Consider the following 54,779-nt stretch of genomic DNA (forward strand, 5'->3'; position numbering starts at 1 on the left):
GCACGGGCTACTCCAGCCTGAGCTACCTCAAGCGGCTGCCGCTGGAGCAGGTGAAGATCGACCAGGGATTTGTGCGGGACGTGCTGACGGACCCGAACGACGCGGCGATTGTGCGCACGATATTGGCGCTGGCGCGCAGTCTGGACCTGCAGGTGGTGGCGGAAGGGGTGGAGACGGCGGGGCAGCTGGCGTTTTTGCGGCTGCACGGGTGCGAGGCCTTCCAGGGCTACCTGTTCGGGCGGCCTGCGCCCGTGGAGGCGCTGGAGCGGGAGCATCTTCCCCCTGAGCCCGCCGCCGAACCATCCGGCCCACGGGAGCGGGGCGTCTCATGAACCCCGACAGACCCGGGCCCCCGCAGCCGCCATCCGCCCGGACCGCGTGGCCCTCTGGTCCGTCCCGGGTGGGTGTGGGCGCGGCCCCGGGCCCCATCAGCGATGCCCCAGGCCGCGTGGCCCCGGTGCAGGCAATCGATGTGCCCAGCGTGCTGTGGGTAGACGCCGACGACGCGCACTTTCGCCGGGGTCGTCAGGCGCTGGCACGGCGGTGTCCCGACTGGCGTGTGTTGCACCGCCCGCGGCTGGACGATGCCGCCACGGCCCTGGCATCGCAAAGCTGGAGCATCGTGGTGCTGTGCCTCACGCCCAGCGCGCGGGATCTGCCCGATCTGCTCGCATCGTGCGCGGGCCGCTCTGTGCTGTTGTGCCTGGACGCCGACCAGGAAGCCTTGGCGGCGCGGGCCTTTCGCCATGGGCTGGGCGACTATGTGGTGCGGCAGAGCGATGGCACCCATTTGCCCGAGATGGTCTACCGCCTGCAGGCGCTGGCCCCCGTGGGCCGCGAGGCTTTGCCGCCGCAGGCCGCCACGAAGCCCGCACCGCCGCCAGCTGGCAGCGTGCGCACCGTGGACGCGCGCATTTGGCAAGACGCACTGGCCCAGCTGCAGGAGCAGCGGCAGGCCTTGCAGGTCACGCTGGCCAGCATGAGCCAGGGGATCTTCAAGACCGACCCTGAAGGCCGCATCACCGTGTACAACCAGCGCGTGCTGGAGCTGCTGAACCTGCCCGAATCGCTGATGGCGTCGCGGCCCACCATGGCCGACCTGACCCGTGTGCAGGCCATGCGCGGAGACTTTGGCGCCGGTTATCAGCTGGTGGATGCGCGGGGGATGCCCTACGTGGCCAGCGGTGGCTCCATCGAGCCACCAGCGCTGTACTGGCGCACCACCCAGGACGGCCGCACGCTGGAGGTACGCACCGCGCGACTGGCCGACGGCAGCCTGGTGCGCACGTTCACCGATGTGAGCGACTATGCCCGCGTGCAGCAGCAGCTGCGCGACAGCGAGGCCCGCTTTCGCAGCCTGAGCGATCTGTCGTCCGACTGGTACTGGGAGCAGGATGCGCAATTCCGGTTCGTGCAACTGGTGGCGGGCGACTGGAGCGACAACCGCCTGCCGACCGACGACGTGGCCGGGCGCACGCGCTGGGAAATGGGCGCGCTCAACATGACACCCGCCGACTGGGCGGCCCACCGGGCGGTGCTGGAAAAGCACCAGCCCTTTCGCGACCTGGAGCTGCACCACCAGCGACGCGACGGCAGCACCCACTGGATTTCGGTCAGCGGCGTGCCGGTGTTCGATGCGCAGGGGGCGTTCTGCGGCTACCGGGGCGTGGGGCGCGACATCACCGAGCGCAAGTCGGTCGAGGAAAAAGTCGAGCGCCTTGCGTTCTTTGATGCACTCACCGGGCTGCCCAACCGGCGTCTGCTGCTCGACCGGCTGCAGCGCGCGATTGCCTTTGCGCTGCGGGCGGAGCAGCATGGCGCGCTGCTGTTCATCGACCTGGACAACTTCAAGGACCTGAACGACACCCTGGGCCACGACACCGGCGACCAGCTGCTGGTGCAGGTGGCCGAGCGCCTGCGCGGCTGCGTGCGCGACAGCGACACCGTGGCACGCTTTGGCGGAGACGAGTTCGTGGTGCTGCTCCAGGCCCTGCACCAGGAGCCCACGCGCGCCAGTGCCGAGGCCGCGCGCGTGGCGCAACTCATCATCGACCGCCTGGGGGCGGCCTACACCATGGCCGCCACGGCCCATCACAGCACGCCGAGCATCGGCATCACCCTGTTCGGCCGCACGGCAAGCCGGGTGGACGACCTGCTCAAGCAGGCCGATATGGCCATGTACCAGGCCAAGGCGGGCGGGCGCAACACCGTGCGCTTTTTTGACCCCGACATGCAGGCCGCCGTGAGTGCGCGTTCCGAGCTGGAGAGCGACTTGCGCCACGGCCTGCAGCACGGCGAGTTCCTGCTGCATTACCAGCCGGTGGTCGACAGCGCGGGCCGCCTGCTCGGGGCCGAGGCCCTGGTGCGCTGGCAGCATCCGCGCCGCGGGCTGGTGCCGCCGTCCGAGTTCATTCCCCTGGCCGAGCAAACCGGCCTGATCCTGCCGCTGGGCCGCTGGGTGCTCGAAGCCGCATGCCGGCAACTCGTGGTCTGGGCGCAGAGCGCCGTCACACGTCCGTTTTTCCTGTCGGTCAACGTGAGCGTGCGCCAGTTTCGCCAGCCCGAGTTTGCCGAGCAGGTGCTGGGTGCACTGCAAGCCAGCGGGGCGAATCCGGAGCGACTGAAGCTGGAGCTGACCGAAAGCCTCATGGCGACCGATGTGGAGGAGGTCATCCAGCGCATGGAGCAGTTGCGCGAGCGCGGTGTAGGCTTCTCGCTGGACGACTTCGGCACCGGGTATTCGAGCCTGAGCTACCTCAAGCGGCTGCCGCTTGAGCAGCTCAAGATCGACCGCGGGTTTGTGCGCGATGTGCTCGCGGACGCCAACGACGCCGCCATCGTGCGCACCATTCTGGCCCTGGCCCAAAGCCTGGACCTGCAGGTCGTGGCCGAGGGCGTGGAAACCACCGGCCAGCTGGAGTTTTTGCGCCGCCTGGGCTGCCCGGCCTTCCAGGGCTACCTGTTCGGCCGCCCCGTGCCTGCCACGGTGCTGGAAAGAGCGTTCCGGCCTGCGCCATAGCAAGCCCCTGGCGCGCCAGCCGCGCGACAATGCGGCCCATGACAACCGAGCAGGTACTGGTGGCCGGAGGCGGCATTGGGGGTTTGGCTGCGGCGCTGGCGGCCGCGCGCGCGGGCTGCGAGGTGCGGCTCTACGAACGGGCAGCAGCCTTCAGCGAAGTGGGGGCTGGCGTGCAACTGGGGCCCAACGTGGTGCGCGTGCTGCACGGCTGGGGCTTGGCCGATGCGCTGCGCGCCGTGGCCGCCGTGCCCGACCGCCTGCAGGTGCGCAGCGCCCTGCACGGGGGCGTGCTGGCCGAATTGCCACTGGGCGCGCGGGCCGAGCAGCGCTACGGCGCGCCCTACGTCACCATCCACCGCGCCGATCTGCACAGCCTGCTGCTGCAGGCGGTTCAGGCCCAGGGGGGCGTTGTACTGCACCTGGGCCAGACCTTGCGCGGCTATGCCGAGCAGGGCGGCAGCGTGCAGTTGCACATGGCACCCGGCAAGGCGGTGGAGGGCGACGCCCTGATCGGCGCGGACGGCCTGTGGAGCACCGTGCGCCAGGTGCTGCTGGGCCCCGAACGCCCGCGCGTGAGCGGGCACCTGGCCTACCGCGCCCTGGTGCCGCAAGACGCACTGCCGCCCGCCTTGCGTACCGGCTGCGTCACCGCCTGGCTGGGCCCGCGCCTGCACGCCGTGCAGTACCCGGTGCGCGGCGGTACGCACCAGAACCTGGTGGTCATCGTGCAGGGGCCAGCGCCGCGCGACCTGGAGCACTGGGACCACAGCGCCAACGCCGCCGATTTGGAGCACGCGCTGGCCGGCACCTGCACCGCTTTGCAGCAGGCCGTGCGGGGCGTGGCCGAGGCAGGGTATGGATGGCGCCTGTGGCCGCTGTGCGACCGGCCGCCCGTGGCCGGGGCCGAGGAGATGGCGCGTGGTCTGGTGGCGCTGCTCGGGGACGCCGCCCACCCCATGCGTCCCTACCTGGCCCAGGGCGCGGGCATGGCCATTGAAGACGCGGCCGAATTGGAGCGCGCGCTGGCCCAGCGCGCCATCGACATGCCGCTGCGCCTGCGCCGCTACGCCCTCAACCGCTGGCAGCGCAACGCCCGGGTGCAGGCACGGTCTGAACGCAACGGCCGCATCTTCCACGCCACGGGGCCGGTGCGCTGGGGGCGCGACCTGTCGCTGCGCTGGCTGGGGGCGCGGCTGCTGGATGTGCCCTGGCTGTACCGCGGCCCTCAGCTGTGAGTTTGCTATTAAATTGATAGCTTCTCGTGCTTGATTATTCAGCACGAACGGCACATTTCATGCTGAATGCTGGCCAGGGCCCGGCGACTGCGCTGCAGGGGGGGCGGGCAGCAGCCGAAAGCCCAGCGCGCCTGCGGTGAGCAGCGTGGCAATGGTGAGCATCACCGCACGAAACGGCTCCAGGCCCTGCGCCGTGGCCCATGAGGCCGCCACGCCAGTGATCCACTGCATGCAGGCCACGCCCAGGAACATGGCCATGGTGAACAAGGCCATGGCGCGGCCCGTGAGGGCTGCCGGGTAGGCGCTGCGCACGTCGGAATACTGCAGCACCATGTAGCCCGACAGCACGCCCACGGCAATTGCCGCGCTCACGTCCAGCCAGGGCTGTCGGCTGAGCGCCATCAGCACAAACAGCAGCGCCAGCACCAGCGTGTAACCCGTCAGCCACTGCCTGCGGCGCGCAGGCCCCGGGTCGCGCCTGCCAAACCAGGCCGGCCCGAACAGCGACACCAGTGACACCAGCAGCGCCACATGGCCGCTGGCCACCAGCGAAAAGCCATGCCGCTCGATCAGCAAGGGACCCAGCCACAGACCCCGCAGCGCCAGAAACGCGGCATAGGTCATCAGCGCCAGCACCAGAATGCCCCAGGTGTGCGGCATCCAGAACAGCGCGGCGAACCCCCGTACCGCATCGGCCACCGACTCGCGCGCCACGCCCGCTGGCAGTGCCTGCGGTGGCTCGCGCACCCGCCAGAACACCACGCACCAGGCCAGCGCCGACAGCACCGCTAGCACGCCAAAGCCCGTGCGCCAGCCCGCGGCCGCCACCACCCAGGCCAAGGGTGATCCGGTGAACAGCATGCCCAGCCCGCCGATGCCCATGGCCACACCCGACACCAGCGCAAAGCGCTCGCCTGCAAAGTGCCGTGCAATGAACACCGTACACACCAGAAATGCGGGCGCACAGCCCGCACCGATCAGCACCTGCCCCAGCAGCACCACGCCGTAGGACGGCGCCAGCGCCGACAGCGATGCCCCGGCAATGGCCAGAGGAAACACACACAGCAGGGTGCGCCGCACGCCATGCAGGTCGATGGCAATGCCCATCACCAACTGCAGTGCGCCAAAGGCAAAGGCGAACGCCGCTGCGAACACGCCCAGCGCCTGCGGCGTGAGCCCGAAGTCGGCCTGCAGCCCTGTGGCCAGAATGGCGGCCACGGTGCGAAACGCCTGGCTCAGCGCAAAGCCCGACACCAGTGCCAGCAGCATGGCCCAGGCGGCACGGGGCGCAAGCGCCGCAGGTGCGGCGCGGTGATCCGACAAGGCAGTGTGGGGAGGGGGCATGGGGCGGGGCCGCCGCCGCGCGCTGGGGGCGCGTACAGGTTGGGCGTCGCACAGCGTAGCGCATGGGCGGGCAGGGGGCTTGTCACGCATGTGCGCGGTATGCGCCCGGCACGGGCCGCCAGCGCAGACGCGCCATGCCCGCCCGGGCGGGGCGTGTGGTACACCCGGGGCCTGCCCTGTGTGGCGTCTCTGGAGCCCGTTTACATGCCCGTCCGTCATCTTTCCGCCGCGCTCGCCGCCCTGGGCCTTGCAGGCCTGCTCGCAGGCTGTTCCAGCCCCCCGGCCAGCGAACCGGCCGAGCGCCGCAGCACCTACGACTGCAGCAACAACGAAACCCTGGAACTGCGCTTTCAGGCGGCCGACCGCACTGCACTGTTGCTGCGCAAGGGTGGGCAGGTGACGCTGGCCGCCGAACCGGTGGCCTCAGGCTTTCGCTACAGCAACGGTCCCATCACGGTGCAGGGCAAGGGGGCCGATCTGCTGATCGAAATCGGCCGCATGGTTCCGATCCGTTGCGAGGCGCGGCCCGGCTGACGCAGATCCGCCGTGCGTATCCAGGTGTAATTCCTGCGGGTCCCGTCGGCGTTGTCGTACACGCCGCAGGCCCACCGCGCGTTAGCGTGGCATGGAATGCCAAGACAGCGGCATTCCATAATGCCGCCCGGGCCCGGCAGTGGGCCACGAGCGCGGAGCACGCGGGCGTGAGGGACGCCGCGCCGCACGGAACACAACACATGGAGGACCGCATGGCAATGCGACGGTGGTGGATGGCCCTGGTGGCCGTGGTGGGCATCTGGATGGTGGGCGCGTCGGCGGCCTGGGCGCGGGACGACGGCGGCTATCAGGTGCTGGATGCGCGGTATGGCACGGCCGAGTACAGCGCCGACGTCACCCAGCGCGTGCGCGACATGGTGCAACGCGATGGCTCCTTCCGCGTGGGCAACGACACCTTTGGCATCGACCCGCATCCCAAGCAGCCCAAGGTGCTGCGCATCCAGGCGCGTGGCCGCGGCGGTGAGATGCGGGTGTTCGACTTCCCGGAAGACGCCTACGTGGATGGCCGCATGTTTCGCGGCAGCGGCGGTGGCGGCTCTTGGAACCAGGGCGGCTGGCAGGGCGACGGCGGCAGCGGCCGACCCAACCCCGGCCACGACGATGGCCAGTACCAGATCCTGCAGGCCAGCTATGGCACGGCCGAGCGCCATGTGGACGTGACCCAGCGCCTGCGCGAGCTGGCACGGCGCGACCGCAGCTTTCGCCTGACGAACGAGACCTTCCAGGTCGATCCGCACCGCGGCCACACCAAGACGCTGCGCATTTATGCGCGTGGTCGCGATGGCTCGCAGCGCGTGTTCGATTACGTAGAAGGCAGCTGGGTGGACGGCGCGCTGTTCACGGGCTGGAGCGGCGGCAACTGGGGCCAGGGCGGCTGGAGCGGCGGCTGGGGTGGCGGTGGCGACGTGGCGCCGGGCTACGGCGGGCTGCAGATCCTGCAGGCCACCTACGGCGTGGGCGACCGCATGATCGAGGTGACCGCACGCCTGCGCAGCCAGGTGCGCGGAGGCCGCCTCGATGTGCGTGCCGACAACGACCTCGCCGGCTGGGACCCAGCCCCGGGCGTGCCCAAGATGCTGTACGTGACCTATTCGGTCAACGGGCGCGAGAGCCGAGTGCGCGTGCGCGAGTCGGACTATCTCTCGCTGCCCTGACGACGCTGCTGTCCCGATCAAAAAGCCCACGCCCGCCCTGCGGTCGTGGGCTTTTTGCTGGCCTTGCCGGGCTCAGAGATCGGTGCGCAGCTTCCAGATTTCAGGGAACAGCACCACGTCCAGCATGCGGCGCAGGTAGCTCACGCCGCCGGTGCCGCCCGTGCCGCGCTTGAAGCCGATCACGCGCTCCACCGTCGTCACATGGCGGAATCGCCAAAGGCGGAAGGCGTCCTCGATGTCCGTGAGCTTCTCGCCGAGCTGGTACAGATCCCAGTACTTCTGCGGGTCGCGGTACACCACCAGCCAGGCCTCTTTGACCGCTTCGCTTTCGCTGTACGGCTGCGTCCAGTCGCGCTCCAGGTGGCTTGCCGGAATGTGCAGGCCTTCCTTGGCCAGCAATTGCAGCGACACGTCGTACAGCGAAGGCGCTTCGTACGCCGTGCGCACCTGGGCCAGCAGGTCGGGGCGGTGCTCGTGCGGCTTGAGCATCGCCGCGTTCTTGTTGCCCAGCGAGAACTCGATGGCGCGGTACTGGTAGCTCTGAAAGCCGCTGGAGCTTGCCAGGTACGGGCGCATGGCCGTGTACTCGGGCGGCGTCATGGTGGCGAGCACGTTCCATGCGCTCACCAACTGCTCCATGATGCGGCTCACGCGGGCGAGCATCTTGAAGGCCTCGGCGCGGGTGCCCGTATCGGGGTTGGCAATGCGGTCGATGGCCGCGCGCAGCTCGTGCAGCATGAGTTTCATCCACAGCTCGCTGGTCTGGTGCTGCACGATGAACAGCATCTCGTCGTGCGCGGGCGACAGCGGCTTTTGCGCCGTGAGGATGGCGTCGAGCTGCAGGTAGTCGCCGTAGCTCATGCTGTGGCTGAAGTCGAGCTGGGCGCGTTCTTCGCGCACGATGGATTCGGGCAGCGCAGCAGATGCCGCGTTGTGGTCACCCGCTGGGGTTTGGGAGAAAGGGCACATGGTGATGGGCCTTTCCGGTCAGGTGACGGCGTGCGTCTGGTTGAACTCAGGCTTCTGCCATTCGCCGCTGGCCAGCACCTGGCGCAGGTGCTCCACCGCGTTCCACACGTCTTCAAAGCCGATGTACAGCGGCGTGAAGCCAAAGCGCAGGATGTCCTTGTGCCGCCCGGTGCCACCATCGCCCCTGCGGAAGTCGCCGATCACGCCGCGCGCAATCAGCGCCTGCACGATGGCGTAGGCACCCGTGTCCCGCGTCAGGCACACCTGCGAGCCGCGCTGCGCATGCGCACGCGGCGTGGCCAGGCCCAGGCCGTAGCCTGCGCAGCGTTCTTCTACCAGCTGGATGAACAGGTCGGTGAGCGCCAGCGATTTGGCGCGCAGCGCGGCCATGCCGCCCAGGCTCTCGGCGGCGGTGAACACATCCAGCCCGCACTGCAGCGCCGACAGGCTGATGATGGGTTGCGTGCCGCACAGATAGCGCGTGATGCCGGGCGCGGGCTGGTAGTCGGGCGTGAAGGCAAACGGTGCCGCATGGCCCCACCAGCCCGACAGCGGTTGCCAGAAGCGGTTGGCATGGCGTGGGTGCACCCACACAAAGGCGGGCGCACCGGGGCCGCCGTTCAGGTACTTGTAGCCACAGCCAATCGAGAAGTCAGCATCCGCGCCCAGCAGGTCCACCGGCACAGCGCCTGCGCTGTGGGCCAGGTCCCACACGCACAAAATGCCTTGGGCATGCGCGGCGGCGGTGGTGGCGGCCATGTCGTGCATGGCCCCGGTGCGGTAGTTCACATGCGTCAGCATCAGCACGGCCACGTCGGGGGTCAGCGATGCTGCAATCTCTTCGGGCTCCACCAGCACCAGCTCCAGGCCGCGCTCCTTGCACAGGCCCTCGGCAATGTAGAGGTCAGTCGGGAAGTTGCTGCGCTCGCTCACGATGCGCGTGCGGCCCGGGGCGTCCTGACGCGCGATATTCAGCGCGGCGCTCAGCACCTTGTAGAGGTTGATGGAGGTGCTGTCGGTGCACACCACCTGGTCCTGGCCCGCACCGATCAAGGGGGCCAGCTGGTTGCCCAGGCGCTGGGGCAGGTCAAACCAGCGCGCGGTGTTCCACGATTTGATGAGGTCGGTGCCCCATTCGCGCTGCACCACGTCGGCAATGCGCGCCGGGGCGGCTTTGGGCAGCACGCCCAGCGAATTGCCGTCCAGGTAGATCACGCCCGGCGGCAGGTCAAAGTGGTCGCGCAGGGCGCGCAGCGGGTCTTGCGCGTCGCGGGCCTGGCAGTCTTGCAAGGTGGTCATGGTTGCAGGTCTCCTGGAGGGTATTGCCCGTGATGGGGCTTGGTTTGCTATCAAAAAGTGAGCTACTCGTGCTTGATTAACAAGCACGAGAGGCCAAAAAGGCCCAAAAGTCCGGATGCGCCAGCGCGCTCAGCGCAGCGGCCGCAGCACGGCGCGTACGGGCGACGCGTCGGCCGCCATGAGCTTGAGCGGCAGCGCGATCAGTTCGTAGTCGCCCTCGGGCACGGCATCGAGCACCAGGTTTTCGAGCACGCGCAGCCCGCGGCGGCGGATGACCTGGTGGCTGTCGAGTGTTTTGCTCTCTGCCGGGTCGATGCTCGCGGTGTCGATGCCCACCAGCACCACGCCCAGGTCGGCCAGGCGGTCGATGGTCTCGGGCGCGTAGGCGGTGAGCTGCGGGTCCCAGCGGTCTACCGGCATGCGCTCGTAGGTGCGCACCAGCAGGCGCGGTGGCAATGCGGGCGTGATGGCGTGGCCGATGTGCTGCCACTGCACCAGCGGCCCGCAGCCCAGGGCATGCACCACACGGCAGGGGCCAATGAAGGCGTCCAGCGCCAGCGCGCCTGCGGTGGCACCCTGTGGGTCGTAGTGCAGCGGCGCATCGGCGTGCGTGCCGACATGGGGCGACAGGGTGAGGCTGGCCACATTGACCGGGCACCCCGGCCCGAGCGTGGCACCCCAGGTCTGTGCATACGGCGTGTCCCCGGGAAAGACCGGGCTGCCCGGAGCCACCGGGGCAGAAATATCCCAAAGCGTTGTCATGGGCCGTGAAGGTACGGCGCTGGATATTTCGTGGTGTCGGTTTATTCCAACAGATGCAGAAATTTCTCTGCGCGGCCCCACCCGCCGACAGCGGCTGCTGTACGCACGGCCATGCGCTCGAACCGGTGGGCGGTGCGCTCAGGCCATGCGGCGTTGCCAGGTCTCGGTCGGCTCCAGCGGGGGCAGGCCATGGCGCAGCCGGGCCTTGTCGCAGCCGTAGCTGCCGGGCTCCAGTTCCCGGCAGGGCTGGGGGCGCTGGGCGTAGATACCGCAGTGGGCCCGCTGGCCCACCGTGCCCACCAGGGCCACGCAGCGCAGGGGAATGCGGTCGGTGCCGCACATGCGCACCTTGGCACCGTTGACCGGCACGGCCAGCGCGGCGGGCACGGTGCCGCCGGCATCGTCCAGCTCGTACACAGAGAAATCGACCCGGTAGCTGCAGCAGCAGGCGCCGCACTCCAGGCAGGGGTGATCTGCGGTGTCACTCATGGCGTCAGGCCCGGGGGCGATCGGCCGGCCCCGCGGGCGGCGACGATTGTGCCGTAGGGCGGGGCCCGAGCGGGGCGCAAACCCCGGCGGTTGGCGGGGTTTGCGCCGAAGCGAGGGCAGAGGCGGGCTTGGCCCGGTTCAGGCCCGCTGGCCGAGCAGCAGGCGCAGCATGCGCGCGTTTTGCCTGTGCGGGGCGTGGCGGCTTCGGTCCGCAGCCTGCGGCTGCTTCACACCCGCTGCGCGGTCATGGGCCTGCGCCCGGACCGTCTGCTGGCGCTGGCGCGCCACCGGATGGCTTTTCAGGCCACCCGGCCGAGCAAAAGGTACTCCATGAGGGCCTTTTGCACGTGCATCCGGTTTTCTGCCTCGTCCCAGACGACGGATTGCGGGCCGTCGATGACCTCGGCCTCCACCTCCTCGCCGCGGTGGGCGGGCAGGCAGTGCATGAACAGCGCGTCGGGCTTGGCCACGGCCATCATGTCGCGGTCCACGCACCAGTCGGCAAAGGCCTGGCGGCGGGCTTCGTTCTCGGCCTCGTAGCCCATGCTGGTCCAGACGTCGGTGGTCACCAGGTCGGCGCCCCGGCAGGCGTCCATCGGGTTGGCAAACACCTCAAAACAGGCCGGGTCGGTCACGCCGGCCACGCTCGCATTCACTTCGTAGCCGCTGGGAGTGCTGACGTGCACCTTGAAGCCCAGCAGTTGCGCAGCCTGCAGCCAGGTGTTGGCCATGTTGTTGCCGTCGCCCACCCAGGCCACCACCTTGCCTGCAATGGAGCCGCGGTGTTCGATGTAGGTGAACAGGTCGGCCAGGATCTGGCAGGGGTGGAACTCGTTGGTCAGCCCGTTGATGACGGGCACACGCGAATGGGCGGCGAAGCGCTCGATCTTGGTCTGCTCGAAGGTGCGGATCATCACCAGGTCCACCATGCGGCTGATGACTTTGGCGCTGTCCTCGATGGGCTCGGCACGGCCGAGCTGGCTGTCGCCCGTGGTCAGGTGCACCACGCTGCCACCCAGCTGGTACATGCCGGCCTCGAAGCTCACGCGGGTGCGCGTGCTGGCCTTCTCGAAGATCATGGCCAGCGTGCGGTCGGTCAGCGGGTGGTGCTTTTCGTAGGTCTTGAACTTGCGCTTGATCAGGGCTGCACGCTCGAACAGGTAGGCGTATTCGTCAGCGCCCAGGTCTTTGAACTGCAGGTAGTGCTTCAGCGTCGTCATGGCAGGGCTTCTCGTTATTCGGCCAGCAGGGCCTGGACCAGGGGCGTGAGTTTGGCCACGATTTCGTCGGCCTCGGCGGTGGTGAGGATCAGCGGCGGCACCAGGCGGATCACGCTGTCGGCGGTGACGGAGAGCAGCAGGCCGGCTTCGGCCGCGCGGCCGATCAGAGCGCCGCAGGGCTTGTGCAGCTCAATGCCCAGCATCAGGCCCTGGCCGCGGATCTCCTTCACGCCGGGCAGGCCGCCCAGGGCGTTTTGCAGCGCGGCGCGCAGGTGCTCGCCCACCTTGGCGGCGTTCTCCAGCAGGCCTTCGGCTTCCATGATGCGCAGGGTTTCAACCCCCGCGCGCATGGCCAGCGGGTTGCCGCCAAAGGTGGTGCCGTGGTTGCCGGGCTGCAGCACGTTGGCGGCCTTGGGGCCCGCCACCACCGCGCCGATCGGCACGCCCGAGCCCAGTCCCTTGGCCAGGGGCATCACGTCGGGCACGATGCCGGCCCACTGGTGCGCAAACCACTTGCCGGTGCGGCCGATGCCGCACTGCACCTCGTCGATCATCATCAGCCAGTCGCGCTCGTTGCACAGCTGGCGCAGCTGCTGCAGGTATTCAGCGCGCATCGGGTTGATGCCACCTTCGCCCTGAATGGTCTCGAAGAACACGGCCACCACGTTGGGGTTGCCCTCCGTGGCTTTCTTGATCGCCTCGATGTCGTTCAGCGGCACGCGGATGAAACCCTCGACCAGCGGGCCGAAGCCGGTGTGGATCTTGGGGTTGCCCGTGGCCGACATGGTGGCGATCGAGCGGCCATGGAAGGCTTTTTCGTACACCACGATCTGCGGCTTGGCGATGCCCTTGTCCACGCCGTACTTGCGCGCAATCTTGAGCGCTGCCTCGTTGGCTTCCAGGCCCGAGTTGCAGAAGAACGCGTTGGTCATACCCGAGAGTTCGACCAGCTTGGCGGCCAGCGTTTCCTGCAGCGGCACGTGGTAGTAGTTGGAGGTGTGGATCAGCTTGGTGAGCTGGTCCTGCAGTGCGGGTACGAGCTGCGGATGGTTGTGGCCGAGCGTGTTCACGGCGATGCCGCCCAGGCCATCGAGATATTCCTTGCCATTGACGTCCCACACACGGCAGCCCTGGCCACGCGCCAGCGCGATGGGCACGCGGCCATAGGTGTTCATCACATGGGGCGAGGTGGCCTCAATGAAAGCGGTCATGCGGTACTCCAGACGGTGCAGGTCGGGCCGCCGATGCTGCGGCCCCTGAAAAACGAGGCTCGATTCTAGGCGGCAGGCTCCGGGCGTCCGTTGACGATTCCGCATCACTGCAATGCGCCCGCGGCCCGACCCAGTGGCGTGCGCGGGTTAGAGTCTCAGCTCTTATATAAGAGTTAGAATGCAGGCCGCGGCCCGAAACGCAGTGATCCTGTGGTAGCCGTGCCAACCCCACCCCACCCGATGGTCTCCCCCTCCGCCAAAGAAGTCTTCATCCAGGGCATCACCCACGACGGGAGAACCTTCCGCCCCAGCGACTGGGCCGAGCGGCTGGCCGGGGTGATGAGCAGCTTTCGTCCCGGGGGCGCACGCCCGGGCAGCCACCTGAGCTATTCGCCCTGGTGCCTGCCGACCACGCAGGGCGGCGTCAAGTGCGTGGTGGTCCATCGCGACCTGCAGGGCCACGAGCCGATGGCCTGGGACTTCGTCATGAACTTCGCGCGCGACAACAACCTGCAGGTGGTCGAAGCCTGCCTGCTGCCGGATGCGCCGGCCCCAGCATCGCCGCCTGGCACGCCTCCGACGGCCTGAGCGCCTGCCGGTAGTTCATTTGCGCGGTCACTGGCTGCGCCGGACTGTCGCCACTTCCGTGATCTGACCGGTATCCCAGGCTCTGACGGGCCTCTTCGTCAGTGTTCGTACCCGCGCGCCGTCTATCGCACAGCCGGGCGGCGGAGTCGAGCGTTTCAGGCGGCGTCATCTTGGGCACGCCCGCCCGGCGCGGGCACAAAAAAACCGCCCGAAGGCGGTTTTTTGCTTGCTGGCAGCGCACCCGGTACAAACGGCGCCGGGGCAAGCCCCGGCGGGCGATGAACCTGGGGGCAGGTTCAGGCGGCGGCGAGGGCCTTGACCTTGGCGGACAGGCGGCTCTTGTCGCGTGCGGCCTTGTTCTTGTGGAAGATGCCCTTGTCGGCCACGGTGTCCACCACGGCTTGCATCTTCGCGAACAGTTCGGTGGCCTTGCTCTTGTCGCCGGCCAGCACGGCCTTCTCGACGTTCTTGACGGCCGTGCGGTACTTCGAGCGCAGCGAGCTGTTGGCTGCGTTCAGCTTGACGTCTTGGCGGGCGCGCTTGCGGCCGGACGCCAGGCGGGGGTTCTTTTTCTTGGGCTTGGTAGATGCCATTTGGGTATTCCTTGGTGTCTGTGGATGTTGCCAGCGAAGCCTGACATTATAGCCCGAAGCCCATGAACGGGCCTCCGCCCTGAAGCGATGCGCCGCGCTGCCGCGCCGCGAGGGCGGCGGAGCGAGGGGCTACACTGCCGCCGTGTCCCTGTTCAAAGCCGCCTCCACCGTCTCCCTGTTCACCCTCGCATCGCGCGTGACCGGCCTGGCCCGGGATCTGATCATGGCCTCCATGTTCGGAGCCAGCGCGATGACCGACGCGTTCAACGTCGCGTTTCGCATTCCCAACCTGTTTCGCCGGCTGTTCGCTGAAGGCGCGTTCAGCCAGGCCTTCGTGCCGGTACTGGCCGCAAGCCGCACCACCGAGGGCGAAGAGGCCACACGCCGCTTGATCTCCAGCGTCGCCACGGTGCTGTTCTGGGTGCTGCTCGTCACCTGCGGGCTGGGCGTGGTGGGCGCGCCGGTGCTGGTGTGGCTGCTGGCCAGTGGCCTGCACCAGCAGCCGCAGGGCTTTGAGGCCGCCGTGCTCATGACGCGCTGGATGTTTCCCTACATTGGCTTCATGTCGCTGGTGGCGCTATCGGCGGGCATTCTGAACACCTGGAAGCGCTTTGCCGTGCCCGCGGCCACGCCGGTGCTGCTCAATCTGTCGATGATCGCCGCGGCGTGGTTCGGCGCGCCCCGGCTGGCGGCCCAGGGCATTGAGCCGATTTACGCGATGGCCGGTGGCGTAATGCTGGGCGGCGTGCTGCAGCTGGCGGTGCAGCTGCCGGCGCTGGCCCGCCTGGGCCTGCTGCCGCGCATCGGCATGGCCTGGGGCAGCATCCGCGGGGCGTGGGCAGAGCCCGGCGTGCGCCGCATCCTCACGCTGATGGCCCCGGCCCTGCTGGGCGTGGGCGTGGCGCAGGTGTCGCTGATGATCAACACCCAGATCGCCTCGTGGCTGCAGCCGGGCAGTGTGACCTGGCTGTTCTATGCCGACCGGCTGATGGAGTTTCCGACCGCGCTGCTGGGCGTGGCGCTGGGCGTGGTGCTCACACCCCAGCTGTCGTCGGCCCGCGCGGCTGGGGACGATGCCCGCTACTCGGCCATGCTCGACTGGGGGCTGCGCCTGGTGCTGCTGCTGTCGGTGCCCTGCGCCGTGGCCCTGCTGACCTTTGCCGTACCGCTGGTGGCCACGCTGTTCCACCACGGCGCGCTGCGCGACAGCGACGTGACGCAGATTGCCGTGGCGCTGGCCGGCTATGGGGCAGGCCTGCTGGGGTTGGTGGCCATCAAGGTGCTGGCGCCCGGCTATTACGCCAGCCAGGACATCCGCACGCCGGTGCGCATTGCCATCGTGGTGCTGTGCGTCACGCAGGCGCTCAACGTGGTGCTCGTGCCCTGGATGGACCATGCCGGGCTGGCCCTGTCGATCGGGCTCGGCGCGCTGGTCAACGCCGCCTGGCTGCTGCTGGGCCTGCTGCGCCGCGGCAGCTACAAGCCCCAGCCGGGCTGGGCGCGCTTTGCGCTGCAGGTGGTGGCCGCCGGGGCCTTGCTGGCCGTGTTGCTGGCCTGGGGCGCGTTCCACTTCGACTGGGTGGCCTTGCGGGCGCAGCCCGGCCTGCGGGTATTGCTGCTCGCGGGCTTCATTGTGGCGTCGGCCGTGCTGTACTTTGGCGCGCTGTGGGCGGCGGGCCTGCAGTGGCGGCAATTGTTGCGCCGCTGATGCGGGCCGGCCCCGGGGGCATCGCTTGACGGCCTGCGGCCACACCCGTACAACCCTGCCATGAGCCTGAGCTATTCGGTCCCCACGGCGCTGGAGTACTTTGCCATGCTGGTGCAAAGCGACGAGCATTTTCCGCTGCTCGAAGCCGCCGCGAGCATTGCGCAGGACGAATACCCCGAGCTGGATGTACAGCTGCTGCTGGGTGACATGGACCAGCTCCAGGCCCGGCTGCGCCGCCGCCTGCCCGCCGACGCGTCGTCTCTGGCGCGGCTGCGCATGCTCAACCAGTTTTTCTACGCAGACCTCGGGTTCGGCCCCAATCCCAACAACTACTACGACCCGGACAACAGCTACCTCAATGCTGTGCTGCGCACGCGCCGCGGCATTCCCATCGCGCTGGCGGTGCTCTGGCTCGAATTGGGCCAGAGCGTAGGCCTCCAGGTGCGGGGCGTGGCCTTCCCGGGGCACTTTCTGGTCAAGGTGCTGCTGCCCAAGGGGCAGGTGGTGATGGACCCGCTGACGGGCCAGTCGCTGGGCCGTGAAGAATTGGCCGAGCGGCTGGAGCCTTACAAACGCAATGCCGGGCTGGTGGACGAGTTCGATGTGCCCCTGGGTCTGTACCTGCAGGCGGCCACGCCGCGCGACATCCTGGCGCGCATGCTGCGCAACCTCAAGGAAATCCACCGCGCGCAGCAGGACTGGCAGCGCCTGACGGCCGTGCTCGACCGGCTGGTGATCTTGCTGCCGCAGGGCTGGGGCGAGCGGCGCGACCGCGGCCTGGCCCTGGCCGAGCGCGGCATGGTGCGCGAGGCGATTGCCGACCTGGAGACCTACCTGCGCCACGCCGACGACCGCCTGGACATGGACGAGGTGGCCGAGCGGCTGGCCGCCCTGCGGCGCCAGAGCCACTGACGCTGCGGCGCTGGCCAGCCTGGGGCGTTGTAACGCGGATGTCACCGCGCGCATGGACGATGCGCTGTCCTGCCCTTTTTCGCGCACACCATGCTCCTGCCCACGCTATCCGATGCGTCCGACCCCTTTCAGCGCCTGACCGAAGAACTGCTCGACGGCTATGACGAAGCCATCGAGCTGGAGGCCGAGGACTGGCCCGAGCTGGCCCACCACGCCGACACTGAAGCCGCGCGCAATGCCCGTCGGGAATACTTTCGCGAGCTGTTTCGCCTGCAGGGCGAGCTGGTCAAGCTGCAGGACTGGGTGCAGCACGCGCGGCAGAAGGTCGTGATCCTGTTCGAGGGCCGCGATGCGGCGGGCAAGGGCGGGGTGATCAAGCGCATCACCCAGCGCCTGAACCCCCGGGTGGTGCGCGTGGCCGCACTGCCGGCCCCCAACGACCGGGAGCGCACGCAGTGGTATTTCCAGCGCTACGTGGCCCACCTGCCGGCCGCCGGGGAGATGGTGCTGTTCGACCGCAGCTGGTACAACCGCGCCGGGGTAGAGCGGGTGATGGGGTTCTGCTCCGACGACGAATACGAAGAGTTCTTCCGGGCGGTGCCGGAGTTCGAGAAGATGCTCGTGCGCTCCGGCATCCGGGTGCTCAAGTACTGGTTCTCCATCACGGACGAAGAGCAGCATCTGCGGTTTCTGGGGCGCATCCACGACCCGCTCAAGCAGTGGAAACTCAGCCCCATGGATCTGGAGAGCCGTGTGCGCTGGGAGGCCTACACCAAGGCCAAGGAAATCATGCTGGAGCGCACGCATATCCCCGAGGCGCCCTGGTGGGTGGTGCAGGCCGTGGACAAGAAGAAAGCGCGCCTGAACTGCATGGCCCACCTGCTCGACCAGTTGCCCTACCACGACGTGCCGCACCCGCCGGTGGTACTGCCCGAGCGGGTGCGCAACCCGGAGTATTTCCGTCAGCCGGTGCCATCCAGCATGCTCGTGCCCGAGCGCTACTGAGCCACTCCGCGAACGGCGGGCTGATGTCTCTGCGCAGACGGTGCGCCCGATGGCGTACCGGGCCGTTCGAAATGGCGCCATGCCCGGCGCAACTGCGTGTCCGATGCAAACCCTGCGGCCTCGGCTGCCTGCGCCACTCCCATGCCCGCCTGCAACGCGGCTTCTGCTGCGGCCAGGCGAATGCGCCGCAGGTAGGCCAGTGGCGCAATGCCCGCATGCTCGTCAAACAGCCGCGCCAGATGGCGGGGCGACGTGCAGGCCACGCGCGCCATGGTGGGGACGTCCCATGCATCCTGCGGGCGCTGGCTGACGGCGTCTTGCACCCTGTGCAGCGCTGCGTGCAGGTGGTTGCGGTGGTGCAGAAATGGCGACAGCTCCGGGTCTTGGGGCCCCCGGCGCAACGCCACTACCATGGTCTGGGCCACCTGCGCCGCCAGGGCCGGGCCACCGTGCTGGGCAATGCGGTGCAGCATGAGGTCGATGCCTGTGGTCACCCCGGCGCTGCTGTGCAGCGGTCCGTCGCTCACAAACACGCGGTTGGCTGCCACGTCGCAGCAGGGCTCGACTTCTGCGAGTTCGTCCAGGTGCTGGTGGTGGGTCGTGGCGCGGCGGCCCGCCAGCAGTCCTGCATGCGCCGCCAGCACCGAGCCTGCACACACCGTCACCAGTTCCAGGCGCCCCAAGTCCAGACGCAGGCCGCGCAGCCAATGCAGCAGCGCCCGAGCGGCGGGCGTCTGCGTGTCGATGCGTTGGCCGGGCAGTCCGATCAGCACCACCCAGGCGGTCTCGGGCAAGGTCTCGGGCAGGGGCTCCAGTCCCGCGAGCATCACGCCCACCGAGGTCACCGCATCGCTCGATGGCCCCGCAAAGTGCTGCACAAACAGGGCTTCCTGCCCCTGTTGCAGACGGATCTGGTTGGCAATGCGCAGCGCCTCGGCGGGGCCAGCCCAGTCGAGCACCAAGCTGCCAGGTAGCAGGACGAAATACACATGCACCAGACCCTGGGCCTCAGCGCCGGGGGCGGCCGACGTGGTGCTGCGAGGCGGCGGCTTCATGGAAAGGGATGCCATGGGGTGTCCATCTGGCGCGCTGTGCGCTCAGCCAGCGCGGCCCCGGCCAGGCGGCTGACCAGATGCAGCGCCATGTCGATGCCCGCGCTGATGCCCGCCGAGGTCACCAGCGGTCCTTGGTCCACCCAGCGGACGCCTTCGCGCACGTCCAGCCCGGGGTACTGCGGGCGCAGGTCGGCCAGGTCTTCCCAGTGCGTCGTCACTGGGCCGCTGCGCAGCACGCCCGCGGCCGCCAGGATGAAGGCCCCGGTGCACACCGAAGCAGTGATGCGGGCGTGTTGCGCTGCACGGGCCACCCAGTCCCTCGTGTCGGGGCAGGCTGCCGCGGCGTCCACCACGCCGCCGGGCACGATCAGCACATCGGGTTCAGCGGCGCTGGCAAAGTCGGCATCCGGCAGCACCGTCAGGCCAGCGCGGGCGCGCACCGGCGCCAGGGTGCGGGCCACGCACTGCACCTGGAACAGCGGCTTGCTGCCCGGGGCCAGGCGCTGATGCATGCGGCTGGCGGTGGTGAACACCTCGTAAGGGCCTCCCAGGTCCAGTACCTCGATGTCGTCGAATATCAGGAGGCTCACCCTGCAGGGCGGGGTGGCGAGGGGGGTGTCAGTCATGGGTGTGCGGGTGGGGTGTGAAAGGGGGCTGCGCGGCGTGGGCACCGGTGCTGTGGGCTGCCTCGAAGACATAGCGGGGATAGGTGTGGCGTGCCCGTGATGGGGCGGCGAAATCCAGCTCGGCTGTGCAGAAGGGCTGCTCGGCGCTGGTGCGCGCCAGCAGCAGGCCGTCCGGGTCGATGATCCACCCGGCGCCCCCGTAGCAGCCATGGCTGTCCACCCGGTTCGACGAGATGCTGAAGGCACCCGAGCGCACGGCGGCCACCGTGCCCAAGGCCAGCCATTTGCCGGTGGTGGCCGCCGCCGTGGCCCGGGGGGTGAGGATGGCCCGGACCCCCTGGTGGGTATAGCCCGCCAGGGTGTCGAGTGCCCACAGTTCGGTGCAAATGTTCAGACCCATGGGGTGGCCCGCGATGTCAAACTCGGGAAACGTCGCGTCGCCACGGTCCCACCAGCGTGCTTCCCTGCCCCCGGGCTCATCCGGGAGGTGGTACTTGCGGCGCAGCCTTCGCGCGCCGCCTGCGGGTGTCCAGGCAAAGCCTTCGTTGAAACGGCGGCCGCAGTCGGTGACGGGCCGGGCCCCGACGACGCAAGCCGCCCCTAGCTCTGGCAAGCGCTGCATCCAGGCGTCGGTTCGGGCCACTGCGGCGCTCCAACGTGCGGGGTCGAGTGTGGCGCTTTCCCACACGGGCTCGACCCACGCAAACTCCGGCAGCACCACCAGATCGGGCTGCGCAACTGCGGTGTGTGCGCACAGCGCACGCCAGGCCGCTTCCATGGCTTCGGGCTGGCTCGGTAATTCACAGACGGTGACTTGCATGGGGGACTCCTGGGGAAGTTCTGCATCACCCTTGCGAGAATGCCGGGGTGCGGGGCGGGATGAACCGCAAGGCGCTTTGTGCAGCCGATAGCCGCGCGATCGGCAAGAAACGCAACGCAGCCGACCGCCCGAGGCCGTGCCCGCGCAGACCACAGGGCGTTATGCAGAGCGTCCCTGGGTGCGTGTCCATGCGCTGCAGGCGAGAACAGCCGGGGCAGTCTGTATGGAAGTTGCTATCAAAAATATAGCTATTCGTGCTTGATTGGAAAGCACAAGCAGCCCAAAACATACTGTTCCTACGGCGTGCAGCGATCGCGTGCTGGTGGCAGTTGCTCAGGCCTGCAAGGCCTGCGCGACGGTGCGCAGCGTGGCAAAGCGGCCCTGCAGCACGGTGTCTGTGCGCGCCTTGATGTCGGCGGCCCGCAGCGTCTGCCCGTCGGGTTGCACCATGTCCCAGGTGTGGGTGGCCTCGGTCACGAAGTCCACGCTCCAGCCCAGGTCCGACGCGTGCCGTGTGGTGGTCTCGCAGCACTGCTCGGTGCGGATGCCGCTGACGATCAACCGGCGGATGCCGTGCCGCACCAGCCACACGTCCAGCCCAGTGCCCACGAGCGCGCTGTGGCGCGACTTGGTGAAGGTGGCGGCGGCCTCAAAGTCGGCCAGGCCGTCCAGGGGGCGCACCTGGCCCGAGGTGTGCGAGAAGGGGTTGTCGGACGTTTCCGGACCGTCGGCGTGGAATACGCGCAGCACCGGGATGTGGCGGGCGATGCAGCCCGCAATCAGGGCGTTCTGTGCGGCCAGGTATTCCGGCAGCCCGGCGGGTGTGAAGAAGGGGCGGTGGCGGAAGGATTCCTGGACATCGATCACCAGAAGACAGGCAGACATGGGAGGCTCCGGAAGCGGTTGGAAAGCCCCATTGTCTGGAGTCTGCCGGGGGTGCGCCGCCCGCAATCCGACCAGGGCCGGTCGTTTTCGGACATTCTGTATCCGGAGCCGATCAGCCCGGGCTGCGCAGGCGCAGGTCCCGCCAGAGCAGGCCGATCAGGGCCAGCGCTGCAAAGGCTGCCCCGGCCAGGAAGGTGAAGCGCGGGCCCCATTGGTCCCACAGGGCCCCGGCGATCACGCTGGCCGCCAGCATCGACAGGCCGCTGACCAGGTTGTAGGCCCCGTAGGCTGTGCCGCGCAGGTCGGCCGGTGCGGATTCGGCCACCATGGCGGCCAGCAGGCCCTGCGTGAAGGCCATGTGCAGGCCCCACAGGGCCACGCCCGCCCACACCACCCAGCCCTGGCCCGACCAGGCGAGCAGCCCGTCGGCCACGATGAGCGCCACCAGCCCGGCGGCCAGCAGCCGCGTGTGGCTCACGGTGTCCGACAGCGCGCCCAGCGGGTACGCGCCTGAGGCGTACACCACGTTCATCACCACCAGCACCAGCGGGGCCCAGGCAAGATGAAGCCCGCCCTGCTGCACGCGCAGCACCAGAAACGCCTCGCTGAAACGCGCCAGCGTGAACACCGCACCCAGCACCACCACCGTCCAGTAGCCGCGGCCCAGCCGGCGCAGGCTGTCGCGGGTCAGCGGGTGGGTGCGCGCGCTGCCGGGCGGGCGCTCGGGCTCTTGCACGCCCCACACCAGCATCACCATGCACAACGCGGCCGGAATGCAGGCCACCCAGAACACGGCACGGAAATCGTTGGCCCACAGCAGCATGAGCCCCATGGCCAGCAGTGGGCCGAGAAAGCTGCCCACGGTGTCGAGCGACTGGCGCAGGCCAAAGGCTGCGCCGCGGTGGTCGGGCGGGGCCAGGTCGGCCACCAGCGCGTCGCGCGGGGCCCCGCGGATGCCCTTGCCCACGCGGTCGATGAAACGCGCGGCGACCAGCAGGCCGACGCCAGACGCCAGCGCAAACAGGGGTTTGGAGAGCGCCCCCAGGCCATAGCCCATCACCGCCAGGGGCTTGCGCTTGCCCCACCAGTCGCTAAGGGTGCCTGAGAACACCTTCACGATCATCGCCGTGGCCTCGGCCACGCCCTCGATCAGGCCCACGGTGAGCATGCTGGTGCCCAGCACCGTGACCATGAACACAGGCAGCAGGCTGTGGATCATCTCGGAGGAGATGTCCATCAACAGGCTCACAAAGCCCAGCGCCCAGATGGCCGTGGGCAGGCGAGGGCGCAGCAGGCTCAAAGGGTCGGGGCGTCAGGCCACCACGACAGGCGCGCCTTCGCCGCGCTCGGCAATCGCGCCGATGGCGTACACCTGCTCGCCCTGGGCGCGCAGCGTGGCGGCCGTGGCGTCGGCATGCTCGGCGGCCACCACCACCACCATGCCGATGCCGTTGTTGAAGGTGCGGTTCATCTCGTAGTCCGAGATGGCGGCCGTTTTTTGCAGCCAGGCAAACAGCTCGGTCTGCGGCCAGCTGCCCTTTTTGAGGTGCGCGGCCGTGCCTTCCGGCAGCACGCGCGGAATGTTCTCCAGCAGGCCGCCGCCGGTGATGTGGGCCAGCGCCTTGATCGGGTGCTGCGCCAGCGCCGCGAGCACGCTCTTGACATACAGGCGGGTGGGCTCCATCACGGCGTGGCGGAAGGGCTTGCCATCCAGCGTGGCCGGCAGGTGCGGGCCTGAGCGCTCAATGCACTTGCGCACCAGGCTGAAACCGTTGGAATGCACGCCGCTCGATGCCAGGCCCAGCACCACGTCGCCCGGGCGCACGTTCTGGCCGCTCAGGATCTTGGACTTTTCGACCGCGCCCACGGCAAAGCCGGCCAGGTCGTATTCGCCCGGCGGGTACATGCCGGGCATCTCGGCGGTTTCGCCGCCGATCAGCGCGCAGCCGCTGAGCTCGCAACCCTTGGCAATGCCTCCCACCACGGCCGCGGCCGTGTCCACGTCGAGCTTGCCGCATGCGAAGTAGTCCAGGAAGAACAGCGGCTCTGCGCCCTGCACCAGCACGTCGTTCACGCTCATGGCCACCAGGTCAATGCCCACGGTGTCGTGCATGTTCCACTCAAACGCCAGCTTGAGCTTGGTGCCCACGCCGTCGGTGCCGCTCACCAGCACAGGCTCCTGGTAGCGCTTGGGCACTTCAAACAGCGCGCCAAAGCCGCCGATGCCTGCCAGCACGCCCTCGCGCATGGTCTTCTTGGCCAGTGGCTTGATGCGCTCGACCAGCGCGTCGCCTGCGTCGATGTCGACACCGGCGTCTTTGTAGGACAGGGGGGTGGGTTGGGGGGCAGATGTGCTCATGGCAGGGGTGTCGGCACGGACCAGCGTGCTTAGCAGACTAAAATTTGTGCGGATTTTACGGGTTGCGCCTGCAGCCCCTGGCGCCTGGCGCCGCCCCCGCCTCTGTTTATCCCGCTTAATTGCCTGCGGTTCGCACGCCAGTCTCATGACGCTGCCTCCTGTTGCCTTTGTTTCCCGCGCTGGCTGCCGTGCCGGCCGTGCGCAGCCATGAAGCAGCTGGCCCTGGACATCGGCCTGGCCCCCGGGCCCACGCTGGGCCGCTTCTTCGCGGGGCCCAACGAGGCCGCGCTGCAGCACCTGCGGCTGTGGGTGGGCGCGGGGCCTGGCCACGCGGCGGTGCGCTCGCCGGTGCCCACCTACCTGTGGGGAGAATCCGGCAGCGGCAAGTCGCACCTGCTCAAGGCCGTGCGCGAGGCGCTGCGCGAGCAGGGTGTGCAGGTCGGCTGGCTCGACCCGTCCACGCCGCCCGATGTGGAATTCGACGAGGCCTGGGCCGCCGTGCTCATGGACGACGTGCACCTGTACGACACCGCCCAGCAGGCGCAGGCCTTCAACTGGTTTGTGAACGCCATGGCCCCGGCCACGGGCACGCCACGTTGGGTACTGGCCGCAGGGCAGCTGCCACCAGCCGATCTGCCGCTGCGCGACGACCTGCGCACCCGGCTGGGCTGGGGCCATGTGTTCCAGCTGCAGCTGCTGGGCGAGGCCGAGCGACGCGCCGTGCTGCGCCAGGAGGCCGACGCCCGGGGCATCTTCCTGGGCGACGAGGTGATGGACTACATGCTCACCCGTTTTTCGCGCGACCTGGGCCACTTGATGCAGTTGCTCGGCCAGCTCGACGCGTATGCGCTGCGCACGCAACGGGCCATCACCATCCCGCTGCTCAAGGCCATGCTGGAGTCCGAATAGCCCCCGCGTTTTCCGACGTTTCCTGTTTTGCTGGCGGCATGCCTGGGCGTGCCGTACTTTTGATTGCCCCTGGAACCCCCGCCGATGACCGTTGCCGCCCCGCAATCGCGCCCGCGCCTTGCCCTGTTTGACCTGGACCACACGCTGCTGCCGCTGGACTCCGACTACGAGTGGGGCGTGTTCACCACGCGCATCGGGTGGACGGACCCAGTCGAATTCGGCCGCCGCAACGACGAGTTCTATGCCCACTACCAGGCGGGCACGCTTGATGTGCACGATTACGTGCGCTTTGCCACCCAGGCCGTGCGCGAGCGCGGCCCCGAGGCCGCTGCCGCCGCCCATGCGCAGTTCATGCGCGAGGTGATCGCCCCGGCGCTGCGCCCCGAGGCCCTGGCCCTGGTGCGCGAGCACCAGGCCGCGGGCGACCAGGTGCTGATCGTCACCGCCACGAACGAATTCGTGACCCGACCGATCGCCCAGGCCTTTGGGGTGGAGACGCTGCTGGCCGTCGAGCTCGAACGCGACGCGGGCGGCTGGATCACCGGCGAAATCCACGGCACGCCGACCATGCGCGAGGGCAAGGTGCGGCGCATGGAACAATGGCTGGCTGCGCAGGGGCTTGGCTGGGAGCAGGTGGACAGCACTTTCTACAGCGATTCCATGAACGACGTGCCCCTGCTCGAGCGCGTGGACCTTCCCGTCGCCACCAACCCCGATCCCCGGCTGCGCGCGCTCGCGCAGCAGCGCCAGTGGCGCATCCTGGATCTGTTTACCGCACACCCATGATCAAGAAGTTCATCGACAAGCTGCTCGGCAAGTCGTCCCCCGGCACCAAGGGCGGCAAGCCCCACTTCGGCAAGCGCGAGGAGGTGCCCGCCTCGGTGCACCGCATCGACCCGGCCCTGCTCGACCGCCGCGCCGCCGAGGTGGTGCACACGCTCAAGGCTGCGGGCTACGAGGCCTATGTGGTCGGTGGCGCGGTGCGCGACCTGCTGCTGGGCCTGCGCCCCAAAGACTTCGACGTGGCCACCAACGCCACGCCCGAGCAGGTCAAGGGCCTGTTCCGGCGCGCGTTCATCATCGGCAAGCGCTTTCGCATCGTGCACGTGGTGCACGGCCGCGGGCGCGAGCACGAGGTGATCGAGGTCTCCACCTTCCGCGCCTACATGGACAACAGCGCGGCCGAACAGGTCAGCGGCAACGAAAAGACCAGCAAGCACCAGCTCGCGGGCATGCAGCATGCGGTGGACGCCAGCGGCCGCGTGCTGCGCGACAACGTCTGGGGCCCGCAGGACGAAGACGCCACGCGCCGCGACTTCACCATCAACGCCATGTACTACGACCCCGAAACCCAGGTCGTGGTGGACTACCACAAGGGCATCCAGGACGCGCAGAAGAAAGTGCTGCGCATGATCGGCGACCCGGCCACGCGCTACCGCGAAGACCCGGTGCGCATCCTGCGCGCCGTGCGCTTTGCCGCCAAGCTGAGCGCGCTGGGCTTCGAGCTGGAGGCCAAGACCGCCGCCGCGCTGCTGCCCTGCCAGCCGCTGCTGGCCGACGTGCCGCAAAGCCGCATGTTCGACGAGATGCTCAAGCTGCTGCAGACAGGCCACGCCCTGGCCACCATTGCGCAGCTGCGCAAGCTGGGCCTGGCACGCGGCATCTACCCGCTGCTGGACGTGGTGGTCGAGCGCGCCGACAGCCCCTTTGTGAACGCCGCGCTGGCCGACACCGACCGCCGCGTGGGCGAAGGCAAGCCCGTGGCCCCGAGCTTTCTGCTGGCCTGCGTGCTCTGGGACGATGTGCACCGCGGCTGGACGCAGCGCCTGGAGCGCCGCGAGCACCCGTTCCCCGCGCTGCAGGACGCGATCGACGACGTGTTCCAGCAGCGCATCGGCGATGTGTCGGGCCGCGGCAAACTGGCCGCCGACATGCGCGAGATCTGGGTCATGCAGCCCCGCTTTGAAAAGCGCATGGGCAGCACGCCCTTCAGCATGGTGGCGCAGCCGCGCTTCCGGGCGGGCTTCGACTTCATGCGCCTGCGCGCCGACGTGGGCGAGGTGGACGAAGCGCTGGCCGAATGGTGGCAGGACTTCCAGCAGGCCGACGACGAGCGCCGTGCCGACCTGATGGACCAGGCCCGCGAAGAGCAGAAGGCCCGCCAGCGCGCCGCCCAGCCCGTGGTGCGCCGCGTGCCGCGCAGCGCCGCACCGGCCGCTGGCGCAGTCCCAAGCGAAGGCGAAGCCGACGGCCCTGTGCCCCAGGCGGGCGATGGCGTGGCCACCGACGCACCCCGCAAGCGCCGCCGCCGTCGCCGCAAGCCGTCCGGCGCGGGGGGTGGCACAGGCGAGGGCGGCGCCCCGGCGGCTGACTGAATCGCAAGGGGCCTGCCCCGATGCAAGGGCACCGCCCGCCATCGCCGTGACCACCTCCCGCACTGCCGTCCACACCCCTCCGGTGTCGTCTTGCGCCCCTGGGCCTGCAGGCGGGGCGCTGCACGCCTGGCCCGCGCCGGGCTGCGCCTGGGTGGGGCTGGGGGCCAACCTGGGCGACGCACAGGCCGCGCTGCAGCGGGCCGTGCAGGCGCTGGCGGCGCTGCCGGGCACGCGGCTGGTGGCGCTGTCGTCGCTGTACCGCAGCGCGCCGGTGGATGCGGGCGGGCCCGACTATTGGAACGCCGTGGCCGCGCTGCACACCGCGCTGGCCCCACAGCCTCTGCTGGAGGCACTGCTGGCCATCGAACAGGCCGAAGGCCGCCTGCGCCCCTACCGCAACGCGCCGCGCACGCTCGACCTGGATGTGCTGCTGCACGGGCCTGAGCGCCTGCACACGCCCACGCTTACGCTGCCGCACCCGCGCCTGCACGAGCGCGCTTTCGTGCTGCAGCCGCTGGCCGAACTGCTGCCCGGCGGCGTGGCGCCCCAGGCCCTGGCGGCCGTGGCCGCGCAGCGCATCGAACGCGTGCCCACGCAGGCCGCACCCGGCTGGCCCGCCCAGCCGTGGTCGCAGGATTGATCTGCTATCAAAAAGTGAGCTGCTCGTGCTTGATTTATAAGCACGAGCAGCCAATTTGGCACTGAGCGTTCGGGGCGTGGAGTCGCCCCGGGCTGCGTCAGTCCACCTTCGCGCCCGAGGCTTTGACCACCGCCTGGTACTTGCTGCGCTCGGCGGCCATGAAGGCGTCGAACTGCTCGGGCGTGGTGGGCACGGGCTCGGCCAGCAGGGCTGCAAAGCGCGTGCGCGTCTCGGGGGCCTTGAGCGCGTCGGTGAAGGCCTTGTTGAGCTTGGCGATCACCGGCTTGGGCGTGCCCGCCGGGGCCACCAAGCCCCACCAGGTGTCGATCGAAAAGTCCTTGAAGGTCTCGGCCAGCGCGGGCACACCGGGCAGCGCGGGGCTGGGCTGCAGCGACGTGACGGCCAGCGCCTTGAGCTTGCCCGCGCGGATGTTGGGCGCGGCGGCGGCCAGGTTGTCGATGTTGAAGTCCACTTCGCCGGCCAGCAGTGCCAGTTGCGCCGGATTGGCCCCGCGGTACGGAATGTGCAGCGCAAAAATGCCGGCGCGTTGCTTGAACATCTCGCCCGCCAGGTGCCCGGCGCTGCCGTTGCCGCCGCTGCCGTAGTTGAGCTTGGCGGGGTTGGCTTTGGCGTACGCGATCAAATCGGCCACGCTGCGGATCTTGAGCTGCTCGGCCTTGGCGGCGTTCATCACCAGCACATTGGGCACGCGCACCATCTGCGTGATGCCCGCAAAGTCCTTGCCCGCGTCGTAGGGCATCTTGGCATACAGCCAGGGGTTGACGGCGTGCGTGGCGGTGGCGGCGATGCCAATGGTCAGCCCGTCGGGTGCGGCCTTGGCCACGGCGTCGGCCCCGATGTTGCCGCCCGCGCCCGCGCGGTTGTCGATCACCACCGTGCCCAGCGAATCGCGCACGCGCTCGGCCAGCGCGCGCGCCGTCACGTCGATCGGGCCACCGGCCGCATAGGGCACCACCAGCCGGATCGGTGCGGCGTCTTGGGCCTGTACGGATACAGGGACGGAAAGCGCCGTGGCGGCTGCGAGGGCCGAGGCGCGAAGGAGCAGGTTGCGGCGGTTCATGCGCCGATTGTGCAGAAAAACAGGGGCCAGGGCACCCCGGCTGAAGATCCGCACGCCCAAGCCGACCGCCCCCGGCCTGCGCACGCAGACCGCGCACGGCCGCCGCGCTGGCAATGCCTCAGGGCTCAGCCGCCGTGCTTGTCGGCTTCCGATGTGAAGGCGTCGGCGTAAAACTCTTCGGGCGGCAGGCCGCGCGTGGCGGTGTAGCTGCTGCGGGCCGATTCGACCACGATGGGTGCGCCGCAGGCATACACCTGGTGGCCCGAGAGATCGGCAAAGTCGTCGAGCACGGCCTGGTGCACAAAGCCCGTGCGGCCGGTCCAGCCGTCTTCGGGCAGGGCGTCGGACACCACGGGCACGTAGCGCAGGTTCGGCATCAGCGCGAGCTGCTCGCGCACCCAGGCGTCCAGATACAGATCCTGCGGCCGACGGCCGCCCCAGTAGAGTGTGGCCGGGCGCTGGATGCCCTTGAACTGCAGGTGCTCGATCAGTGCCTTGATGGGCGCAAAGCCCGTACCCGAGGCCAGCAGCACGATGGGTTTGGTGGATTCTTCACGCAGGTAGAAGCTGCCGAACGGGCCTTCCACGCGCAGGATTTCCTTTTCCTTCATCGCACCAAACACATGGTCGGTGAATTTGCCGCCGGGCATGTGGCGGATGTGCAGCTCCATCGCCGGGCCGGCCGATTGCGTGTGGGGCGCGTTGGCCATCGAGTACGCGCGGCGCGCGCCGCCCTGCAGCAGAAACTCGACATATTGGCCCGCGTGGTAGCGGAAGGTGTCGGCCGCAGGCAGTTGCAGGCGCACGCGCATCACGTCGGGCGACAGGCGCTCGAGCGCGGCCACGCGCACCGGCATCTTCTTGACTGGAAAGGCGCTTTCGTCGGTGACCTGGCGGGATTCGAGCACCACGTCGGTTTGCGGCGTGGCGCAGCAGGTGAGCACGAAACCGGCTTCTTCTTCCTCGACGGTCAGCGCTTTGGACTGGTGCTCGCCGTGCACCACGGTGCCGCTGAGCTTTTTGCACTTGCACGAGCCGCAGGCGCCGTCTTTGCAGCCATAGGGCAGGCCCACGCCGCTGCGGATGGCCGCGCCCAGCAGGGTTTCGCCTTCCAGCGCGGTATAGCTGCGCCCGCTGGGTTGCACGGAGATCTGGAAAGGGGCGGCGGCCACGGTGCTGCTCATGTTCTGGGTATCCTTGTGGGTTCTGTCGTCATCAGCCAACGGACCCGGATTTTGCCCTCAAACCAAAACCCTCTCGGCGCCCTGCCGGCGCGCTTTCGGCGCGAACGCCTGCTCATCGTGGGCTGCGGCGATGTGGGCCAGCGCCTGGCGCGCGACCTGCAGCGCGGCCCGGGGGCTGGGCGTGTGCGTGTGCTGGCGCTCACCTCCAGCCCGCAGCGCGTGGCCGGCCTGCGCAATCTCGGGCTCACTCCCCTGGTGGGCAATCTGGACGATGCGGCCAGCCTGCGCCGCCTGGCGGGCCTGGCCACGCGCGTGCTGCACCTGGCCCCGCCACCGGGCGAGGGGGCCGGGCAGGACTGGTGGAAAGACCCGCGCACCGTGGCCCTGGCACAGGCCCTGCGCCTGCGGGCCTTGCCCGCATCGTTGGTGTATGGTTCCACCAGCGGTGTATACGGCGATTGTGGCGGCGCGCTGGTCGCCGAATCACGGCCCGTGGCCCCGGCCACCCCGCGTGCCCAGCGCCGCGTGAACGCTGAGCGCGCCGTGCGCCATTTGGGCCGGGCGGGCGTGCGCAGCAGCATCTTGCGCATTCCCGGCATCTACGCGCCCGACCGCGAGGGCGGCACCCCCGAGGCCCGCCTGCGCCGCGGCACGCCAGTGCTGCGCCCCGAAGACGACGTGTTCACCAACCACATCCACGCCGACGACCTGGCGCGGGCCTGCTGGCTGGCGCTGTGGCGCGGCCGCGCGCAGCGTGCCTACCACGTGAGCGACGACGTGCACCGCAAGATGGGCGATTACTACGATGCTGCAGCCGACGTGTATCGCCTGCCGCGCCCCGCGCGCATCGCCCGCGACGCCGCCGGGCAGCAATTGCCGCTGATGCTGCTGAGCTTCATGAGCGAATCGCGCCGGCTGGACAACACACGCATGCAGCGTGAACTGCGCTTGCGCCTGCACCACCCCGACGCCATCGCCGCGCTTGCGGCCAGCGTTCAGCAGGGCGCCTGACCACCGGCTGAGCGGCATACGCCGCCAGGCCCCTGGAAACGCCCAGGCCCGACGCGGGGGTACTTCTGGCCGAAGTTGTCGGTGCAGCTGAAGTCGCCGCACTGTGTGAGGTAGCGCTGTGCGGGTTGTCCCACGCCCGGTGTGGTGGGAAAGGGCTGCGGAAACACTGGCGCAGGCTGCACGGTGGGCGGCACGACCACCACCCGCGGCTGCGCAGCGCGGGCCTTTTCCACCTCGGCATAGCCTTGCGGGCCCAGGCAATCCAGGTCCACCTGCCGCTGGGCGGCCTCCAGGCGCAGGCGGTGTTCCTCGTCGGTGCGCGACAGACCCTGGGCCACGATGTCGAGTTCGCGCCGGGACTTCGCGCATTCGGGCGATCGCGCGTAATCGGCGGGCGTGGGGGTGCGTGCGGCGGCGCGGGCCGCATCCAGCCGCTGGCGCTCGGCCTCCTGCCGCGCACGGGCCTCGGCGGCAGCGGCCTCATCCTGCGCGCGCTGCTGCTTGCGCTCCAGGGCCTCGGCCGCGCGGCGCCTTTCTTCGGCAATTTCTTCAGCACTTTGGCGTGGCTGTACCTCCTGGGCGCGGCTGCCACCTGTGCAGGTGCCGTCGGTGTAAGTGACCTGGCCCGTGCGTGGATCGGTACAGCGCAGCACTTGGGCAGAGACCACCGTTGGCCATTGGCCCGCCAGGAGCGCAAGGCCCAGCAGCCATGCTCCCGGGCCAGGCAGGGCGGTCAGGCGGCGCGCGGCGCGCCGCGAAGTGTTCAAAAAAGGTGCTATGGGCATCGCGAAGGTCTCCAAGGCTTCATGCTAGGCTTGGCCGCCGTCGATTCCGTTGCCGCCCGACCGGCCTGAGGCGCCGCACAAGCACGGGCGTCAGGGCCCAGCGCCGATTTCACCCTGGTTGGAATACTGCCTCGAACGCCAGTCGCTTGCCGGATAGCCGCCCGGCGGGCGGCCCGGAGAGGCTGCCTGCGGCGCAGGCCGTGCCATGCGGTCGGCCATTTCGCGGCGTGCGCGCTCCAGATCGCGATCACGGGCGCGGCGGTCACGATCCGCCCGGTCTCGCTCTCGCTCCCGTTCCCGCTCGCGCCAGTCGTCTCGGTCGTACGGGCGTCGTGCGGGCGGCTCGATCCACACCGGGCGGGGTTGCACGTACACCGGCGCTGGTGCCACAGGGTACGGCACATAGCGCGGCGGCGGTGGCGGCGAATAGTAGTAGCCCTGCGGGTACACCGGGGCGGTTTCGTACACGGTGACCGATGGCGGGCCGGAGGGGCCGTAGCGGTACCCGCCGTCAGGGACGCTGGCGCAGCCCAGCAACAGGGCTGCAGCGCCCAAGGCGGCCAGCAGACGGGGTGACACAGGGTTCATGGGCGTTGGGGTCCTCGCAGCGTAGGAGGTTCCCGCCATCCGGCCGGGCCAGACAGGGCCAGTGCGGGAACCCTGCAGCTAAGACGCGCCGCAGGCCGCATTGGTTGACGCCGTTGGTCGGGCGCTGGACGGCCCCCAACCGACGGAGGGTGCCCGGCGGAGCCATCCACCGGGCCAGCCCTCACTTGGGCAGCACGCGCCGGATGGTGTCGGCCAGGTCTTCGGCCACGAACTTCGCCACGTAGCCGTCTGCCCCCACACTGCGAACGTGGTCTTCATTGGCAGACCCGGACAGCGACGAGTGGATCACGACCGGCAGCCCTGCGAAACGGGGGTCGGACTTGATGTTGCGCGTGAGAGTGAAACCATCCATCTCCGGCATTTCCAGGTCGGTGAGCACCATGGCGACGCGGTCCTGTACGGTCTTGCCTTCGGCTTCGGCCGACCGGGCGATGGCATTGAGGCGGTCCCAGGCTTCCTTGCCCGATTTGGTCATCTCATAAGGCGCCTGCAGCACCTTGAGTTCCTGTTCGATCAGGGAGCGGGCGACAAAAGAGTCGTCTGCGGCGAGCACGATGGTGCCCGGCTTGAGCGTGAGCTTGGGCCCCACCTTCTGCGGGTCCACCTGGTGCTTCTCCTCGTCGGGAGACACCATCTGGAGAATGGCCTCCACGTCCAGCACCTGGGCCAGACGCGATTCGTCAGTGTTGCCGTCCAGCCGCGCGATGCTGGTGACGAGCTTGCCCGCTGCACCGCTGGCCTCGGCCGAGAGCACTTGCTTCCAGTCCAGGCGGACGATGTCTTCGACCGATTCGACAGCAAACGCCTGGGTGGTCCGGGCGTACTCGGTCACCAGCATGATGTTGAGCCCCGTCTGCGGCTTGCAGCCTACGATGGCGGGCAGGTCGAGCACCGGAATCACCTGTCCGCGCAGGTTCACAACGCCCAGCGAGTACTGGCTGGCTCCGGCGATTGGAGTAACGCTGGGCATGGCTACGATCTCGCGGATCTTGAAGACGTTGATCCCGAACAATTCGCTCTTGCCCAGGACGTTGTCGATCCCCAGCCGGAACAGCAGCAGTTCGAACTTGTTGGTGCCCGTCAGGTTGGTCCGTTCGTCAATGTCCTGCTGAACCGTTTTCATGGAGATCCTCCGGTGGAGATACGTACTGTGACAAATTCTAGGTTCGAAACCTCACGCCGGGGCGGCGAAAGTTTCAGGCATTACCCGAAGTCTGCCCGGTTAGTCGTGGGCGCGCTACGCTGCGCCACAAAAAAACCCGGGGTTGGGGCGTGCACAGTGGCAAGCACGGGGCGCGACGGTATGGGCGATGGGAGCGCTGGGGGCTGGTTCCGGCCTTCGGGGCCATCGTGGGCACACGACGGGGACAGGCCATGGCCCCCGGGGTGCAGTCATGCCGCCTGATGGTGGGGCGAGGGGCGGTTTGCGTTCAGCGTGGCGGCCAGGGGTGCCAGCAGTGCTTGCAGGGCGATATCGGTGGCATCGCACGACAGGCCCACGCGGCGTGAGAACGCCAGCGCACCATGCAAGGGTCGCACCACGGCGTGTCGGGCCTGGGCGGCATGGGATTGGGGCACCACCGCAAGTCCGAGACCTGCGTCCACCATGCGCCACAGCAGTTCTTCGCGTGCGGCACTGGCACACACCTGCAGCACCACACCTTGCTCGGCGGCCAGCTTCAGAAAGGACTGGTGCAGCGGGCACTGGGGCCATTCGATCAGCGGAATGTCCTGCAGGTCCGGTAGGGCGAAGGACTTGCGGAACCGCAGGGGGTGTTCGGCCGGCACCAGCATCACGTAAGGCTCCGTCCACAGCGGCTGGAAGGTGTCGCCGTCTGGCCGGCAGTGCTCGCTCAGCACGCGCAGGCGTGCGTCGGTGGCCTGTGGGCTCATGTGCAGCGCAGCCTGCGGCAGGTGCTGACCCAGGGCGTCGAGCACCGGTTGCAGCGGCGGCAGCATCAGATCGTCCTGCACGTACAGGCACAGGCGCTCGCGGGTGCTCCTGCGGAAGTCCTGAAGGAGGGCGCTCGAGTCGGCCAGCAGGGCGCAGGCACGCGGATACAGGCGGTGGGCGGACGCGGTGGGGCCGAGCCCCTGGCGGCCTCGCTCGAACAGCGCGGTGTCCAGCACGTCTTCAAGCCCTTTGATGGCCATGCTGATCGAAGGTTGCGCCACGAAGCAGCGCCGCGCGGCCGCCGTGATGGAGCGCTCCTCGTAGGCGGCGACAAAGTAGCCAAGCGCGCGCAGGTCAAACAGCATGGACAGGGCTCCGGCCTGCCGCTCAGACAGGCGTGATGGTGGTGACGTTTTCGCGGAAGTAGTCCACCTGGCCGTCGCGCGTGTGGCTCACGATCCAGGTCAGGCTTTCCACCTCGCGCTGTTGTACCCCATAAAAGAACTGCTGCTGAAAGCGCGTGAGCGCCCAGCCATTGCCCAACGGCTGGCTGTGCAACTGCAGTACGCGGGTGCCGCGGGGAAACACGTCCACCGCCAGCCGCTGCAGCACGACCAGCAGTTCGGCTTTGTTGGCGGCGCGTTGCCAGCCGGTGTCGGTTGCGTCTTGGTAGTGGTCGATGCGGAAGTCCACATCGTCGGAGATCTGGGCCAGCAACGCTGCCACATCGCCACTGGCAAATGCCAGAAGCGCGAGGTCGATGGCGGGGCGGCTGGCGGTCTCGGGGCTCGTCGTGGCCGGGCGGTCGATGGTGGCATGGGTCATGTCAGAAGTCCTTTCAGTCGTGCAGGGCACAGTGGATGGGTGCCCCGCACTCTAGGCAGCGCCGCCACACCGCACAACGATGGAATTTGTGCAACGACCCCACAAAAAGCTGAGGGTTTGGGGGGGGCTGCGGCGACTGTCCCGGTCAGTCGAGCACGCCGGGCAGCTGCCGAAGGTAAGCCTGCAGCGCGTGCACTGCGTGGCGCACCTTGGCGGGCTGCGTTTCGCGTTGCGGCGTCACGGCCCAGAGGTCCAGCGTGCCAAACGACCAGTCGGGCCACAGGCGCACCAGACGGCCCGCTTGCAGCGACTCGTGCACGTCCATGCTGCCCAGCAGTGCCACCCCCAGACCTCCCTCACACATCTGCTGGATGGACAGCTGGTTGTTGCTGGCCATGCGCGGTTGCACCTGCAGCGGGTGGGTCACCCCGTCGGGGCTGCGCAGTTCCAGCCGCAGGCCGCCGGGCTCGCGCGAGAAGCCCACCCAGGGCAGCGCGGTCAGTGCGGCCACGTCCGCTGGCGATCCGTGCGCTGTCAGCCAGCCCGGGGCTGCGCACAGCCACCACTGCATGGCACCCAGCCGCCGAGCAGCCCAGCCCGAATCGGGCAGGGGGCCGAAGCGGATGGCCAGGTCCACCCGGGCCTCGATGAGGTCGATGCGTGCGTCGTCCACCAACAGGCGCAGCCTCAGGCCCGGGTGCTGCTGCAGCAAGGGCCCCAGCGCGGGCGCAATGTGCCGGCCAAAGCCCACCGGGGCCGACATGCGCAGCTCGCCGCCCGGTTGTTCGCGCGAGGCGGCCAGCTCGTCGCGGGCCTGCTGGGCGGCGGCGGCCATGGCCGCGCATTGGGCGTGGTAGCGCTCGCCCACCTCGGTCAGGCGCAGCTTGCGCGTGGAGCGATGCAACAGCGTGACGCCACCGCTGTGTTCGAGCTGGCGCACCTGCTGGCTCACGGCCGAAGGGGTCATGCCCAGCGCGCGGGCGGCCGCGCTCATCGAACCATGCCGCACCACACTGGCAAACACGGCCATGCGCTTGAGATCGTCCCAGGATTGTGAAGTCATGCTTCAAGCTGAAGGTGAAATTCGGGGGCTACTGCATTGCTCGTGAAGCTCCTATTCTCGCTGCATGGATCCAACGCGGTGCCCGCAGTACCCGTGGCGGCGCAGCACGATCCCCGTTCAACATCACGTGCAATGAAAGGACTTCCCATGCACATCGCCCTGATTGGCGCCACCGGATTCGTTGGTTCCGCCGTACTGCCTGAACTGCTGCAACGCGGCCATCGCGTGACGGTGTTGGCTCGTACCCCCTCCAAGATCGCCGCGCGCGACGGCTTGACCGTGGTGCAGGCCGATGTGCAGGACGCCGCCCAAGTGGCCGCTGCGGTGCAGGGTGCAGACGCGGTGGTCAGCGCCTACAACCCCGGCTGGACGGCGCCGGACCTGTACGACCAGTTCCTGCGCGGATTCGATGCAATCTGCGCGGGTGTCCAGGCCGCCGGAGTGCGCCGCCTCTTGGTGGTGGGTGGTGCCGGCAGCCTGTATGTGGCTCCCGGTGTGCAGTTGGTGGACACGCCGCAGTTCCCGGCCGAGTGGAAAGCTGGCGCACTGGCCGCGCGCGACGCGCTGAACCGCATCCGCACCCTGGATGGTCTGGACTGGACCTTCCTGTCGCCCCCCATCCTGCTGCAACCCGGCGAACGCACCGGCCAGTACCGCGTCGGGCAGGATGCCCCGCTGATGAACGGCGAGCAGCCGGGCAGCATCAGCGTGGCCGACCTGGCCGTGGCCATGACCGACGAACTGGAACAGCCGCGCCACCTGCGCCAGCGTTTCACGGTGGCGAACTGAGCGCTCCATGGGGCGTTTGGCCAGACATCCCGTCAGGCGCCGCGCTGCACGCCCAGCACCCGCAGCGGTGCTGGGCCGTAGCGTCAGCCTGCGACAAGGGCCGCACGCGGAGGGGCAGGGGGCTTGTCGCCCGCACCCAGCCGGAACACCGCCACCGCTTCTACCAAGGCCTGTGCCTGGCGCTTGAGGCCGTCGGCCGCAGCGGCGCTTTCTTCGACCAGCGCCGCGTTCTGCTGCGTGGCCTGGTCCATCTGCGTGATGGCCTCGCCCACCTGGCGCACGCCCTGGCTTTGTTCGCTGCTGGCGGTGCTGATCTCGGCCACGATATGGCTCACGCGCTCGATGGACTGCACCACCTCGTCCATGGTGCTGCCAGCCCGGTCCACAAGCTGGGTGCCTTCTTCCACCCGGCCCACACTGGCGCTGATGAGCCCGCGGATTTCCTTGGCCGCGTCGGCGCTGCGCTGGGCGAGCGTGCGCACTTCGCTGGCCACCACCGCAAAGCCGCGGCCCTGCTCGCCCGCGCGCGCGGCCTCGACCGCGGCGTTGAGCGCGAGGATGTTGGTCTGAAAGGCAATCGAATCGATCACGCCGATGATGTCGGCGATCTGGCGGCTGCTGTCGTGAATGCCCTGCATGGTGCGCACCACGTCGGCCACCACCTGTCCGCCGTGGGCCGCCACCTGCGAAGCCGTTGCCGCCAGTTGCTTGGCCTGCTGGGCGTTGTCGGCATTGGCCTGCACGGTGGTGCTGAGTTCTTCCATCGAGGCCGAGGTTTGCTCCAGCGCGCTGGCCTGCTGCTCGGTGCGGGCCGACAGGTCGTTGTTGCCCTGCGCGATTTCGGCACTGGCCAGGGCCACGCTGTCGGCATTGCTGCGCACGTTGCGCACCACGCGGGCCAGCCCGTGCTGCATGGCATGCAGGGCGTTGAGCAATTGCGCCACTTCATCGCGCCCATTGACCGGGGTGGCCGCAGTGAGGTCGCCTGAGGCCACGGCCTGCGACACCTGTACGGCCCGGCCAATCGGCCGCACCACCGCGCGGCTGAACAGCAGCGCGCCCACCACGCTGGCAGCGCACACGCACAGCATCACGGCCAGGCTGATGGCGGTGGCGCGGCCCGCGCGCTCGGCCGCCAGTGAGGCCATGCGGGCGCTGTCCTGGCCGATCAGATCGGCGGCTTCGTCCAGCAGCCTGGAGGGTGCGCGGTCCACACCCTGCACCGCCTTGTCGCCCACCTGGTGGTCGTGGTCGGCCGCCTGGAAGTCTGCAAAGCCCTTGCGGTAGGCCTCGCTCATGCGGGTGTGCGCGTCCAGAAACTGCTGCACCTTGTCGCGTGCAGGCCCTGCGGGCAGGTCGGCCAGCAGGTGGCGGGCGGCATCGGCCACGGCTTTTTCCTGCTTCTGGAAGGCCCCCCAGAAGCGTTCGCGCTGCGCCGTGTCTTTGCCGCGCAGCAGCACGTTCTTCCATTCCTGCACCTGCACCTTGAAGTCCACCAGCATGGCCGATGCCCGGCGTTCGTGGTCCACGCTGTGCGCGACCGAGGTTTCATACGTGTCGAGCGCCTGGTGCAGCCGCTGAATGCCGAACAGCGCGGCGGCCACGACGACCGCCAGGGCGGCCATGAAGGCGAGCGGGAGCTTGAGACTGAGCTTCATGAGGCCTCCTGCCTGAGTTGCTGCGCACCGCACCCCGGGTTGGGTTGGTGCGGTGTTTTTCAGGCTAGCCCCAATGGCCGCGCAATGGAAACGTTTTTTGCGCAGTACGCGGGTGTACGGCCCGGCAGGGTGGCCGGGCTCAGACCACGCCGCGCTGGCGCAGGCTGGCAATGGCCGCCGCATCCAGGCCCAGTTCGGCCAGCACCTCATCGGTGTGCTGGCCCAGCGCGGGCGGGGCGTTGCGCAACACCGGCGGCGTGGCCGACAGGCGCAGTGGGCTGGCCACGCCGGCAATCTGGTCGATTCCGTCACCCGCCTCGCCAGGCTGCCAGCGCGGCTGCTGCACGCGCAGGCCGCGCGCGCGCACCTGCGGGTCGTCAAATGCCTGGGCAATGGTGTTGATCGGGCCGCAGGGTACGGCCTTGTCTTCGAGCAGGGCCACCCACTCGGCCGTGGTGCGTGTGCGGGTGACGGCTTCCATCAGGGGCACCAGTTCAGCGCGGTGCTGCACGCGCAGGGTGTTGGTGGCAAAGCGCGGGTCTTGCGCCCACTGCGGCTGGCCTGCAGCGGCGCAGAAGCGGGCGAACTGGCCGTCGTTGCCCACGGCCAGCAGCATGGCGCCGTCTTGCGTGGGGAAGTCCTGGTAGGGCACGAGGCTGGGGTGCGAATTGCCCTGGCGCGTGGGGGCCACGCCCGTGGCCAGAAAGCCCGCGGCCTGGTTGGCCAGGATGGCCATGCCCACGTCGAGCAGCGCCATGTCGATGTGCTGCCCCTGGCCGGTGTGATGGCGCACGTGCAGGGCGGCCAGGATGGCGCTGCTGGCGTACACGCCGGTGAACAGGTCGGTAAGCGCCACGCCCACGCGCAGCGGGCCGCCGCCAGGCTCGCCGTCGGCACGGCCGGTGATGCTCATCATGCCGCTCATGGCCTGGATCATCAGGTCGTAGCCCGCGCGCTCGGCGTAGGGCCCGTCTTGCCCGAAGCCGGTGACCGAGCAGTAGATGAGCCGCGGGTTCAGGGCCCGCAGGCTGGCGTGGTCGAGCCCGTATTGCTGCAGGCCGCCGACCTTGAAGTTCTCGACCAGGATGTCGGCCTCGGCCGCCATGCGGCGCACCAGCGCCTGGCCCTCGGGCGTGGCGATGTCGAGCGTGATTGAGCGCTTGTTGCGGTTGCAGGCCGCAAAGTAGCTGGCCTGGCCGGTGGGGCGACCGTCTGCGTCGTGCAAAAAGGGCGGGCCCCAGTGGCGCGTGTCGTCGCCTGCGCCCGGGCGCTCCACCTTGATCACATCAGCCCCAAGGTCGGCCAGGATTTGCGTGCACCAGGGCCCGGCCAGCACGCGGGACAGGTCCAGCACCTTGATGCCGGCCAGCGCGCCTGCGCTGGAGGGGGTGGTGCCTGCGGGGGCGGAAGGCTGGGTCATGGTGGTGCTATCAAAATAATAGCTACTCGTGCTTGATTTTGAAGCACGAGCGGCCAAAAACGCTTGAAGTCGGCAGGGCGGTGGTGCGGCCGAATGGCGCCGGGCCAGGGCCACCCGAGGCGGGCCGCCCCGCAGAGCCTGCGCTGCTGCCCGCGCGCTCTACAAGCAGGCGAGGCAGAGCGCCGCCAGGACGGTGCGCCGCGTCGCCGGGGCCGATCACGAGAACGCCGGAATGCCCGTTTGCGCGCGGCCCAGGATGAGCGCATGCACGTCGTGCGTGCCCTCGTAGGTGTTCACCACCTCCAGGTTCACCAGGTGGCGGGCCACGCCAAACTCGTCGCTGATGCCGTTGCCGCCCATCATGTCGCGCGCCAGGCGGGCAATGTCCAGCGCCTTGCCGCAGCTGTTGCGCTTGATGATGGAGGTGGCCTCGACCGAGGCGGTGCCCTCGTCCTTCATGCGGCCCATGCGCAGGCAGGCCTGCAAGCCGATGGCGATTTCGGTCTGCATGTCGGCCAGCTTTTTCTGGATGAGCTGGTTGGCGGCCAGCGGGCGGCCGAACTGGTGGCGGTCCAGCACGTACTGGCGGGCGGTGTGCCAGCAGAACTCGGCCGCGCCTAAAGCGCCCCAGGCAATGCCGTAGCGCGCGCTGTTGAGGCAGGTGAACGGGCCCTTGAGGCCGCGGATCTCGGGGAAGGCGTTGTCTTCGGGGCAGAACACCTTGTCCATCACGATTTCGCCGGTGATGCTGGCGCGCAGCCCCACCTTGCCGTGGATGGCCGGGGCCGACAGGCCGGCCATGCCTTTTTCAAGCACAAAGCCGCGGATCGGGCCGACCGCGCCGGACTCGGACACCTCTTTGGCCCAGACCACGAACACGTCGGCAATCGGGCTGTTGGAGATCCACATCTTCGCGCCCGACAGCTCGTAGCCGCCCGGCACCTTGCGGGCGCGCGTGACCATGCTGCCTGGGTCGGAGCCGTGGTCGGGCTCGGTCAGGCCGAAGCAGCCAATCCATTCGCCGCGGGCCAGCTTGGGCAGGTACTTCTGCTTCTGCGCCTCGGTGCCAAACTCGTAGATCGGCACCATCACCAGCGAGCTTTGCACGCTGGCCATCGAGCGGTAGCCCGAGTCCACACGCTCGATCTCGCGCGCAATCAGGCCGTAGGCCACGTAGTTCAGCCCCGGGCCGCCGTACTGCTCGGGGATGGTGGGGCCCAGCAGGCCGACTTCACCCATCTCGCGAAAGATCGCGGCGTCGGTCTTTTCGTGGCGGAAGGCGTCGCGCACGCGCGGCATGAGCTTGTCCTGGCAGTAAGCGGCGGCGGCATCGCGCACCATGCGCTCGTCGTCGCTCAGTTGCTGGTCGAGCAGGAAGGGGTCGTCCCATTGGAAGGCGGCGTGGGCCATGCGGGTCTCCGGTGTGGCGGGCGGCGAAGTGGCGCGCCCGGGGCTGTGATGGGCAAGAAAACGGCGTCCCGCCGGCCCCTGCGCTGCGCGCAGCGGTGGCGGAAGGTCAGTGGGATGCTAACGGGGCCCTGCCGCGCGCGCAAACGAGTTCTTTGCACCCAGTTATGCAATCAACGCACTTCAAGAGGGCGTGATGGCGCTAGTATGCAGAGGAATATTCGCCTGAAGAATGCCTCCTACGCATGAGACGCTCGCTTCCCTCCACCCAGGCCCTGGCCTGTTTCGAAGCCGCTGCGCGGCACGAGAGCTATACCCGCGCCGCGCAGGAGCTGGCGCTCACGCAAAGCGCCGTGTCGCGGCAGATCACGGCGCTCGAAGAGTTTCTGGGCGTGCCGCTGTTTCGCCGCACGCGGCACGGCGTGCTGCTCACGCCCGCCGGTACGCACTACGCACGCCAGGTGGGCCGCTGGCTGCAGGGGCTGGAGCGCGACACGCTGGACGTGATGGCGCACCAGGGCCTGGGCGGCACGCTCACGCTGGCGGCCGTGCCCACGTTCGCCACGCGCTGGCTGATTCCGCGCCTGCCGCAGCTCGCGCAGGCGCACCCCGACATCGTGGTGCACATCGAAACGCGCACCCGGCCGTTTCTGTTTGCCGACGCCGGCTTCGACGCCGCGCTGTACGCCGGAACGCCCGAGCAGGTGGCCAACTGGCCGGGCACGCAGGCCCAGCAGATCCTGCCCGAGGTGGTGCAGCCCGTGTGCAGCCCGCGCTGGTTGCCGGGCGGGCGACCGCTGGCGCCCGAGGCGCTGGCGCACCTGCCGCTGCTGCAGCAGAGCACGCGGCCCTATGCCTGGCGGCAGTGGTTTGAAGCGGCGGGCGTGGACGCCGCGCGCGCGCTCGAAGGGCCGCGCTATGAGCTGTTTTCCATGGCCGCCGTGGCGGCCGCGCACGGCATGGGCGTGGCGCTGATTCCGCCACTGCTCATCGAGGCCGAACTCGCGCGCGGCGAGCTGGTGCCCGCCTGCGAGATCGTGGGCCCCGCCGAACGTGCCTACTACCTGGTGAGCCCGGTGCAAGGTCCGTCGCCCGTGCTGTCCGCCTTTGCCCAGTGGCTTCTGACCATGGCGGCGGCGGGGGAGGCGGCAAGCCCTCTTGCCAGCTTGACTGCAGCGGCCTAACCTGTGCCACAGGCCCCGTTGCGGCGGCTTGCAAAGGCCAAGGCCGCAGCGGGTGGATGCAGTCCGACCCTGGAGGCGCCATGCTGACCCCGCACTACCATGCCCCGCAGTTCGACCCCACCGTGGACGAACTCACCGTGCTCAAGCAACTGGAGATGGGCGAGCGCGCCACCGTGACCGATGCCTTGCGTGCGCACTGGTCGCACCGGTTGGAGGAGCGCGGCTTTGTCAGCCGCCTGCACGACGGCGCGCTCTCCCTGACGTCGGCGGGCAGGGCGCTGATCCGGCGGCAGTGACCGAGCGCCGAGCGCCAGGCGCCGGCCCGGTGCCGGCGGATGGCTGAGGCCGCACGACCGTCGCGCTGCGCTGTGGCGGCGTGGCTCTTCGTGCGACGCCCCGGCGAACACTGGACGTACCTTGGCGCTCGTTGGCGCGTTGGGGCTCGATGCGCCGTGCGTTGTGCCCGCTCGGGTGCGCGCAGGTGTCTGTGCAAGCCCAAAGCTTCCACCCCGTGGGTTTGGCGGTGTCGTGGCAGCGTGGGGCCGCCTCCGGCCGATGCATGCGGTAGTGCTGTGCACGGGACAGGGCAGGGTGGGGCAGCACGGAGTGGCCCAGGTCCGGCGGCTCTGCGGGTCGGTGCTTGCACGTGGCGGACCGTCAACGCCAGCCCACCGCCGCGCCAAGGTGGTCAGAGGCGGTCAGCGTGGGGCAAAGGTCGTGCACGCCCGCTGCGTGGCGGCGGGTTCGCGCCGAATCCAGCCCGCTGTCGTGGCCGTGCGGCGAGTTGCGACGGCAGTGGGCATGAAAAAAGCCGCATGTCTGAGCAGGTCAAACATGCGGCTTGGTGTGTGGTGCCCGGGGCCGGAATCGAACCGGCACGCCTTGCGGCGGGGGATTTTGAGTCCCCTGCGTCTACCAATTTCACCACCCGGGCGGTGCGCTGAGCGCAGTCCGAAATTATGGCACAGTAAGGCGGATGAACTATCCAACCATTGAAGATGCAGTGGGCCGCACGCCGCTGGTGGCCCTGCAGCGCATCGGCGCGCAGGACAACGCGACGCGCGGCAACGTGGTGTTGGGCAAGCTCGAAGGCAACAACCCGGCCGGCTCGGTAAAGGACCGCCCAGCCCTGTCGATGATCCGCCGGGCTGAAGAGCGCGGTGACATCAAGCCGGGCGACACGCTGATCGAGGCCACCTCGGGCAACACGGGCATTGCACTGGCCATGGCCGCGGCCATCAAGGGCTACCGCATGGTGCTCGTGATGCCCGAAGACCTGTCGATCGAGCGCGCCCAGACCATGAAGGCTTTCGGCGCAGAACTCGTGCTCACGCCCAAAAGCGGCGGCATGGAGCATGCGCGCGATCTGGCCGAGGCCATGCAAAAGCGCGGCGAAGGCAAGGTGCTCGACCAGTTCGCCAACGGCGACAACCCGCGCATCCACTACGAAACCACCGGCCCCGAGATCTGGGAGCAGACGGGTGGGCGCATCACGCATTTTGTGAGCGCCATGGGCACCACGGGCACGATCACGGGCGTCTCGCGGTTTCTGAAAGAAAAGAACCCGGCCATCCGCATCGTTGGGGCCCAGCCCAGCGAGGGCTCGCGCATCCCGGGCATCCGCAAGTGGCCGCAGGAATACCTGCCCAAGATCTACGACGCCAGCACGGTGGACGAACTGGTGTACGTGACGCAAGACGACGCCGAGGACATGTGCCGCCGCCTTGCGCGCGAGGAGGGCATCTTCGCCGGTATCTCGGCGGCAGGGGCCTGCTGGGTGGCGCAGCAGGTGGCGCAGCGCGAGCAGAACGCCACCGTGGTGTTCATCGTCTGCGACCGGGGCGACCGCTATCTCTCCACTGGCGTTTTCCCCGCCTGACGGCCGGCCTGCAACGCAGTATGGCCGCGTGCAGGGATTGAGGGTCCAATCGGCCGCTCGTGCTTATCAATCAAGCACGAGCAGCTATCAAAAGTGAAGCAAATGCGTTACGACACCCGCTTCTGCACCCACTGCGCTGCGCCGCTTGCGCCGATCACGCTGGAGGAAGACGGCGGCGCGCGCGAACGGCTGCGCTGCCCGGCCTGCGGCTGGACGCACTGGAACAACCCCACGCCGGTGCTCGCGGCCATTGTCGAGCGCGAGGGCCAGGTGCTGCTGGCCCGCAACGCGGCCTGGCCGGGCAAGGCCTTCGGGCTGATCACGGGCTTCATGGAGGCGGGCGAAACACCCGAGCAAGGCATTGCGCGCGAGGTGGCCGAGGAGACCTCGCTGCGCGTGCAGTCCCTTGCGCTGGTGGGCGTGTACGACTTCCAGCGCATGAACCAGGTCATCATCGCTTATCACGCCATGGCCGAGGGCGAGGTGCGCCTGTCGCCCGAACTGCTCGAATACCGCCTGATCGCGCCCGAGCGCCTGCGCTGCTGGCCTGCGGGCACCGGCTATGCGCTGGCCGACTGGCTGCGCACGCGCGGCATCACGCCGGAGTTCTTTGATTTCTTCACCGGCGAGAAGATCGCGCCGCCTTCCCGCAGCCTTCCTTAAAATGAGCCCCTGCCTTGCCAGGAAGCACGATGGACGCCCACAAAGAAATCGACACCCGCGGACTCAACTGCCCGCTGCCCATTCTGAAGGCCAAGAAGGCTTTGGCCGACATGGCCAGCGGCCAGCTGCTCAAGGTGGTGGCCACCGACCCGGGTTCGCTGCGCGACTTCCAGGCCTTTGCCAAGCAGACCGGCAATGAGCTGGTGGACCAAAAGACCCAGGGCGAAGAATTCATCCACGTGCTGCGCCGCCGCTGAGCGCGGCACGCAGCCGCAGGCACCCGACGGGGTGCCGGTGCGGTCTCAGAGCGCCAGGCCCTTGAGGTAGGCGCGGAAGCTCTCTCCCACCTGCGGGTGCTGCAACGCCAGCTCCACCGTGGCTTCCAGAAAACCCTCTTTGCTGCCGCAGTCGTAGCGCTTGCCCTGGTACTGGAAGGCGTACACGGCTTCGTGCGCCATCAGGCGCGCGATCGCATCGGTGAGCTGGATCTCGCCGCCCACGCCGCGCGGCTGGTTGCGGATCTCGTCGAAGATGCGCGGGGTGAGCACATAGCGGCCCGCCACGCCCATGCGCGAGGGCGCTTGTTCGGGGGCGGGCTTTTCCACGATCTGGTCCACACGCAGCAGCGGGCCACCCGCCGGTTCGCCCCTGACGATGCCGTAGCGCCGGGTGTGCTCCTGCGGCACCTCTTGCACGGCCAGCAGCGAACGGCCCTGCTTGGAAAACGCCGCCGTCATCTGCGCCATCACGCCGGGGCCGTCGGCCTCGCCCACCATCAGGTCGTCGGCCAGCAGCACGGCAAACGGCTCGCGGCCCACCAGCGGCTCGGCGCACAGCACGGCGTGGCCCAGGCCCAGGCTGCGCGGCTGGCGCACAAACAGGCAGTTCATGTCGTCGGGTGCAATACCGCGCACCAGGGCCAGCATTTCCTGCTTGCCCGCGTTTTCCAGCTCGTTTTCCAGCTCGTAGGCGGTGTCGAAATGGTCTTCGATCGCGCGCTTGCTGCGGCCCGTGACGAACACCATGTCGCGGATGCCGGCCTCGTAGGCCTCTTCAACGGCGTACTGGATCAGCGGCTTGTCCACCACCGGCAGCATCTCCTTGGGCGAGGCTTTGGTGGCGGGCAGAAAGCGCGTGCCCAGCCCGGCAACGGGGAAGACGGCCTTGCGGATGCTGGGGTTGGCTGTGCTCATGGGGCTCCTTGGGTGCGGGCGGTCGTGCGGTAGGGGGGGCGGGGCTTCAGCCCAGCCGTGCCAGCTGATCGCGCAAGCGGCCGAGGGTGGCGGTGAAGTCCGCCACGCGCTGCTGCTCTTGCGCAATCACGGCCGGTGGGGCCTTGGCCACGAAGGCCTCGTTCGACAGCTTGCCGCTGGCCTTGGCAATCTCGCCTTCCAGGCGCGCCACTTCCTTGGACAGACGCGCCTTCTCGGCCGCCACGTCGATCTCCATGTGCAGGCACAGGCGCGCCTCGCCCACCACAGCCACGGGCGCGGCCTGGGCAGCAGCGGCCCAGGCGGCTTCGTCGTCGAACACCTTGACCTCGCTGAGCTTGGCCAGCGCCTGCAGCACCGGGCCCACGTCGCGCATAAAGCCAGCGTCGCCCACGGTGTACAGCGGCAGGCGCTGGGCGGGCGAGACGTTCATTTCGCCGCGCAGCGTGCGGCAGGCGTCCACCAGCTTCTTCACGCGGCCCACGTAGGCAATCGCCTCGGGGTCGATCTTCTGCGGCTGCGGCTCGGGGTAGCGCGCGATGCTGACCGACGCGCCCGGCAGCCCGGCCACGGGTGCCACCACCTGCCACAGCGACTCGGTGATGAACGGGATGACCGGGTGCGCAAGGCGCAGGATGGCTTCGAGCGTGCGGATCAGCGTGCGGCGCGTGGCGCGCTGCTGGGCCTCGTTGCCCGTCTGGATCTGCACCTTGGCGATTTCGAGGTACCAGTCGCAGAACTCGTTCCAGACGAAGTCGTAGAGGGTGTTGGCCACCACGTCGAGGCGGAACTCCGCAAAGCCCTTGGCCACATCGGCCTCGGCCTGCTGCAGCAGCGATGCGATCCAGCGGTCGGCCTGGCTGAAGTGCATGTAGCCCGCAAACTCGCCGCCGGGCTGGCACTGCTCCTTGGTGTGGTCCTTCAGGCCGCAGTCCTGGCCTTCGCAGTTCATCAGCACGAAGCGCGAGGCGTTCCAGAGCTTGTTGCAGAAGTTGCGGTAGCCCTCGCAGCGCTTGCTGTCAAAGTTGATGGTGCGGCCCAGCGTGGCCATGGCCGCGAAGGTGAAGCGCAGCGCATCGGCCCCGTAGGCCGGGATGCCTTCGGGGAATTCCTTCTCAGTGTTCTTGCGCACCTGGGGCGCGGTCTCGGGGCGGCGCAGGCCCTGCGTGCGCTTGTCCAGCAGCGGCGCCAGCGCAATGCCGTCGATCAGGTCCACCGGGTCGAGCACGTTGCCTTCGCTCTTGCTCATTTTCTTGCCCTGCGCATCCAGCACCAGGCCGTGGATGTACACATGGTGGAAGGGCACGCGGCCGGTGAAGTGCGTGGTCATCATGATCATCCGGGCGACCCAGAAGAAGATGATGTCGTGGCCCGTCACCAGCACGCTGCTGGGCAGGTAGAGGTGGTAGTCGTCGGACGGTGCATCTCCCTGCTCGGGCCAGCCCAAGGTGCTGAAGGGCACCAGCGCCGACGAATACCAGGTGTCGAGCACGTCCTCGTCGCGACGCAGTGCCTTGCCCGGCGCCTGCGCCTGGGCTTCCGCCTCGCTGCGGGCCACGTACACGTTGCCTTCGTCGTCGTACCAGGCGGGGATCTGGTGGCCCCACCAGAGCTGGCGCGAAATACACCAGTCCTGGATGTTGTGCATCCACTGGTTGTAGGTGTTGACCCAGTTTTCGGGCACGAACTTCACCGCGCCGCTGCTCACGGCCTCGATGGCCTTTTGCGCAATGCTCTTGCCTGTGGGGTCCTGGTCGGACACCTTGCTCATGGCCACAAACCACTGGTCGGTGAGCATGGGCTCGATGACCTGGCCGGTGCGCGTGCAGATCGGCACCATGAGCTTGTGCTTCTTGGTCTCGACCAGCGCACCCGCGGCTTCGAGGTCGGCCACGATGGCCTTGCGCGCCACAAAGCGGTCCAGGCCGCGGTATTTTTCGGGCGCGTTGTCGTTGATGGTGGCCTGCAGCGTGAGCACGCAGATCATGGGCAGCCCATGGCGCTGGCCCACGGCGTAGTCGTTGTTGTCGTGCGCGGGCGTGACCTTGACCACGCCCGTGCCGAATTCCTTGTCCACGTAATCGTCGGCAATCACCGGGATCTCGCGGCCCACCAGCGGCAGTGTCACGGTCTTGCCGACCAGGTGGCGGTAGCGCTCGTCGTCAGGGTGCACCATCACCGCCACGTCGCCCAGCATGGTCTCGGGGCGGGTGGTGGCCACCACCAGCTGGCCCGAGCCGTCCGATAGCGGGTAGGCGATATGCCAGAGCGAGCCGTCCTTTTCTTCGTTCTCGACTTCCAGGTCCGACACCGCCGACTGCAGCTTCGGGTCCCAGTTCACGAGGCGCTTGCCGCGGTAGATCAGGCCCTGCTGGTACAGGCGCACGAAGGTCTCGGTCACCACCTTGGAGAGCTTGTCGTCCATGGTGAAGTACTCGCGGCTCCAGTCCACGCTGTCGCCCATGCGGCGCATCTGCGTGGTGATGGTGTTGCCGCTCTTTTCCTTCCATTCCCAGACCTTGGCCACGAAGTTCTTGCGCGCCTCGGGCGGGGTGGGGCCCATGTCGTGGCGGCTGATGCCCTGCTCCTGCAGTTGGCGCTCCACCACGATCTGCGTGGCGATGCCCGCGTGGTCGGTGCCTGGCACCCACAGCGTGTTGAACCCCTTCATGCGGTGGTAGCGCGTGAAGCTGTCCATGATGGTCTGGTTGAACGCATGGCCCATGTGCAGCGTGCCCGTGACGTTGGGCGGCGGCAGCTGGATGCTGAACGAGGGCGCTGCCGCATCGGGCTGGCCCGTGCCGCGCACACCGGCCACGCCGTAGCCGCGGCGCTCCCACTCGGGGCCCCAGTGCGCTTCGATGGCGGCGGGTTCAAACGACTTGGACAGGCTCTGGAGGCCGGGCTGGGCAGGGGTGTCGCTCATGGGTGGGCAGCAGAAATAAGAACGGCATCCTGCGGGGATGCCGTCGGATGGGCAATGACGGTTGCGGGCGATTTTACCGGCCGGGTTGTGTGGGCCCGCGCTGGCGGGGCTCTGCGCCCGTGCAGGGTGTCCGAAGGCGGCCTTCAGGCCAGGCCGCGCATGAAAAAGCCCGCGCGAGGCGGGCTGTGGGCGGTGTCGGCCAGCAGGTTTACTGCTTGATGGCTTCGACCTGGATAACCAGGCGCACGTCCTTGGGCGCGCCCCAGTTGATGCCGTAGTTCATGCCCCACTGGGTGCGGTCGATCACGGTCTCGAAGTCGCCACCGCAGACCTCGCGCTTGAGCATGGGGCTCTGGTAGCAGTTGAACTGTGTCGACTTCAGCGTCACGGGGCCGGTCTTGCCCAGCAGCGTGAGCTGGCCGGTCACTTCGCTGACCTTGTCGCCGTTGAACACGAACTTGTCCGACACGAAGCGGATGGTCGGGTGCTTGGCGGCGTCAAACAGGTCGGGGCTCTGCAGGTGCTTGTCAAAGGCCGGGGTGCCGGTGTTGATCGACGTGGTGTCGATCGTGATGTCCACCTTGCCAGTCTTGCCCGCGCGGTCGAACTGCACCGAACCTTCCTTCTTGTCGAAGCGGCCGCGGTTGGTCGAAGTGCCGAAATGGCTGATCTCGAAGGTCACGAACGTGTGCGTCGGATCGATCGCGTAGTTGGCGGACTGGGCGTGGGCCAGGCCCGTGGCCATTGCGGCGGCTGCGGCCAGCATGAGGGCGGTCTTCTTCATGGACAGGATCTCCTTGGTTGGTGAGGGGGACGGAATCAATCGAAATCGGTACGGCGGGGCGGCGTCAGAGCTTGCCCACACCCGTCAGTGCGAACTTAAAGCGCACCTGCACGTCGTCGGCCACCATCGAGGTGTCGGCCCACTCGTTCTCGCCGATGCGGAAGGCCAGGCGCTTGAGTGGCAGCGTGCCGGTGGCCGTGGTGGTGGCGCCGCTCTGGGTCAGCGTGACCGGCACGACCACGTCGCGCACGGTGCCCTTGATGCTGAGCTTGCCAGCCACTTCAAACTTGCCGCCGCCCAGGGCTTTGAGGGCTGTTGATTCAAACGTGGCCTGCGGGAATTTGGGCACGTTGAACCAGGTGGGCTTGGGCAGTTCGGCGTCGGTTTCGCGCGATCCCAGCGTGGCGCTGCCGGTGTCCACCGTGAAGCGGATCTTGCTGTCGGCCAGTTTGGCCGGGTCAAACTGCACCTGCGCGTCGAACTTGCGGAAGTGGCCCTCGAGCGGCACGCCCATCTGGCGCGCCGTGAACTGCAGTTCGCTCTGTGCCGGTACCAGGGCTTGCTGCGCCAGTGCGGCCGTAGCGGTGACGAGGGTGGCGGCCGCAAGGGCCAGGCGGGTGGTAAAGCGGTAATGGGTCATGTGCAGGGCGGGAGCGAAAAGGAAAGGAATGGCTCAGCCGCGGCCGGGCAGCATGCGCTGCAGCAGGCCATCGCGGTCGATCCACTGGTGCTTGAGGGCCCCGGCTACGTGCAGCACGATCAGGGCCGCCATGGCGTAGGCGCTGAACTTGTGCAGCGGCTTCAGCGTTTCGGCCAGGTCGGGGTTGGCAGCCACCAGATCGGGCAGCGGCAGGGCACCGAACAGCACCACGGGGAATCCAGCCGCAGAGCTGTACACCCAGCCCAGCAGCGGCACGGTGAAAAACAGCAGATACAGACCGACGTGCGTGGCATGGTGCGCCACCGATTGCCAGCGGGGCATGGCCTGCGCAATCGTGGCAGGCAATGCGGGCGGACGGTGCGTCAGGCGCCACAGCAGGCGCAGCACCGACAGCGCGAGCACCGTCATGCCCGCCCACTTGTGCCAGTTGTAGAGCTTCAGGCGCTGCGGCGAAAACGGCAGGCCCGTCATGTACAGGCCCACGCCGATCAGTCCGATCAGGGCGAGGCCCAGCACCCAGTGCAGGGCGATGGCAGTGCCGCTGTAGCGCGGCGCTGGATGCAGAGGTGTGGCGGGTTGAGACGGCATGGTCGGTGGCGTAGGGCCTGGCAGCGCGGGTGCGCCGCTGGCGTTGGGATGGCTGCAGTGTAGGGAGCGGCCTTGGCAGGCGGTTTCAGCCGTATTGATGCCTTGATTCAAAAAAACTGAATCGATAGAGGCTTGTCGCTCAAAGTTCCCACATGCTTGGACCACACGCGCGCTATTCCGACCGGCGGTCGCGCTGCGCGAATGGACGGCGCAGCCCGCGTTGAGGGCGTTGCGGCGGCATACCGAGGGGGGCTGCACCCCGACGCCTTGGTGCGTGCCAGACCGCGCGCCGGGCGGGCGCGCCAGGGCTCAGCGGCTCAGGGCGGCCTTCTTCCAGGCCGCGGCCGCAGCATCGGCGTCCCCGCGCTGCTCTGCCAGCTCGGCGAGATGGCGCCAAGCGCTGGCGCGCAGGCCGCTGTCGTCGAGCTGCTGCGCCGCCTGCGACAGCAGCTGCTGCGCCTTGCCCCAGAGCTGGCGGCGCAAGCAGGCCACGCCGGCCAGGTACTGCAGGCGCGTATCTCGCGGGTTGGCCTGGTGGGCCGACTCGATGCGCGACAGCCAGGCGGCGTCCAGGTCCGTCAGGCCGGCTTCCAGCGCGCGCACCAGGCGCAGCGCGTGCTGGTCGCCCAGCGGATCGCTGGCCTGCGTGAGGCGGTCCCACAGTGGCAGCAGCCAATGGCGTACCTGGGCAGGTTCTCCGCCCAGGCTGGCCAGGCGCTGCGCGGCGTGGATGGCCAGTTCGGGCATGGCGCGCTCGGCCGGGTCGAGACCCAGCCACACCTGTTGCAACTGCGTCGGGTCGTGTGCGCCCTGGATCAGTTCGATGGCCAGCCCGCGCACGATGCTCTGGGCCGCCGCAGGCGAAAAGGCGCGGTGCTTGGCCAGCAGGCGGGCGGTGTCCAGCGCGTCCTGCGTCTGGTGCGCCAGGCGCGTGGCCTTCAGGCGGGTGCGCAGGGCCAGCGTACGGCGCGTGGCCCCCACAGGCAGGGCGGCCAGCCATTCGAGCGCGGCGTTGGCGTCGCGGTCGTCCAGCGTCCAACGGGCGGCGCGCAGCTGCGCCCCTTCGCGCAGGCCTTGGTCGTGCTGGTTGCCACGGGCTGGGGCTTCGCTCAGCGCGCTGTGCAGATGCTGGTCGCGTGTGGCGCGGTCTTGCAGGGCGTGCGATCCCTCGGCCGCCACCATGTGGGCCAGGGCGCGCAGCTGACGGGCGTGCGGCACGGCCTCACCGGCCGCCTGCAGCGCGTGTTCCTGCGCAAGCGAGGCCAGCGCGGCCTTGCGCGAGCGCAGAAAGCGCCCGGCCAGCATGTGCGTGAGCGCATCCAGCAGCGCCGTGTGCATGGCGCGTTCCTTTTGCTGGGCGCGCCAGCGCCGGGCCTGGTGGGGCAGCTCCAGCAGCGCGGCCAGCGCACGCAGCGCGGCGTACACCGTGGTGAAGCCCGCCACCAGCAGCAGCAGCACCATGTTGAGCGACAGGTCCACCCGGTAGGGCGGCCAGTAGAGCGTGACCGTGCCCTGGTTGTTGCCCGCGAACAGGGCCACGGCCACGGCAATGCCAAAGAGGCCCAGAAACCACAGTGCGGCGCGCATGCGGGGGTGTCCTCAGCGGCCTGCCGCGGCAGTGGCCAGCGCAGCCAGGGTTTCGTCCAGGCGCGGCAGCTCGGCTGCGCGCACGGTGGCCTGCGCGGCCTGCAGCACGGTGGCGGCGGTCTGTGTGCGGCGCGAGGACGGGTCGAAGTATTTGTTGAGCGCTGCCGACGCGGCGGCCAGGTCGGCGCGGGCCGAGTCGTACTGCCGCGCGAGCACGCCCAGGCGCGCATGCAGCAGTTTGAGCTTGAGGTTTTCGCGCAGGAAGTAGGTCTGCTCGGGGCTCAACAGAATGGCCTCGGGCTGGTCGATGCGGCTCACGCGCACCAGGCTGCGGGCTTCTTCGCGGAGGATGTCCCAGCTGCGTTGCAGCGTGGCCTGCCACCAGGGTGCGTTGGGCGCGGCGCTGGCGGGTGTGCTGCTGGCCGCCAGGCGGCGCGTGGCCGCGGCCTGGGCCACGGCGTTGGCCACGGGCAGCTCATCGACCTGGCGCACCAGGTCGTCCAGCCGCGCCAGCAGGCCCGCGGTGTCGGTGACGGTGGCGCGCGAGAGCTGGTCCAGGTCGCGGGCAATGGCGCGTTGCACCGGCGCCAGCCGCGGCTGCGCGGCGCGTTCGATGCGTTGCGAGGCGGTCTTGAGCGCGGCCACCAGCGGCTCCAGGCTGCCGGTGAGCTGGGCCTGCTGCTGCGCCAGGCGCAGCGCGGATTCGATGTCCACCACCAGGTTTTCGTCGCGCGAGCGCGAGAGGCTTTGCATCAGCTCTTCGAGCTGGGTGCGCTGCAGCGCCACTTCGCCCAGCCGGGCTTCGGCCACCGACAGGCGGGCAGTGGCGTCGCGCACCTGGTCCTCGGCCTGGCGGGCCATGGTGCGGGCCTCGACGGCCAGCGCGCCCGAGTCGGCCGACTGGCGCGCGAGCTGCTCCTGGATGTTGCTGAGCTTTTGCCACAGCATCACGCTGCTGGCCAGGCCCGCCACGGCCAGCGCCGCGACCAGCCAGGTCAGCGGGTGCACGGGCGTGGAGGCTGTCGGCGCGGCGGTGGGCGCCGAGGGGGCCGTGGGCGCTGCGGTCGCCACTGCCTCCGGGGCCGGAGCTGGTGAGGCTGCGGCAGGGTCGATCGGGGCGGAAGGGGGCAGAGCGCTCATGCGGCGGATTCTATCGAGGCCACCACATCGTCCAGCGCCGGACGGGATTCGCGCACGCAGCCAAAACCCAGGCGTTGCGCCGATGCCGCAATGCGCGGGTGCGTGGCCATGGCGCGGGCGGCCCGCCAGTCGGTGTCGGGCAGCGCGGCGGCCAGATAGCCGAGCGCTTCAGAGCTGCTGAGCAACCACCAGCTGCCGTCGTGCGTGGCGGCTTGTGCGCGGGCCAGCGCGGCGGCGTCGAGCGGCGCAGGGCCGCGTTCGTACACGGCCAGCGTTTCGACCGCGCCGCCGCGCGCGGCCACCTGCGCGGCCAGCCATTCGCGGCCCGTGCCCTGCAGCGCGTCGCCGCCCGGGCTGCGCCCGCGCACGATCAGCACCCGGTCGCCCGGCTGCACCTGCGGGGCCACCACGGCCCACAGCGCTTCAGAGTCGAACTGCGCGGCATCGGCGGCCGGGCTGTCGATGCACGCAGCCGCCACACCCGCCTGGCGCAGCGCAGCCGCTGTGCCGGGGCCTGGGGCCCATGCTCTTGTTTTGATAGCTGCTCGTGCTTGATTCTCAAGCACGAGCGCCGGATTTGATCCAAAGAACTCGGCCACCGCATTGCCGCTCACAAACATCAGTGCGCGGTACTGCGGCCAGCCTTGTCGGGCTGCGTCCACGGCCGCGCGGGCGGCTGGGTCGGTGCAGGGGCCAAT

At 68.9% G+C, this 54,779-nt stretch carries 53 protein-coding genes and 1 tRNA gene (1 of these 54 running past the window's edge); 20 read left to right on the forward strand and 34 right to left on the reverse strand.

Annotation, left to right across the window (positions count from 1 at the left end; genetic code table 11):
• From ABD866_RS06880 to ABD866_RS06890, 3 genes are all read left to right on the forward strand, one after another.
• Positions 1-332: EAL domain-containing protein (locus ABD866_RS06880; protein WP_345062532.1), on the forward strand; the 332-nt coding region annotated here is incomplete at its 5' end.
• A complete protein-coding gene (locus ABD866_RS06885; protein WP_425549554.1) occupies positions 329-3,019 on the forward strand; it encodes a sensor domain-containing protein in 2,691 nt (896 codons plus the stop codon). The genes ABD866_RS06880 and ABD866_RS06885, both read left to right, overlap by 4 nt.
• 38 nt (positions 3,020-3,057) lie before the next feature.
• Positions 3,058-4,254, forward strand: coding sequence for an FAD-dependent monooxygenase (locus tag ABD866_RS06890; RefSeq protein WP_345062535.1), 1,197 nt, complete (start codon positions 3,058-3,060; stop codon positions 4,252-4,254).
• Positions 4,255-4,311: 57 nt separating this feature from the next.
• On the opposite strand, the gene ABD866_RS06895 is transcribed toward ABD866_RS06890, so the two are convergent.
• The gene (locus ABD866_RS06895; protein WP_425549555.1) at positions 4,312-5,598 is read right to left on the reverse strand and encodes an MFS transporter; all 1,287 of its coding nucleotides are present in this window, start codon (positions 5,596-5,598) and stop codon (positions 4,312-4,314) included.
• Between the two features lie 204 nt (positions 5,599-5,802).
• On the opposite strand from ABD866_RS06895, the gene ABD866_RS06900 reads away from it, so the two are divergent.
• Positions 5,803-6,132: an MliC family protein gene (locus tag ABD866_RS06900; protein WP_345062537.1), complete on the forward strand. Its 330-nt coding sequence runs from the start codon at positions 5,803-5,805 to the stop codon at positions 6,130-6,132.
• 212 nt (positions 6,133-6,344) lie between these two features.
• Positions 6,345-7,307, forward strand: a complete 963-nt coding sequence (locus ABD866_RS06905) for a DNAJC11 domain-containing protein (protein ID WP_345062539.1) — start codon at positions 6,345-6,347, stop codon at positions 7,305-7,307.
• A 72-nt stretch (positions 7,308-7,379) separates the two neighbouring features.
• Here the strand turns inward: ABD866_RS06905 and kynA are convergent, their stop codons facing one another.
• The 6 genes from kynA to ABD866_RS06935 all read right to left on the reverse strand — a co-directional run bounded on the left by kynA (position 7,380) and on the right by ABD866_RS06935 (position 13,257).
• Positions 7,380-8,276: a tryptophan 2,3-dioxygenase gene (gene kynA / locus ABD866_RS06910; RefSeq protein ID WP_345062541.1), complete on the reverse strand. Its 897-nt coding sequence runs from the start codon at positions 8,274-8,276 to the stop codon at positions 7,380-7,382.
• Between the two features lie 18 nt (positions 8,277-8,294).
• A complete protein-coding gene (kynU, locus tag ABD866_RS06915; RefSeq protein ID WP_345062543.1) occupies positions 8,295-9,575 on the reverse strand; it encodes a kynureninase in 1,281 nt (426 codons plus the stop codon).
• A 129-nt stretch (positions 9,576-9,704) separates the two neighbouring features.
• Positions 9,705-10,337 (reverse strand): arylformamidase, encoded by a 633-nt coding sequence (gene kynB / locus ABD866_RS06920; RefSeq protein ID WP_345062545.1) that lies wholly within the window; start codon positions 10,335-10,337, stop codon positions 9,705-9,707.
• A gap of 138 nt (positions 10,338-10,475) precedes the next feature.
• Entirely contained in the window at positions 10,476-10,826 is a 351-nt protein-coding gene (locus tag ABD866_RS06925) for a YkgJ family cysteine cluster protein (protein WP_345062547.1), read from the reverse strand.
• 299 nt (positions 10,827-11,125) lie between these two features.
• Positions 11,126-12,046, reverse strand: coding sequence for an ornithine carbamoyltransferase (gene argF / locus ABD866_RS06930; RefSeq protein WP_345062549.1), 921 nt, complete (start codon positions 12,044-12,046; stop codon positions 11,126-11,128).
• Positions 12,047-12,060: 14 nt separating this feature from the next.
• Entirely contained in the window at positions 12,061-13,257 is a 1,197-nt protein-coding gene (locus ABD866_RS06935) for an aspartate aminotransferase family protein (protein ID WP_345062551.1), read from the reverse strand.
• 240 nt (positions 13,258-13,497) lie between these two features.
• Here ABD866_RS06935 and ABD866_RS06940 point away from each other — a divergent pair, with 240 nt between their 5' ends.
• Entirely contained in the window at positions 13,498-13,845 is a 348-nt protein-coding gene (locus ABD866_RS06940) for a DUF3579 domain-containing protein (protein ID WP_345062553.1), read from the forward strand.
• A gap of 296 nt (positions 13,846-14,141) precedes the next feature.
• Here ABD866_RS06940 and rpsT read toward each other — a convergent pair whose 3' ends face one another.
• Entirely contained in the window at positions 14,142-14,438 is a 297-nt protein-coding gene (rpsT, locus tag ABD866_RS06945; RefSeq protein WP_345062555.1) for a 30S ribosomal protein S20, read from the reverse strand.
• Positions 14,439-14,580: 142 nt separating this feature from the next.
• Between rpsT and murJ the strand changes: the two genes are divergently transcribed.
• The 3 genes from murJ to ppk2 all read left to right on the forward strand — a co-directional run bounded on the left by murJ (position 14,581) and on the right by ppk2 (position 18,063).
• Positions 14,581-16,146, forward strand: coding sequence for a murein biosynthesis integral membrane protein MurJ (gene murJ / locus ABD866_RS06950; RefSeq protein WP_345062557.1), 1,566 nt, complete (start codon positions 14,581-14,583; stop codon positions 16,144-16,146).
• A gap of 60 nt (positions 16,147-16,206) precedes the next feature.
• Positions 16,207-17,058: a SirB1 family protein gene (locus ABD866_RS06955; RefSeq protein ID WP_345062559.1), complete on the forward strand. Its 852-nt coding sequence runs from the start codon at positions 16,207-16,209 to the stop codon at positions 17,056-17,058.
• Between the two features lie 90 nt (positions 17,059-17,148).
• Positions 17,149-18,063, forward strand: a complete 915-nt coding sequence (ppk2, locus tag ABD866_RS06960) for a polyphosphate kinase 2 (RefSeq protein ID WP_345062561.1) — start codon at positions 17,149-17,151, stop codon at positions 18,061-18,063.
• Here ppk2 and ABD866_RS06965 read toward each other — a convergent pair.
• The 6 genes from ABD866_RS06965 to purM all read right to left on the reverse strand — a co-directional run bounded on the left by ABD866_RS06965 (position 18,057) and on the right by purM (position 23,808).
• Positions 18,057-19,118 (reverse strand): GlxA family transcriptional regulator, encoded by a 1,062-nt coding sequence (locus ABD866_RS06965; protein WP_345062761.1) that lies wholly within the window; start codon positions 19,116-19,118, stop codon positions 18,057-18,059. The genes ppk2 and ABD866_RS06965 overlap by 7 nt on opposite strands.
• Positions 19,115-19,744: a DJ-1/PfpI family protein gene (locus ABD866_RS06970; RefSeq protein ID WP_345062563.1), complete on the reverse strand. Its 630-nt coding sequence runs from the start codon at positions 19,742-19,744 to the stop codon at positions 19,115-19,117. Before ABD866_RS06970 ends, ABD866_RS06965 begins: the two co-directional genes overlap by 4 nt.
• On the reverse strand, positions 19,737-20,564 hold the full coding sequence (locus tag ABD866_RS06975; protein ID WP_345062565.1) for a carbon-nitrogen hydrolase family protein: 828 nt from the start codon (positions 20,562-20,564) through the stop codon (positions 19,737-19,739). Before ABD866_RS06975 ends, ABD866_RS06970 begins: the two co-directional genes overlap by 8 nt.
• Positions 20,565-20,897: 333 nt before the next feature.
• Positions 20,898-21,449 (reverse strand): cysteine hydrolase family protein, encoded by a 552-nt coding sequence (locus tag ABD866_RS06980; protein WP_345062567.1) that lies wholly within the window; start codon positions 21,447-21,449, stop codon positions 20,898-20,900.
• A 112-nt stretch (positions 21,450-21,561) separates the two neighbouring features.
• Positions 21,562-22,749 (reverse strand): MFS transporter, encoded by a 1,188-nt coding sequence (locus ABD866_RS06985; protein WP_345062569.1) that lies wholly within the window; start codon positions 22,747-22,749, stop codon positions 21,562-21,564.
• Positions 22,750-22,761: 12 nt separating this feature from the next.
• A complete protein-coding gene (purM, locus tag ABD866_RS06990) occupies positions 22,762-23,808 on the reverse strand; it encodes a phosphoribosylformylglycinamidine cyclo-ligase (RefSeq protein WP_345062571.1) in 1,047 nt (348 codons plus the stop codon).
• A gap of 207 nt (positions 23,809-24,015) precedes the next feature.
• On the opposite strand from purM, the gene hda reads away from it, so the two are divergent.
• The 4 genes from hda to folK all read left to right on the forward strand — a co-directional run bounded on the left by hda (position 24,016) and on the right by folK (position 27,732).
• Positions 24,016-24,717: a DnaA regulatory inactivator Hda gene (hda, locus tag ABD866_RS06995; RefSeq protein WP_345062573.1), complete on the forward strand. Its 702-nt coding sequence runs from the start codon at positions 24,016-24,018 to the stop codon at positions 24,715-24,717.
• A gap of 84 nt (positions 24,718-24,801) precedes the next feature.
• Positions 24,802-25,503 (forward strand): histidinol-phosphatase, encoded by a 702-nt coding sequence (locus ABD866_RS07000; RefSeq protein ID WP_345062576.1) that lies wholly within the window; start codon positions 24,802-24,804, stop codon positions 25,501-25,503.
• Entirely contained in the window at positions 25,500-27,092 is a 1,593-nt protein-coding gene (gene pcnB, locus ABD866_RS07005) for a polynucleotide adenylyltransferase PcnB (protein ID WP_345062578.1), read from the forward strand. The genes ABD866_RS07000 and pcnB overlap by 4 nt, the downstream gene beginning before the upstream one ends.
• 118 nt (positions 27,093-27,210) lie before the next feature.
• Complete coding sequence (gene folK / locus ABD866_RS07010) at positions 27,211-27,732, forward strand: 2-amino-4-hydroxy-6-hydroxymethyldihydropteridine diphosphokinase (RefSeq protein WP_345062763.1); 522 nt, start codon at positions 27,211-27,213, stop codon at positions 27,730-27,732.
• A gap of 97 nt (positions 27,733-27,829) precedes the next feature.
• On the opposite strand, the gene ABD866_RS07015 is transcribed toward folK, so the two are convergent.
• On the reverse strand, positions 27,830-28,813 hold the full coding sequence (locus tag ABD866_RS07015; RefSeq protein ID WP_345062581.1) for a Bug family tripartite tricarboxylate transporter substrate binding protein: 984 nt from the start codon (positions 28,811-28,813) through the stop codon (positions 27,830-27,832).
• A 125-nt stretch (positions 28,814-28,938) separates the two neighbouring features.
• The gene (locus ABD866_RS07020; protein WP_345062585.1) at positions 28,939-29,997 is read right to left on the reverse strand and encodes a CDP-6-deoxy-delta-3,4-glucoseen reductase; all 1,059 of its coding nucleotides are present in this window, start codon (positions 29,995-29,997) and stop codon (positions 28,939-28,941) included.
• A 51-nt stretch (positions 29,998-30,048) separates the two neighbouring features.
• Here ABD866_RS07020 and ABD866_RS07025 point away from each other — a divergent pair, with 51 nt between their 5' ends.
• On the forward strand, positions 30,049-31,008 hold the full coding sequence (locus tag ABD866_RS07025) for an NAD-dependent epimerase/dehydratase family protein (RefSeq protein ID WP_345062587.1): 960 nt from the start codon (positions 30,049-30,051) through the stop codon (positions 31,006-31,008).
• On the opposite strand, the gene ABD866_RS07030 is transcribed toward ABD866_RS07025, so the two are convergent.
• The 6 genes from ABD866_RS07030 to ABD866_RS07055 all read right to left on the reverse strand — a co-directional run bounded on the left by ABD866_RS07030 (position 30,993) and on the right by ABD866_RS07055 (position 36,184).
• Positions 30,993-31,793 carry a DUF4124 domain-containing protein gene (locus tag ABD866_RS07030; RefSeq protein WP_345062589.1) on the reverse strand — a complete coding sequence of 267 codons (801 nt, stop codon included), beginning with the start codon at positions 31,791-31,793 and terminating at the stop codon, positions 30,993-30,995. The genes ABD866_RS07025 and ABD866_RS07030 overlap by 16 nt on opposite strands.
• Positions 31,794-31,883: 90 nt before the next feature.
• Positions 31,884-32,381 (reverse strand): hypothetical protein, encoded by a 498-nt coding sequence (locus ABD866_RS07035; protein WP_345062591.1) that lies wholly within the window; start codon positions 32,379-32,381, stop codon positions 31,884-31,886.
• Between the two features lie 181 nt (positions 32,382-32,562).
• The gene (locus tag ABD866_RS07040; RefSeq protein WP_345062593.1) at positions 32,563-33,525 is read right to left on the reverse strand and encodes a chemotaxis protein; all 963 of its coding nucleotides are present in this window, start codon (positions 33,523-33,525) and stop codon (positions 32,563-32,565) included.
• 269 nt (positions 33,526-33,794) lie between these two features.
• On the reverse strand, positions 33,795-34,661 hold the full coding sequence (locus ABD866_RS07045) for a LysR family transcriptional regulator (protein WP_345062595.1): 867 nt from the start codon (positions 34,659-34,661) through the stop codon (positions 33,795-33,797).
• Positions 34,662-34,683: 22 nt separating this feature from the next.
• On the reverse strand, positions 34,684-35,121 hold the full coding sequence (locus tag ABD866_RS07050) for a hypothetical protein (RefSeq protein ID WP_345062597.1): 438 nt from the start codon (positions 35,119-35,121) through the stop codon (positions 34,684-34,686).
• Between the two features lie 145 nt (positions 35,122-35,266).
• The gene (locus ABD866_RS07055; RefSeq protein WP_345062599.1) at positions 35,267-36,184 is read right to left on the reverse strand and encodes a LysR family transcriptional regulator; all 918 of its coding nucleotides are present in this window, start codon (positions 36,182-36,184) and stop codon (positions 35,267-35,269) included.
• Between the two features lie 147 nt (positions 36,185-36,331).
• Here ABD866_RS07055 and ABD866_RS07060 point away from each other — a divergent pair, with 147 nt between their 5' ends.
• On the forward strand, positions 36,332-36,973 hold the full coding sequence (locus tag ABD866_RS07060; protein WP_345062601.1) for an NAD(P)-dependent oxidoreductase: 642 nt from the start codon (positions 36,332-36,334) through the stop codon (positions 36,971-36,973).
• 83 nt (positions 36,974-37,056) lie between these two features.
• Here the strand turns inward: ABD866_RS07060 and ABD866_RS07065 are convergent, their stop codons facing one another.
• The 3 genes from ABD866_RS07065 to ABD866_RS07075 form a co-directional block, all read right to left on the reverse strand.
• On the reverse strand, positions 37,057-38,631 hold the full coding sequence (locus ABD866_RS07065; RefSeq protein ID WP_345062603.1) for a methyl-accepting chemotaxis protein: 1,575 nt from the start codon (positions 38,629-38,631) through the stop codon (positions 37,057-37,059).
• A gap of 139 nt (positions 38,632-38,770) precedes the next feature.
• A complete protein-coding gene (locus ABD866_RS07070; protein WP_345062605.1) occupies positions 38,771-40,051 on the reverse strand; it encodes a CaiB/BaiF CoA transferase family protein in 1,281 nt (426 codons plus the stop codon).
• A gap of 216 nt (positions 40,052-40,267) precedes the next feature.
• Positions 40,268-41,461 (reverse strand): acyl-CoA dehydrogenase, encoded by a 1,194-nt coding sequence (locus ABD866_RS07075; RefSeq protein WP_345062607.1) that lies wholly within the window; start codon positions 41,459-41,461, stop codon positions 40,268-40,270.
• A gap of 242 nt (positions 41,462-41,703) precedes the next feature.
• Here ABD866_RS07075 and ABD866_RS07080 point away from each other — a divergent pair, with 242 nt between their 5' ends.
• The gene (locus ABD866_RS07080) at positions 41,704-42,642 is read left to right on the forward strand and encodes a LysR substrate-binding domain-containing protein (RefSeq protein ID WP_345062609.1); all 939 of its coding nucleotides are present in this window, start codon (positions 41,704-41,706) and stop codon (positions 42,640-42,642) included.
• A gap of 80 nt (positions 42,643-42,722) precedes the next feature.
• Positions 42,723-42,938 carry a helix-turn-helix domain-containing protein gene (locus tag ABD866_RS07085; protein ID WP_345062611.1) on the forward strand — a complete coding sequence of 72 codons (216 nt, stop codon included), beginning with the start codon at positions 42,723-42,725 and terminating at the stop codon, positions 42,936-42,938.
• A 553-nt stretch (positions 42,939-43,491) separates the two neighbouring features.
• On the opposite strand, the gene ABD866_RS07090 is transcribed toward ABD866_RS07085, so the two are convergent.
• Positions 43,492-43,576: transfer RNA gene (locus ABD866_RS07090), tRNA-Leu, on the reverse strand.
• Positions 43,577-43,618: 42 nt separating this feature from the next.
• On the opposite strand from ABD866_RS07090, the gene cysM reads away from it, so the two are divergent.
• From cysM to ABD866_RS07105, 3 genes are all read left to right on the forward strand, one after another.
• Entirely contained in the window at positions 43,619-44,521 is a 903-nt protein-coding gene (gene cysM, locus ABD866_RS07095; protein WP_345062613.1) for a cysteine synthase CysM, read from the forward strand.
• Between the two features lie 102 nt (positions 44,522-44,623).
• Positions 44,624-45,184, forward strand: coding sequence for an NUDIX hydrolase (locus ABD866_RS07100; RefSeq protein WP_345062615.1), 561 nt, complete (start codon positions 44,624-44,626; stop codon positions 45,182-45,184).
• Between the two features lie 29 nt (positions 45,185-45,213).
• Positions 45,214-45,441 carry a sulfurtransferase TusA family protein gene (locus tag ABD866_RS07105; protein ID WP_345062617.1) on the forward strand — a complete coding sequence of 76 codons (228 nt, stop codon included), beginning with the start codon at positions 45,214-45,216 and terminating at the stop codon, positions 45,439-45,441.
• A 45-nt stretch (positions 45,442-45,486) separates the two neighbouring features.
• Here ABD866_RS07105 and galU read toward each other — a convergent pair whose 3' ends face one another.
• The 8 genes from galU to ABD866_RS07145 form a co-directional block, all read right to left on the reverse strand.
• A complete protein-coding gene (gene galU, locus ABD866_RS07110; protein ID WP_345062619.1) occupies positions 45,487-46,377 on the reverse strand; it encodes a UTP--glucose-1-phosphate uridylyltransferase GalU in 891 nt (296 codons plus the stop codon).
• A 46-nt stretch (positions 46,378-46,423) separates the two neighbouring features.
• Positions 46,424-49,321 (reverse strand): valine--tRNA ligase, encoded by a 2,898-nt coding sequence (locus tag ABD866_RS07115; protein WP_345062621.1) that lies wholly within the window; start codon positions 49,319-49,321, stop codon positions 46,424-46,426.
• Between the two features lie 208 nt (positions 49,322-49,529).
• Positions 49,530-50,105, reverse strand: a complete 576-nt coding sequence (locus tag ABD866_RS07120) for a YceI family protein (RefSeq protein WP_345062623.1) — start codon at positions 50,103-50,105, stop codon at positions 49,530-49,532.
• A gap of 64 nt (positions 50,106-50,169) precedes the next feature.
• Positions 50,170-50,745 carry a YceI family protein gene (locus tag ABD866_RS07125; protein ID WP_345062625.1) on the reverse strand — a complete coding sequence of 192 codons (576 nt, stop codon included), beginning with the start codon at positions 50,743-50,745 and terminating at the stop codon, positions 50,170-50,172.
• Positions 50,746-50,778: 33 nt separating this feature from the next.
• Positions 50,779-51,354, reverse strand: a complete 576-nt coding sequence (locus ABD866_RS07130; RefSeq protein ID WP_345062627.1) for a cytochrome b — start codon at positions 51,352-51,354, stop codon at positions 50,779-50,781.
• Positions 51,355-51,663: 309 nt separating this feature from the next.
• Positions 51,664-52,941, reverse strand: coding sequence for a heme biosynthesis protein HemY (locus ABD866_RS07135; RefSeq protein ID WP_345062629.1), 1,278 nt, complete (start codon positions 52,939-52,941; stop codon positions 51,664-51,666).
• Between the two features lie 12 nt (positions 52,942-52,953).
• A complete protein-coding gene (locus tag ABD866_RS07140) occupies positions 52,954-54,081 on the reverse strand; it encodes a uroporphyrinogen-III C-methyltransferase (RefSeq protein WP_345062630.1) in 1,128 nt (375 codons plus the stop codon).
• Positions 54,078-54,779: the 3' portion of a uroporphyrinogen-III synthase gene (locus ABD866_RS07145; RefSeq protein ID WP_345062631.1), read on the reverse strand. The gene runs 114 nt beyond the window's last position; 702 of the gene's 816 nt are visible here — the last part of the coding sequence; its start codon lies beyond the right edge, outside the window — the gene reads right to left on this strand; the stop codon is at positions 54,078-54,080. The genes ABD866_RS07140 and ABD866_RS07145 overlap by 4 nt, the downstream gene beginning before the upstream one ends.

Origin of the sequence: Acidovorax lacteus (assembly GCF_039540375.1) — a bacterium.
GTDB lineage: Bacteria > Pseudomonadota > Gammaproteobacteria > Burkholderiales > Burkholderiaceae_C > Acidovorax_G > Acidovorax_G lacteus.

What these genes read in the sequence shown, in the direction of transcription:
- ABD866_RS06965 (WP_345062761.1), bottom strand. Translation starts at nt 19,118, where the DNA reads ATGAAGCCGCCGCCTCGCAGCACCACGTCGGCCGCCCCCGGCGCTGAG.
- ABD866_RS07080 (WP_345062609.1), top strand. Translation starts at nt 41,704, where the DNA reads ATGAGACGCTCGCTTCCCTCCACCCAGGCCCTGGCCTGTTTCGAAGCC.
- ABD866_RS07050 (WP_345062597.1), bottom strand. Translation starts at nt 35,121, where the DNA reads ATGACCCATGCCACCATCGACCGCCCGGCCACGACGAGCCCCGAGACC.
- ABD866_RS07105 (WP_345062617.1), top strand. Translation starts at nt 45,214, where the DNA reads ATGGACGCCCACAAAGAAATCGACACCCGCGGACTCAACTGCCCGCTG.
- ABD866_RS07115 (WP_345062621.1), bottom strand. Translation starts at nt 49,321, where the DNA reads ATGAGCGACACCCCTGCCCAGCCCGGCCTCCAGAGCCTGTCCAAGTCG.
- ABD866_RS07130 (WP_345062627.1), bottom strand. Translation starts at nt 51,354, where the DNA reads ATGCCGTCTCAACCCGCCACACCTCTGCATCCAGCGCCGCGCTACAGC.
- ABD866_RS06935 (WP_345062551.1), bottom strand. Translation starts at nt 13,257, where the DNA reads ATGACCGCTTTCATTGAGGCCACCTCGCCCCATGTGATGAACACCTAT.
- ABD866_RS07100 (WP_345062615.1), top strand. Translation starts at nt 44,624, where the DNA reads ATGCGTTACGACACCCGCTTCTGCACCCACTGCGCTGCGCCGCTTGCG.
- ABD866_RS07135 (WP_345062629.1), bottom strand. Translation starts at nt 52,941, where the DNA reads ATGCGCGCCGCACTGTGGTTTCTGGGCCTCTTTGGCATTGCCGTGGCC.
- argF (WP_345062549.1), bottom strand. Translation starts at nt 12,046, where the DNA reads ATGACGACGCTGAAGCACTACCTGCAGTTCAAAGACCTGGGCGCTGAC.
- kynA (WP_345062541.1), bottom strand. Translation starts at nt 8,276, where the DNA reads ATGTGCCCTTTCTCCCAAACCCCAGCGGGTGACCACAACGCGGCATCT.
- galU (WP_345062619.1), bottom strand. Translation starts at nt 46,377, where the DNA reads ATGAGCACAGCCAACCCCAGCATCCGCAAGGCCGTCTTCCCCGTTGCC.
- ABD866_RS06970 (WP_345062563.1), bottom strand. Translation starts at nt 19,744, where the DNA reads ATGACTGACACCCCCCTCGCCACCCCGCCCTGCAGGGTGAGCCTCCTG.
- ABD866_RS07020 (WP_345062585.1), bottom strand. Translation starts at nt 29,997, where the DNA reads ATGAGCAGCACCGTGGCCGCCGCCCCTTTCCAGATCTCCGTGCAACCC.
- ABD866_RS07035 (WP_345062591.1), bottom strand. Translation starts at nt 32,381, where the DNA reads ATGAACCCTGTGTCACCCCGTCTGCTGGCCGCCTTGGGCGCTGCAGCC.
- ABD866_RS06890 (WP_345062535.1), top strand. Translation starts at nt 3,058, where the DNA reads ATGACAACCGAGCAGGTACTGGTGGCCGGAGGCGGCATTGGGGGTTTG.
- ABD866_RS06905 (WP_345062539.1), top strand. Translation starts at nt 6,345, where the DNA reads ATGGCAATGCGACGGTGGTGGATGGCCCTGGTGGCCGTGGTGGGCATC.
- ABD866_RS07060 (WP_345062601.1), top strand. Translation starts at nt 36,332, where the DNA reads ATGCACATCGCCCTGATTGGCGCCACCGGATTCGTTGGTTCCGCCGTA.
- kynB (WP_345062545.1), bottom strand. Translation starts at nt 10,337, where the DNA reads ATGACAACGCTTTGGGATATTTCTGCCCCGGTGGCTCCGGGCAGCCCG.
- ABD866_RS06885 (WP_425549554.1), top strand. Translation starts at nt 329, where the DNA reads ATGAACCCCGACAGACCCGGGCCCCCGCAGCCGCCATCCGCCCGGACC.
- ABD866_RS07015 (WP_345062581.1), bottom strand. Translation starts at nt 28,813, where the DNA reads ATGAACCGCCGCAACCTGCTCCTTCGCGCCTCGGCCCTCGCAGCCGCC.
- ABD866_RS07045 (WP_345062595.1), bottom strand. Translation starts at nt 34,661, where the DNA reads ATGCTGTTTGACCTGCGCGCGCTTGGCTACTTTGTCGCCGCCTACGAG.
- ABD866_RS06955 (WP_345062559.1), top strand. Translation starts at nt 16,207, where the DNA reads ATGAGCCTGAGCTATTCGGTCCCCACGGCGCTGGAGTACTTTGCCATG.
- ABD866_RS07085 (WP_345062611.1), top strand. Translation starts at nt 42,723, where the DNA reads ATGCTGACCCCGCACTACCATGCCCCGCAGTTCGACCCCACCGTGGAC.
- ABD866_RS06900 (WP_345062537.1), top strand. Translation starts at nt 5,803, where the DNA reads ATGCCCGTCCGTCATCTTTCCGCCGCGCTCGCCGCCCTGGGCCTTGCA.
- cysM (WP_345062613.1), top strand. Translation starts at nt 43,619, where the DNA reads ATGAACTATCCAACCATTGAAGATGCAGTGGGCCGCACGCCGCTGGTG.
- ppk2 (WP_345062561.1), top strand. Translation starts at nt 17,149, where the DNA reads ATGCTCCTGCCCACGCTATCCGATGCGTCCGACCCCTTTCAGCGCCTG.
- ABD866_RS07120 (WP_345062623.1), bottom strand. Translation starts at nt 50,105, where the DNA reads ATGAAGAAGACCGCCCTCATGCTGGCCGCAGCCGCCGCAATGGCCACG.
- ABD866_RS06980 (WP_345062567.1), bottom strand. Translation starts at nt 21,449, where the DNA reads ATGTCTGCCTGTCTTCTGGTGATCGATGTCCAGGAATCCTTCCGCCAC.
- ABD866_RS07140 (WP_345062630.1), bottom strand. Translation starts at nt 54,081, where the DNA reads ATGAGCGCTCTGCCCCCTTCCGCCCCGATCGACCCTGCCGCAGCCTCA.
- ABD866_RS07055 (WP_345062599.1), bottom strand. Translation starts at nt 36,184, where the DNA reads ATGACTTCACAATCCTGGGACGATCTCAAGCGCATGGCCGTGTTTGCC.
- ABD866_RS06975 (WP_345062565.1), bottom strand. Translation starts at nt 20,564, where the DNA reads ATGCAAGTCACCGTCTGTGAATTACCGAGCCAGCCCGAAGCCATGGAA.
- ABD866_RS07040 (WP_345062593.1), bottom strand. Translation starts at nt 33,525, where the DNA reads ATGAAAACGGTTCAGCAGGACATTGACGAACGGACCAACCTGACGGGC.
- ABD866_RS07030 (WP_345062589.1), bottom strand. Translation starts at nt 31,793, where the DNA reads ATGCCCATAGCACCTTTTTTGAACACTTCGCGGCGCGCCGCGCGCCGC.
- ABD866_RS07070 (WP_345062605.1), bottom strand. Translation starts at nt 40,051, where the DNA reads ATGACCCAGCCTTCCGCCCCCGCAGGCACCACCCCCTCCAGCGCAGGC.
- ABD866_RS07075 (WP_345062607.1), bottom strand. Translation starts at nt 41,461, where the DNA reads ATGGCCCACGCCGCCTTCCAATGGGACGACCCCTTCCTGCTCGACCAG.
- ABD866_RS06895 (WP_425549555.1), bottom strand. Translation starts at nt 5,598, where the DNA reads ATGCCCCCTCCCCACACTGCCTTGTCGGATCACCGCGCCGCACCTGCG.
- ABD866_RS06940 (WP_345062553.1), top strand. Translation starts at nt 13,498, where the DNA reads ATGGTCTCCCCCTCCGCCAAAGAAGTCTTCATCCAGGGCATCACCCAC.
- ABD866_RS07000 (WP_345062576.1), top strand. Translation starts at nt 24,802, where the DNA reads ATGACCGTTGCCGCCCCGCAATCGCGCCCGCGCCTTGCCCTGTTTGAC.
- kynU (WP_345062543.1), bottom strand. Translation starts at nt 9,575, where the DNA reads ATGACCACCTTGCAAGACTGCCAGGCCCGCGACGCGCAAGACCCGCTG.
- rpsT (WP_345062555.1), bottom strand. Translation starts at nt 14,438, where the DNA reads ATGGCATCTACCAAGCCCAAGAAAAAGAACCCCCGCCTGGCGTCCGGC.
- ABD866_RS07065 (WP_345062603.1), bottom strand. Translation starts at nt 38,631, where the DNA reads ATGAAGCTCAGTCTCAAGCTCCCGCTCGCCTTCATGGCCGCCCTGGCG.
- pcnB (WP_345062578.1), top strand. Translation starts at nt 25,500, where the DNA reads ATGATCAAGAAGTTCATCGACAAGCTGCTCGGCAAGTCGTCCCCCGGC.
- ABD866_RS06925 (WP_345062547.1), bottom strand. Translation starts at nt 10,826, where the DNA reads ATGAGTGACACCGCAGATCACCCCTGCCTGGAGTGCGGCGCCTGCTGC.
- purM (WP_345062571.1), bottom strand. Translation starts at nt 23,808, where the DNA reads ATGAGCACATCTGCCCCCCAACCCACCCCCCTGTCCTACAAAGACGCC.
- hda (WP_345062573.1), top strand. Translation starts at nt 24,016, where the DNA reads ATGAAGCAGCTGGCCCTGGACATCGGCCTGGCCCCCGGGCCCACGCTG.
- ABD866_RS07125 (WP_345062625.1), bottom strand. Translation starts at nt 50,745, where the DNA reads ATGACCCATTACCGCTTTACCACCCGCCTGGCCCTTGCGGCCGCCACC.